We start from the raw sequence: 53,165 nt of genomic DNA, 5'->3' as shown, positions 1-53,165 counted from the left end.
TGGCGGCACGGCGGGTGGGGGCGTCCTGTCCGCATGCGTGCCCCGTACGCTCCGCGTGCCGTCGTCGTCCATGAAGCACTGCCCCCCTTGACCTGCCCGTCCGTCCGCTGCCCCGGTCAATGTAGTGCGCGCGCACGGCGAGTTCAGCAACGCGCCCGAACGGTGACCGCCTCCGGCCGCCCGGCCACCGCGTCACCGCTGCTCAGCGCCCCGGCGGCCGGCATCTGTCCGTGACGGACAAGGACACGCGGCCATCACTCCCGATCGGAGCATGACCGTGTGCCGCCCCCGCACCTAGCCTGCGGAAGAGAAGCGTCCGAAACACCCCCAGGAGCCCCGCATGACCGCAATTCCGCAGGAGCGCCGCGTCGTCACCGCCATCCCCGGCCCGAAGTCGACCGAGCTGCAGGCCCGCCGTGTCGCGGCCGTCGCCGCCGGTGTGGGCTCCACCCTGCCGGTGTTCACCGCCCGCGCGGGCGGCGGGATCATCGAGGACGTGGACGGCAACCGCCTGATCGACTTCGGTTCCGGCATCGCCGTGACGTCGGTCGGCGCCTCGGCGGAGGCCGTCGTGCGCCGGGCCTCCGCGCAGCTCGCCGACTTCACCCACACCTGTTTCATGGTCACGCCGTACGAGGGGTACGTCGAGGTCTGCGAGCAGCTCGCCGAGCTGACGCCGGGCGACCACGCGAAGAAGTCCGCGCTGTTCAACTCGGGCGCCGAGGCCGTCGAGAACGCGGTGAAGATCGCCCGCTCCTACACCAAGCGCACGGCCGTGGTCGTCTTCGACCACGGCTACCACGGCCGGACCAACCTGACGATGGCGCTGACGGCGAAGAACATGCCGTACAAGCAGGGCTTCGGCCCGTTCGCGCCCGAGGTCTACCGCGTCCCGGTCGCCTACGGCTACCGCTGGCCCACCGGCCCGGAGAACGCGGGCGCCGAGGCGTCCGCGCAGGCCATCGACGAGATCACCAAGCAGATCGGCGCGGACAACGTCGCCGCGATCATCATCGAGCCGCTGCTCGGCGAGGGCGGCTTCATCGAGCCGGCCAAGGGCTTCCTCCCGGCTATCGCGCGGTTCGCGAAGGACAACGGCATCGTGTTCGTCGCGGACGAGATCCAGTCCGGCTTCTGCCGTACCGGCCAGTGGTTCGCCTGCGAGGACGAGGGCATCGTCCCGGACCTGATCACCACCGCCAAGGGCATCGCCGGCGGTCTGCCGCTGTCCGCCGTCACCGGCCGCGCCGAGATCATGGACGCCGCGCACGCCGGCGGCCTGGGCGGCACCTACGGCGGCAACCCGGTCGCCTGCGCGGGTGCGCTCGGCGCGATCGAGACCATGCGCGAGCTGGACCTGAACGGCAAGGCCAAGCGGATCGAGGAGGTCATGAAGGGCCGCCTCGCCGAGATGCGGGCCAAGCTCCCCAACGGCGACATCATCGGCGACATCCGCGGTCGCGGCGCCATGATCGCGATCGAACTGGTGAAGTCCGGCACCAAGGACCCCGACCCGGAGGCGGCGGGCGCGCTCGCGAAGGCGTGCCACGCCGAGGGCCTGCTGGTGCTGACCTGCGGCACGTACGGCAACGTGCTGCGCTTCCTGCCGCCGCTGGTGATCGGCGAGGAGCTGCTCACCGAGGGCCTCGACATCATCGAGCAGGCTTTCGGCCGGATCTGACCGGTCGAACCGCGGAGCGGACGGAAGCGGCGTATCGCCGCGACCGTCCGTCATCCGGGTGAGGGCCTGTGAAGAACGTGTGCGGGGCCGATGGCGGGTCGTGGTTGCGACTGTCGGCGACCCCCTCCTCTGCCGTACGGTTTCCGCAGATGAGAGAGACACCCCGCCCGCAGGGCACTGCGGGCGACACCGGGCCGGGCCCTCGCCGGATCCGCCCCGGGTGCGCCTGCGCGCATCCCGCCGGAGCCTCTGGCTCCGGTACTCCTCACCGGTCGGACGGCCGCCCGCCCCATACCCCCCGGGGCGCGCGGCGAACCGATCCCGCCGGCCATCCCGGAACAACCCCCCCTGTTCCCGGGTGGCCGGCTTCTCTCGTTCCCGGTTTCTTCGCCGTGCTGGCGGCGCTGTTCGGGCTGATCACCTGGCAGGTGGTCGCCGGCGGGCCGCTGCTGCGGGCCGACGTCCGCGTCGGGGAGCGGCTGTTCGGGCGGGGCCCGGCGGCGCTGACCCAGGTCCTCTCCGACCTCGGCGGCGTGCCGGTGGCCCTTCCGGTGCTCGCCTGCGCCATCGCGTACGCGCTGTGGCGCGGTGCGCGCCGGCTGCCGGTGTACGCGGCGCTCGCCATGGCGGCGGTGCCCGCGCTGGTGATTCCGCTGAAGATCGCGACCGCCCGGCAGGGGCCGCTGACGGAGGCGGTCGGCTACTACCCCTCGGGCCACACGGCGACGGCCGCGGTGGCCTACGGCGCGTCGGCCCTGCTGCTCCTGGCGCTCCCCCGCCCGTCACGGCCGCGCGGCGCACGGTGGCTGCGGGCGTGGATGATGCCCGCCGCCGCGATCCTGCTGACGGCGGCGACGGGCGTCGGCCTGGTGCTGCACGGCTACCACTGGCCGCTGGACGTCGTGGCCGGTTGGTGCCTGGGGCCGCTGGTGCTGGGGCCGCTGTGGTGGGCCGGCCGCCGAAACGGGCGTCGAGACCTCTGACGGCGGCTCAGCCCTCCGTGCCCCGTCCGCTCGCGCCCCGGGCGGCGGCCCCCGCCGCCTCGTGCATGGCCAGTTCCAGCAGCGCCGCGTCGTTGAGCGTTCCCGAGCCGTCCGGCGGAATCAGCCAGCGCAGTCCCCCGGCCGCCCGGCCCGGGTACGGGACGGCGATCCAGGCGTCCGGGCCGGCGCCCCGTACGCCGGTGCCGATCCAGTGGGCGGCGGTGCCCGGCGGGACGAAGAAGCCCGTCCGGGACTTCCCGGAGTCGGCGAGGACCGGTCCGGGCCGGTCGACGAGACGGGTGAGGACGCCGAGCGCGGGCCGCGCCAGCTCACCCGGAAGGATCAGTACGTCCCAGCGCCTGCCGGCGGGCAGGAGCGCGATCCCCCGCGGATCGCGTTCCCATTCCCGTCGGCAGGCGCGCGGGTCCCGTGCCGCCGATGCGAGCCACGCGACCGCGGCCTTCGTCTCCGGACCGGTCATGGCCTTGCCTCCCGTTGTCGTGGGCGTCGGCGGGGTGGTGCCGACGCCTTCACGGGCGGGAGAGCGCTGGGCCCCGACTATGACGCGAGTCGGGGCTACCAGTTGGTAGTGAAGTGGGTCACAACGGCGTCACCGCAGCTCAACGGCGTACGGCGCGGGCGTTTCTCAGCTGTCGAAGCCGAGGCCGAGCCGGTCCATGGTCCGCAGCCACAGGTCGCGGTGGCCGCCGTTGGCGTCGGCGCGGGCCAGGGAGCGCTTGGTCATCTCGATCCCGGCCCAGGCGAACGGCTCCGGCGGGAAGGGCATCGGCCGGGAGCGGACCATCTCCAGCCGGGTCCGCTCGGTCTCCCGGCCGGCGAGGAGGTCCAGCATCACGTCGGCGCCGAAGCGCGTCGAGCCCACACCGAGCCCCGTGTACCCGGCGGCATAGGCGACGCGCCCCCGGTGGGCCGTGCCGAAGAACGCGGTGAACCGGGAGCAGGTGTCGATCGCCCCGCCCCAGGCGTGCGAGAAGCGCACCCCGGAAAGCTGCGGGAAACACGTGAGGAACTGCTCGGCCAGTTTGAGGAACGTCTCCGGGCGCTGGTCCAGTTCGGCGCTGATCCGGCCCCCGTACGGATAGATCGCGTCGTAGCCGCCCCACAGGATCCGGTTGTCCGAGGAGAGCCGGAAGTAGTGGAACTGGTTGGCGCTGTCGCCCAGACCCTGCCGGTTCCCCCAGCCGACGGAGGCGAGCTGCTCCGGCGTGAGCGGTTCGGTCATCAGCGCGTAGTCGTAGACCGGCACGGTGTACGGGCGGACCCGCCTGACGAGCGAGGGGAAGACGTTGGTGCCGAGTGCGACCCGCCGGGCGAAGACCCGGCCGTACGGGGTGCGGACCGCCATGCCGGAGCCGGCGCGGACGAGGTCGAGGCCCGGGGTGTGCTCGTACATCCGCACGCCCAGCTCCCGGCAGGCCCGCTTGAGGCCCCAGGCGAGCCTGGCCGGGTGCAGCATCGCTACGCCGCGCCGGTCCCAGAGGCCGCCGAGGAACGTCGGTGAGTCGACTTCCGCGCGCACCGCGTCGCGGTCCAGGAGGTCCACCCCGGTGATGCCGAGCTTCTGGATCTCCTCGTGCCATTCCCGCAGTTCGGCGAGTTGGTGGGGCTCGGTGGCGACGTCGATCTCGCCGGTGCGCTCGAACGCGCAGTCGATCCCGTAGCGGGCGACGGCCGCCTCGATGGCGTCGAGGTTGCGGTGCCCCAGCTCCTCCAGCTTCGCGATCTCGCCCGGCCAGCGTTCCACTCCGTTGGCCAGGCCGTGGGTGAGCGAGGCGGCGCAGAAGCCTCCGTTGCGGCCCGAGGCGGCCCAGCCCACCTCGCGCGCCTCGATCAGGACGACGTCGCGGTCCGGGTCGCGTTCCTTGGCGAGCAGGGCGGTCCACAGACCGCTGTAGCCGCCGCCGACGACCAGCAGGCCGGTGTGCTCGTCGCCGGTGAGGGCGGGCAGCGCCTGCGGCCTGTCCGGGTCGTCGAGCCAGTAGGAGACCGGCTTGGCGCCGGCGATCGATCGTGCTGCCGTACGCATGGCGGCTGGGGCCATGACTTCCAACTCCTTCGGTGCTTTCAGGACCGGGCGTTGTTCTTCCGGGCGTTGTTCCTGCGCCGGTTCGCGACGAACTGGCCGACCAGGACCACCAGTACCGCGATGACGAACATGGCGGTGCCGATGACGTTGATCTGCACGGGTGTGCCGCGCTGTGCCGAGCCCCAGACGAACATGGGGAACGTGACGGTGGAGCCCGCGTTGAAATTGGTGATGATGAAATCGTCGAAGGAGAGCGCGAAGGCCAGCAGCGCTCCCGCCGCGATCCCGGGGGCGGCGATCGGCAGCGTCACCCGGACGAAGGTCTGCACGGGCCCCGCGTACAGGTCGCGGGCCGCCTCCTCCAGCCGCGGGTCCATGGACATGACGCGTGCCTTGACCGCCGTCACCACGAAGCTGAGGCAGAACATGATGTGGGCGATCAGGACGGTCCAGAAGCCCAGTTCGGCGCCCATGTTCAGGAAGAGCGTGAGCAGGGAGGCGGCCATGACGACCTCGGGCATCGCCATCGGCAGGAAGATCAGCGAGTTGATCGCGCCGCGCGCGCGGAAGCGGTAGCGGACCAGCGCGAAGGCGATCATCGTGCCGAGCACCGTGGCCCCGACGGTGGCCCAGGCGGCGATCTGGAGCGAGAGGGAGAGCGAGCCGCACAGGTCGGCGACGCCGCACGGGTCCTTCCAGGCGTCCAGCGAGAACCGCTGCCAGGCGTAGTTGAACCGCCCGTTGGGCTTGTTGAAGGAGAACACCATCACGACGATGTTCGGCAGGACCATGTAGGCGAGGGTCAGCAGACCGGCGATGACGATCAGGTTCCGGCGAATCCAGCGCAGTACGGTCATCAGACCAGGTCCTCCGTCCCGGAGCGGCGGATGTAGAAGGTGACCATCAGCAGGACGACCGCCATGAGGATGAACGAGAGCGCGGCGGCCGTCGGATAGTCCAGGACCCGCAGGAACTGGCTCTGGATGACGCTGCCGACCATCTTGGTGTCGGTGGAGCCGAGGAGTTCGGCGTTGACGTAGTCGCCGCTGGCCGGGATGAACGTCAGCAGGGTGCCGGAGACGACGCCGGGCATGGAGAGCGGGAAGGTCACCTTGCGGAAGGTGGTGGCGGGCGTGGCGTACAGGTCGCCCGCCGCCTCGTGCAGCCGGCCGTCGATCCGCTCCAGCGAGGTGTAGAGCGGCAGGATCATGAACGGCAGGAAGTTGTACGTCAGACCGCAGACGACGGCCATCGGCGTGGCCAGGACCCGGTTGGACTCGGTCCAGCCGAGCCAGGCGGTGACGTCCAGCACGTGCAGGGTGGAGAGCACGTCCACGACCGCGCCGCCGTCGGCGAGGATCGTCTTCCAGGCCAGCGTCCGGATCAGGAAGCTGGTGAAGAACGGGGCGATGACCAGGACGAGCACCAGGTTGCGCCGGCGGCCGGCCTTGAAGGCGATGAGGTAGGCGAGCGGATAGCCCAGCAGCAGGCACAGGACGGTGGCGGTGCCGGCGTAGAGCAGGGACCGGATGAACTGCGGGTAGTAGTCGCGCAGCGCGTCCAGGTACGTCGGGAAGTGCCAGGTGACCTCGAAGCCCTTCTCCAGCGAACCCGTCTGGACCGAGGTGGACGCCTGGTAGACGAGCGGCAGGGCGAAGAAGACGACCAGCCAGAGGATGCCGGGAAGCAGCAGCCAGTACGGGACGAGCCGCTTGCGGGCGGACGGCTTGCGCGGCACGGGTCCCGGGTCCTTCGAGGGCGGCGCGGGCGGCGCCTCGGTGAGGCTCACGCCGCGTCCTCCACGCTCGCCGCGCCGGCGTCGATGTCCTGGTCGGCGTCGAGGCCGAAGGAGTGGGCGGGGTTCCAGTGCAGGACGACCTCGGCGCCGGGCACGAGCCGGGTGTCGCGCTCGATGTTCTGCTCGTAGACCTGGAGGGCCTTGCCGGCCGGGCTCTCGACCACGTACTGGGTGGAGACGCCGATGAAGCTGGAGTCGACGACGCGTCCGGTGACGCGGTTGCGGCCGTCGGCGATGGTGTGGGCGTCGTCGGCGTGGGCCAGGGATATCTTCTCCGGCCGGATGCCGAGGAGGATGCGCCCGCCGTCGGCCGCCGGGGCGGAACACCGCTCGCGCGGCAGGGTGAGGGTGCCGCCGCCCGCCGAGACCACGAGGTCGGAGCCGGAGGGCACGACCTGGCCCTCGATGAGGTTGGAGGTGCCGAGGAAGTTGGCGACGAACGTGGTGCGCGGGTTCTCGTAGAGGTCGGCCGGGGCGCCGAGCTGCTCGACCCGGCCGCCGTTCATCACCGCGACGGTGTCGGCCATGGTCATGGCCTCCTCCTGGTCGTGGGTGACGTGCACGAACGTGATGCCGACCTCGGTCTGGATCCGCTTGAGCTCCAGTTGCATCCGGCGGCGGAGCTTGAGGTCGAGGGCGCCGAGCGGTTCGTCGAGCAGCAGGACCTGCGGGTGGTTGATGAGCGCGCGGGCGACGGCGACGCGCTGCTGCTGGCCGCCGGAGAGCTGGTGGGGCTTGCGGCGGGCGAAGTCGCCGAGCTGGACGAGCTCCAGCATGTCGTCCACCTGCTTCTTCACCGACTTGACGCCGCGCCGCCGCAGGCCGAAGGCGACGTTCTCGGTGATGTCCAGGTGCGGGAAGAGCGCGTAGCTCTGGAAGACCGTGTTGACGGGCCGTTTGTAGGGGGGCAGGTCGGTGATGTCCCGGCCGCCGAGGGAGACCGTGCCGGTGGTGGCCTCCTCCAGGCCCGCGATCATCCGCAGGGTGGTGGTCTTGCCGCAGCCGGACGCGCCGAGCAGGGCGAAGAAGGAGCCCTGCGGGACGGTGAGGTCGAGCGGGTGCACGGCGGTGAACGAGCCGTAGGTCTTGCTGATTCCGGTGAGGCGGACGTCGCCGCCTGCGGTCTGCTGCTGTGTCATGGGTCGCGGTCCCAGCGTGTTCGGGGGGTTCGGGGCGGGGCGCGGCCGGTCGGGGGCGACCGGTCGCGGGACCAGGTCAGGCGCCGATGAGCTTGGCGAACTTCTCCTCGTACGCCGTCTCCTCCGCCGCGCTCAGCGACCGGAAGGAGCGGGACTTCGCCGCCATCTCCCGGTCGGGGAGGATCAGCGTGTTGGCGGCCATCGACTTGTCGATCTTCGCGAGTTCGTCGCGTACGCCGTCGACCGGGCAGACGTAGTTGATGTAGGCGGCGAGCCGGGCGGCGACCGGCGGCTCGTAGTAGTAGTCGATGAGCTTCTCGGCGTTGGTCTTGTGCCGGGCCCCGGCGGGGACGAGCAGGTTGTCGCTGGAGGTGATGTATCCGGCGGCCGGGATGGCGAACCGGATGTCCGGGTTGTCGGCCTGGAGCTGGATGACGTCCCCGGCCCAGGCGACGCAGGCGGCGATGTCGCCCTTGCTGAGGTCGGCGGTGTAGTCGTTGCCGGTGAAGCGGCGGATCTGCTTCCGGTCGACGGCCTTCTGGAGCCGGCCGATCGCCGCGTCGAAGTCGGCGTCGGTGAACGTCCCGGGGTCCTTGCCCAGGTCGAGCAGGGTCATGCCGACCGAGTCGCGCATCTCGGAGAGGAAGGACACCCGGCCCTTGAGCTTCGGGTCGTCCAGGAGCTGGGTGATGGAGTCGACCTTGCGGCCCCCGGTCGCCTTCACGTTGTACGCGATGACGGTCGGGATGCCGGTCCACGGGTAGGAGTGCGCGCGGCCCGGGTCCCAGTCGGGGCTGCGGAACTGGGCGGAGACGTTGGCGAACGCGTGCGGGAGGTTCGCGGGGTCGAGCTTCTGGGCCCAGCCGAGGCGGATGACGCGCGCGGCGAGCCAGTCGGTGACGCATATGAGGTCGCGCCCGGTGTCCTGTCCGGCCGCGAGCTGCGGTTTGATCTTCCCGAAGAACTCGACGTTGTCGTTGATGTCCTCGGTGTACTTGACCGTGATCCCGGTGCGCCGGGTGAACGCCTGGAGGGTGGGCCGGCTCTTCTCGTCCTCGCTGACGTCCATGTACTCGGTCCAGTTGGAGAAGGTGAGCTCCTTCTCCTTCGCCGAGTGGTCGTCCGAGGCCGCCGCGTCGCCGTCGGCGCGCCGGGCCGGCGGGATGCCGCACGCGCCGAGGGCGCCGATGCCGCCGAGCGCCAGGGCGCCCATGCCGGAGGCGCGCAGCAGGGAGCGGCGGGTGAGGGCGCCCCTGCCGCTGGTCAGGGATCGCCTCATGGCCGCCGCTCGGGCGGGCGAGAGGCGCTCGGGCTCGTGACTCTCCATACGCTGTGCCCTTTCGGGTGGGAGGCCGCTGGGGCCTTGCGGCCCGGTCGCGCGGCAGCTGCTACCGGTCTCCGAAGATCGTGCGGTGCCAGTCCTTGCGGGCGACCGCGGTGTTGTCGTACATGACGTGCTTGACCTGGGTGTACTCCTCGAAGGAGTACGCGGACATGTCCTTGCCGTAACCGCTGGCCTTGTATCCGCCGTGCGGCATCTCGCTGAGGATCGGGATGTGGTCGTTGACCCAGACGCAGCCCGCCTGGATCTCGCGGGTGGCGCGGTTCGCCCGGTAGACGTCGCGGGTCCAGGCGGAGGCCGCGAGCCCGTAAGGGGTGTCGTTGGCCAGGGCGATGCCTTCGTCGTCGGTGTCGAAGGGCAGCACGACCAGGACCGGGCCGAAGATCTCCGCCTGGACGATCTCGCTGTCCTGGGCGGCGTCCGCGATCAGGGTCGGCCGGTAGTACGCGCCGGCGGCGAGGTCGCCGCCGGGGGCCTCGCCGCCGGTGACGATCCGCGCGTGGCCGCGGGCCCGGTCGACGAAGGCGGCGACCCGGTCGCGCTGGGCGTGGCTGATCAGCGGGCCGAGGTCGGTCGACGGGTCGAAGGGGTCGCCGACCCGGACGCTCTCCATGAGCGCGGCCACCTCGCGGACGAAGGTCTCGTACAGCGGGCGCTGCACGTAGGCGCGGGTGGCCGCGGTGCAGTCCTGGCCGGTGTTGATGAGGGCCCCGGCGACGGCGCCGTGGGCGGCGGCCTCCAGGTCGGCGTCGTCGAAGACCACGAAGGGCGCCTTGCCGCCGAGTTCCAGGTGGAGGCGTTTGACGGTGGCGGTGGCGATCTCCGCGACGCGCCGGCCGACGGCCGTGGAGCCGGTGAAGGAGGTCATCACGACGTCCGGGTGGCCGACCAGGTGTTCGCCCGCCTCCCGGCCCGTGCCGGTGACGATGTTGATCACGCCGTCGGGGATGCCCGCCTCCGTGGCCGCCCGGGCGAACATCAGCGAGGTGAGCGGGGTGGGTTCGGCGGGCTTGAGGACGACGGTGTTGCCCGCGGCGACGGCCGGGAGGATCTTCCAGGCGGCCATCTGGAGCGGGTAGTTCCAGGGGGCGATGGAGCCGACGACGCCGATCGCCTCGCGGCGCACGTAGGAGGTGTGGTCGCCGCTGTACTCGGCGGCGGCCCTGCCCTCCAGGTGGCGGGCCGCGCCCGCGAAGAAGGCGGCGTTGTCGACGGTGCCGGGGACGTCGAACCCGGTGGAGAGCTTGACGGGCTTTCCGCACTGGAGGGACTCGGCGTACGCGAAGTCGTCGGCCTGCTCGGCGAGTCGGGCGGCGAAGCGGTGCAGGGCCTCGGAGCGTTCGCCGGGGGTGGCGCCGGACCAGGCGGGGAAGGCGGCGCGGGCGGCGGCCACGGCCGCGTCCACGTCGTCGGTGGAGGCGAGTTCGTAGCGCAGCACCGTCGTGCCGTTCGCGGGGTTCACCACCTCGTGGTGGCGGCCGGACGTGCCGGGGAGCAGCTTGCCGCCGATGTACTGGGCGCCTTCCGCGAAGCGGTGGCGGATCTGGAAGCCGTTGCTCATGAGCTCTCCTCCGCCGCTGTACCCGCTGGGCGGGGTCGGCGTAGCTTCTTCCTGAATTGAGTGCCGATCCTGACAGAGGGGTTCCAGGCCAACAAGTGATTCCGTTGTTGCCTTTTGGTTACGCGACGGAATCTGTCGACCATGTGTCGCGTCGGTGCGGAAATCCCCGTACGGAGTGTCAGTGGCGGATGCCACACTCGCATGCCATGGAACCGATCGACGAGCTCCTGGCGGACACGGCGCGCGGCAGGCGCGTGAAGTACCTGCCGTTCTGGGGCCACCGGCCGCGCCGGGACGGGCAGGTGGGCCCGCACTGCCTGAGCCAGTGGTGGCCGTCCGCGTTCACCGTGGACGAGGTGGTCTACGCGAGCGCCGAGCACTGGATGATGGCGGGCAAGGCGCGCCTCTTCGGGGACGGGGAGGCGGAGCGGGCCGTGCTCCGCGCGGGCAGCCCGGCGGCGGCGAAGACGGCGGGCCGGCTGGTGCGCGGCTTCGACGAGGACGTGTGGATACGGGAGCGGTTCGCCCTCGTGGTGGCGGGCAGCGTGCACAAGTTCGGGCAGGACGCCGAGCTGGGCCGGTATCTGCTGGACACCGGGGACCGGGTGCTGGTGGAGGCTTCGCCGGTGGACCGGATCTGGGGTGTCGGGCTGGCGGCCGACGACGAGCGGGTGGAGCGGCCGGGCGAGTGGCGCGGGCTGAATCTGCTGGGCTTCGCGCTGATGGCGGCACGGGAGCGGCTGCGGGCGGCGGGGGCCGGTGCCGCGGAGTCCGGTGCCGCGGGAGTGGGCGCTGTGGGGTCCGGTGGCACCGTGTCCGGTGGCGCGGACGGCGGGCGGGGCTGAGGGCGATCGCGGGACGCCGCGTGGTCCGTCGTCGCCGCCGCGTGCGGTGGGCGCGTCGGGTCCACGCGGACGCCGCCCGGTCCGACGGGCGCGGGGCCCTGCCGGTCCGGGCGGCGGCGGGTGGTGGCGGGGCCGCGGCGGTATGCGAGGCGGCCTAGCGGCCGTCCTCCACGACCAGCGAGGTGGCGAACGGGTCGCTGTAGCTCTCGCCGGAGTCGGCCTCTCCGTTGGCGACGGTCCAGATCAACAGGCCCAGGATCGCGGCGCCGATCACCGTGCCGACCGAGCCGAGGATGATCCCGGCGAGCGCCATGCCGCCGTTGGTGGCCTCGCCGCGCTTGGCCCGGCCCCGGCCGATGATGCCGAAGACCAGCGCGAGGATGCCCAGGACGATGTTGAGCCCGTAGAGGCAGAAGCCGCCCACCGAGATGATGCCGAGGACCAGCGCCGCGGTGCCGAGTCCGTTCGAGGGCGCGGGACCCCAGGGCTGCGGGCCGCCGCCGTAGGCGTCGTAACCGGGGTAGGCGTTGTAGCCGGGGTAGCCCCCGTACGGCTGCGCGGGCGGCGCCGGGTAGCCGTAGTGTCCGGCGGTCGGCGGCATCGCCGGGCCGGGCCCGTGGGGGCCGACGGGCGGCGGCGGCAGGTTCGCGGGGGCCGGGCCGAAGCCGCCCGCGGCCGGGGCCGGGCCGCTGCTCTCCCCTGTGCCCGGTCCGGCGCTCTCCCCCGTGCCCGGTCCGGCCGCCGGCATCGACGCCACGGTCGGCCGGTCGTGGACGGCCGGCGGCAGCGGGGCGGCTGCGCCCTGCTTGCCCAGCTCCACCCTGCCCTCCGGCGGCGCCCACGGATCGCGCGGCGCGGCCCCGCCCCCGGGCTGCTCTGTGTTGTCTGACATGGGCCTCCCCCATCGTGGTCCTGTCATGCTACGGCCCGGCTCCCGAGCGCCGGAGGCCGCATACGATGATCGGTGCGGCCGGCTCCCCCGGCCGCCGTCCCGCCCAACCGGAGAGAACCGATGACCGATCCGCGCTCCTTCATCGCAGGGCTGCCCAAGGCCGAGCTCCATGTCCACCACGTCGGATCCGCGTCGCCGCGGATCGTCGCGGAGCTCGCCGCCCACCACCCGGACTCCAAGGTCCCGACGGATCCGGAGGCGCTGGCGGACTACTTCACGTTCACCGACTTCGCGCACTTCATCGAGGTCTACCTCTCGGTGGTGGACCTGGTCCGCACCCCGGAGGACGTCCGGCTGCTGACGTTCGAGGTGGCCCGGGACATGGCCCGGCAGAACATCCGGTACGCGGAGCTGACCGTGACCCCGTACTCCTCGACGCGGCGGGGCATCCCCGAGGCCGGCTTCATGGAGGCCATTGAGGACGCGCGCAAGGCGGCCGAGGCGGAGCTGGGCGTCGTCCTGCGCTGGTGCTTCGACATCCCGGGCGAGGCCGGGCTCCAGGCGGCCGAGGAGACCGCCCGCCTCGCGGTGGAGCACCGGCCCGAAGGGCTCGTCTCCTTCGGCCTCGGCGGACCGGAGATCGGGGTGGAACGCCCGCAGTTCAAGCCCTACTTCGACCGGGCCATCGCCGAGGGCCTGCACTCCGTCCCGCACGCCGGGGAGACCACCGGGCCGCAGACCGTCTGGGACGCGCTGATCTCCCTGCGGGCCGAGCGCATCGGGCACGGCACCAGTTCCGTGCGGGACCCCCGGCTGCTGGAGCACCTGGCCGAGCACCGGATCGCCCTGGAGGTCTGCCCGACGTCGAACATCGCGACCCGCGCGGTGACGGACATCGAGCTCCACCCGATCCGGGAGATGGTGGCGGCCGGTGTCCTGGTCACCGTCAACAGCGACGACCCGCCCATGTTCGGCACCGACCTGAACAACGAGTACGCGGTCGCCGCCCGGCTGCTGGAGCTGGACGAGCGCGGGATCGCCGACCTCGCCAAGAACGCGGTGGAGGCGTCCTTCCTCGACCCGGCCGGCAAGCGGCGACTGGCCGAGGAGATCGACACGTACACGGCGAACTGGCTCCGGGCTCCCGGCCGCTGAGCGTCCCGGACACAATGGCCGCATGGCCATCACCGACACCGGCGTCGTCGCCGTGGGACACCGCGGCGATCCCTACCGGGCCCGCGAGAACACCCTGCCCTCGATCCGCTCCGCCCTCGACCGGGGGGCGGACGCGGTCGAGATCGATGTGCGGGTGACCCGCGACGGTGTGCCCGTGGTGCTGCACGACGCGACGCTGGAGCGGCTGTGGGGCCACGACCGCCGGGTGGACCGGCTGGAGCACCGGGAGTTGAAGGAGCTGACCGGCGGCGGCGTGCCCACGCTCCACGAGGCGCTGGACGCCGCCGGAACGCACCGGGTGATGGTGGATCTGCCCGGTTCCACGGACGCGTCGGTGCGGACCGTCGTCGGCGTGGTCCAGGAGTGCGGCGCCGCCGACCGGGCGTACTACTGCGCGAGCACGGACGCCATGCTGCGGGTGCGCGCCGCCGACCCGGCCGCCGAGATCGCGCTGACCTGGACGACGCTCGCCCCGCCGCGCCCGGTGCTGCTGGACGCGGTCAGGCCGCGCTGGCTGAACTACCGCTTCGGGCTGGTGAGCCGGGAGTTGGCGGACCGGGCGCACCGGGACGGGCTGCTGGTGTCGGTCTGGACGGCGGACACGCGGCGCACCATGCGCCGGCTGATCGACCGGGGCGTCGACTCCATCACCACCAACCGGATCGACGTCCTGCGGCGGCTGCTGGCCTCCTGAGGCCGGGCGCGCGAACGGCCCCGGGCCGGAGCCCGGGGCCGTAGCCGTGCCGCCCTCGCTGGAGGGTCAGTCCTCGATGGACGTCATGACGTGCTTGATGCGGGTGTAGTCCTCGAAGCCGTAGGCGGAGAGGTCCTTGCCGTAGCCGGACTTCTTGAAACCGCCGTGCGGCATCTCGGCGACCAGCGGAATGTGGGTGTTGATCCACACGCAGCCGAAGTCGAGGTTCTTGGACAGCCGCATCGCGCGGGCGTGGTCCTTGGTCCACACCGAGGAGGCGAGCGCGTACTCGACGCCGTTGGCGTACTCGACGGCCTGCTTCTCGTCGGTGAAGGACTGGACGGTGATGACGGGGCCGAAGACCTCGTTCTGGATGATCTCGTCGTCCTGCTTCAGGCCGGAGACGACGGTCGCGGCGTAGAAGTAGCCCTTGTCGCCGACCCGGTGGCCGCCCGCCTCGACCTTGGCGTGCGCGGGGAGGCGCTCGATGAAGCCGCTGACCTGCTTGAGCTGGTTGGCGTTGTTCAGCGGGCCGTAGGCGACGTCCTCGTCGTCGGGCAGCCCGGTCTTCGTGTCGGCGGCGGCCTTGGCGAGCGCGGTGACGAACTCGTCGTGGATCGACTCGTGGACCAGGACGCGGGTGGCGGCCGTGCAGTCCTGCCCGGCGTTGAAGAAGCCCGCCCCGGAGATGCCCTCGACGGCCTTGGCGATGTCGGTGTCCTCGAAGACCACGGCGGGCGCCTTGCCGCCGAGCTCCAGGTGGACGCGCTTGACGTCCTTGGCGGCGGACTCGGCGACCTGCTGGCCCGCCCGTACGGAACCGGTGATGGAGGCCATGGCCGGGGTCGGGTGCTCGACCATCGCGCGGCCGGTGTCCCGGTCGCCGCACAGGACGTTGAAGACGCCCTTGGGCAGGATCTGGCCGATGATCTCGGCGATCAGCACGGTGGAGGCCGGGGTGGTGTCGGACGGCTTGATGACGACGGTGTTGCCCGCGGCGAGCGCCGGGGCGAACTTCCACACGGCCATCATCATCGGGTAGTTCCACGGCGCCACCTGGGCGCAGACGCCGACCGGCTCGCGGCGGATGATGGAGGTCAGGCCCTCCATGTACTCGCCGGCCGAACGGCCCTCCAGCAGCCGGGCGGCCCCCGCGAAGAAGCGGATCTGGTCCACCATCGGCGGGATCTCTTCGGTGCGGGTGAGCTCCAGCGGCTTGCCGGTGTTCTCCGACTCGGCCGCGATCAGGTCCTCCGCCCGCTCCTCGAAGGCGTCCGCGATCTTCAGCAGGGCCTTCTGGCGCTCGGCGGGCGTGGTGTCGCGCCAGGCGGGGAACGCGGCGGCGGCGGCGTCCATGGCGGCATCGACGTCGGCCTGTCCGGAGAGCGGCGAGGTCGCGTAGACCTCTTCCGTCACCGGGTTGACCACGTCGATGGTCCGCCCGTCCGCGGCGTCCCGGAACTCTCCGTTGATGTAGTTGCGCAGACGGCGCACCTCGGTGGTCACAACCACCCCTCCTGTCGGCTGTCCGATGCGTGAGATCCCAACCCTAATCGGTCCGATGACGCTTTCGACATACCCACCGACCGACAACTTCGGATTCGGTGATATCTGAGCACCCAGACAACGAATATCATCGCTTTGGGGTTGCCAGACAGACGAGTAGCGGTGCAGAGTGAACGCGTGGCCAGTCGCAGCGCAGACTCCAGGACCGGGAACGGATCGTCACCAGCCGTCGATGCCGTCTCCCTCGCAATCATCGAGCAGCTCCAGGAGGACGGACGCCGTCCGTATGCCGCGATCGGCAAGGCCGTCGGCCTCTCCGAAGCGGCTGTCCGCCAGCGCGTCCAGAAGCTGCTCGATCAGGGCGTGATGCAGATCGTCGCCGTCACGGACCCGCTCACCGTGGGGTTCCGACGTCAGGCGATGGTCGGCATCAACGTCGAGGGCGACCTCGACCCCGTCGCCGAGGCCCTGTCGGCCATGGCCGAGTGCGAGTACGTGGTGATGACCGCGGGCTCCTTCGACCTGATGGTGGAGATCGTCTGCGAGGACGACGACCACCTGCTGGAGACGATCAACAAACGCATCCGGGCCCTTCCCGGTGTGCGCTCCACCGAGAGCTTCGTCTACCTCAAGCTCAAGAAGCAGACCTATATGTGGGGAACCCGATAGCCGTGAGCAAGGACCTGAGCCGAACCGCGTACGACCACCTGTGGATGCACTTCACCCGCATGTCGGACTACGAGAACGCGCCCGTTCCCACCATCGTGCGTGGCGAGGGCACCTACATCTTCGACGACAAGGGCAAGCGCTACCTCGACGGGCTCTCCGGCCTGTTCGTGGTCAACGCCGGCCACGGCCGTCACGAGCTCGCCGAGACGGCGTACAAGCAGGGCCAGGAGCTCGGCTTCTTCCCGGTGTGGTCCTACGCCCACCCGAAGGCCGTCGAGCTGGCCGAGCGCCTCGCCGACTACGCTCCGGGCGACCTCAACAAGGTCTTCTTCACCACCGGCGGCGGCGAGGCCGTCGAGACCGCCTGGAAGCTGGCCAAGCAGTACTTCAAGCTCAAGGGCCAGCCGACCAAGTACAAGGTCATCTCGCGCGCGGTCGCCTACCACGGCACCCCGCAGGGCGCCCTGTCCATCACCGGGCTGCCCGCGCTGAAGGCCCCCTTCGAGCCGCTGGTCCCCGGCGCCCACAAGGTGCCGAACACCAACATCTACCGCGCCCCGCTGTTCGGCGACGACCCGGAGGCGTTCGGCCGCTGGGCCGCCGACCAGATCGAGCAGGAGATCCTGTTCGAGGGCCCGGAGACGGTCGCCGCGGTCTTCCTGGAGCCCGTGCAGAACGCCGGCGGCTGCTTCCCGCCGCCGCCCGGCTACTTCCAGCGCGTCCGCGAGATCTGCGACCAGTACGACGTGCTGCTCGTCTCCGACGAGGTCATCTGCGCCTTCGGCCGGCTCGGCACCATATTCGCCTGCGACAAGTTCGGTTACGTGCCGGACATGATCACCTGCGCGAAGGGCATGACCTCCGGCTACTCGCCGATCGGCGCGTGCATCGTCTCGGACCGGATCGCCGAGCCGTTCTACCAGGGCGGCAACACCTTCCTGCACGGCTACACCTTCGGCGGCCACCCCGTCTCCGCCGCGGTGGGCCTCGCCAACCTCGACATCTTCGAGCGCGAGAACCTCACGCAGCACGTCCTCGACAACGAGAACGCCTTCCTCACCACGCTGCAGAAGCTGCACGACCTGCCGATCGTCGGAGACGTCCGCGGCAACGGGTACTTCTACGGCATCGAGCTGGTCAAGGACAAGGCGACCAAGGAGACGTTCACCGACGAGGAGACCGAGCGCGTCCTGTACGGCTTCCTCTCCAAGGCGCTGTACGAGAACGGCCTGTACTGCCGGGCCGACGACCGCGGCGACCCGGTCGTCCAGCTCGCGCCGCCGCTCATCTCCGACCAGTCGACGTTCGACGAGATCGAGGGCATCCTGCGGGCCGTGCTGACGGAGGCGTGGACGAAGCTCTGACCGCCACCGCCGTGACCCCTGGATGATGATCATCCAGGGGTCATTTTCCTACGTTCGACCGGCCCGGATTCGCCCGTTCCAGTGAGAAGGGGCGCATCCGGGCCACGTGCTGTTCGTACACACCGGTCCGACTATCTACGGTGCCGAGTGACCTATCGGCCGCGTCTTCGTTCCCCCGTGAGGGGACGGGAAAACCGACCTGAACCGAGGTGTACGCCATGGTGGCCCCGCCGGACAACGACGTGATCTGGGCGCGTTCCCTGCACCATTCCCACAACGGATCGCCCGGCCTCGGCGGTGTCTCCCTCGGCGTCCGCGAGGCCGAGATCGTGGCCGTGACCGGTCCGCGCGGCAGCGGGAAGACGACCCTGCTGCACTGCCTGTCGGGGCGGCTCGTGCCCGACCAGGGCGAGGTGTGGTTCAACAGCGTCCCCGTCCACACGATGGCCCCCCGGCTGCGCGAGCAGCTGCGCCGGGAGCGGTTCGGCTGGATCGGCTCCGACCCGCAGCTCGTGCCGGAACTGACCGCCTGGGAGAACGCGGCGCTGCCGCTGCTGCTGCGCGGGACCTCGCACCGGGCCGCGAAGAAGGCGGCCATGGAGTGGCTGGAACGGCTCGACATCGCCGCGTTCGCCAGGAAACGGCCGCACGCCCTGCTCCAGGCCCAGCGCCAGCGGATCTCGGTCGCCCGCGCGCTGACCGCCGCGCCGACCGTGCTCTTCGCCGACGAGCCGACCGCGACCCTGCACCACGCCGACCGCACCCAGGTGCTGCGCACCCTGACGACCGCGGCCCGCTCGCACGGCGTCACCGTCGTGCTCGCCACCCACGACGCCGAGGTCGCCTCGCTCGCCGACCGCACCGCGGCGCTGCTGGACGGCCGCCGCGTCGCCACGGTCTCGCTCCCGGCGAAGCCCGACTCGGAGGGCCGCTCGGCGTGCTCGCTCTCCGTCTAGCCCGCGGCACGCATCCCCTCGTCCTGGTCCGCCGACTGCTCGTCGCCGCCGCGTCGGCCGGTGTCGGCTTCCTGCTCCTGTGCACCCTCGGGTACGCCTCCGCGCACCCGGGCCAGTCCACCGGCTCGGTGCTGCGGCTGCTGTGGTGCTTCGTGCCGCTGGTGGCCACGGTCCAGTTCGCCGTCGCGGTCGCCCGTACGGACCCGAGCACCCGGCCCCGGCCGGGCCTGTCCTCCGTGGGCCTCGGGCCGGTCCGGCTCTCCGCGCTGGCGGCGGTCTCCACGGCCGTCTCGACCCTGCTCGGGTCGATGGTGGCGCTGCTCCTCTTCCTGCACCTGCGCGGCGATCTCACCGGGCTGCCGTTCGACGGCGGCGCGGCGGAGTTCCTGGGCGCGGGCGCTCCGCTGCCCCTGGCCGCCGCCCTGACGCTGCTGGCGCTCGTACCGCTGGCCTCGGCCACCGCGAGCGCGCTGGCGCTGCGGTCCCGGCCGGACACGGCGGCGGGGACGCACGCCTCCGAGGAACTTCCGGCCCCCGCCCCCGCACCGGCCGGCCTCCCCTGGGGCGTGGCGCTGACGGCTGCGGGGCTGGCGGTCGAGGCGTACGCGAGCCGGGACACGGCGGCGCACGCGTTCCCGCTGCCGGGCCGGTTCGACGCCACACCCATGGCGGTGCTGGCCGGCTGGTCCCTGACCGCGATCGGGCTGGCCCTGGCCGGGCCGGGCGTGACGTACCTGTGCGGCAAGCTGCTCCAGGCGGTGCGCCCCGGCGCGGTACGGCTGCTGGCGGGCCGGGTCCTGATGGACGAGGCGCGGCGGATCGGCCGGCCGATCGGCGTGGTCTGCGCGGTGCTCTCGGCGGGGATCGCGGCGACGGCCCTGTACGCGGGCGGTGAGCGCCCCTTCGGTCCGCTGACCGCGCTGGGCGCGGTGCTGGTCCTCGGCTGCACGGCGGCCACGCTGCTCACCTCGGCCCTGGAGGCGAAGCAGGCCCGCGCCCACACCGCCGGGGCGCTGCTGCGGATGGGGGCTCCGGCCGCCGCGCTGCGTGCCGCGACCGCGCTGCGCGCCGTCATCCTGATCGCCGTCTTCGCGCCGCTGACCTGGGCTATCGCGCGGCTGGCGGCCCTGCCCCTGACCAAGTGAGCGCCCCTGCGCAAGGCCGGGGCGGTGAGGTCAGGGGTGGGCGGCCAGGCGGGCGGCCAGGGCGTCGAAGAACGCCTCCCAGCCGTCCTCGGCCGCCGCGTACTGCTCGGCGGTGAGGTTGCCGCCCCGCTGCTGGAAGGCCAGCTCGGTGGTGCCGTCGCCGAGATCCGTGAAGGTCGCGGTGACGATCTCGCCCTCCGCGTCCTCGGGCGAGGCGGGGTCCTTGAGCGTGAAGACCAGGCCGTCGGGGCCGCTCACCTCCCGGTACACCCCGTGGAACGGCATCTCCACCCCGGGCATCACGAGCACCAGGCTCCACGCGCCGCCGGGCCGCACGTCCATCGACACCCGGTCCAGCGGGACGTCCGCCTCCCCGCCGTACCAGGCGGCGAAGTCCTCCGGCTCGGTCCACGCGGCGAAGACCCGCTCGGGCGAGGCGTGCAGTACGCGGGTGAGATCGATGCCCTCGCGGGTGCCACCGTCCATGGTCGCGGTCCTCGTCCCGGTCGCCCCTTCCCGCGGGCACGGACGCGTCCGCGGGGTGTCCGCCTCCAGCTTGCCCGGCCGGGCGTGCGCTGTCGCGCCGTGCGGTACGGGCGCGGGCCCGGCCTGCGGCCACCGGCCCGCTACCCCGCCGCCAGGACCACCGTCTCCGCCGCGTCGAACCGTACGCCCACGACCGCGCCCTCGTCCGGGGTGTCCCGCAGGGCGCACTCCGCCTCCAGCACGGGCGCGTTCTCCGGGGCGAGCCGCACGGTCACACGGTCGCCCCGGAACGTGCGCACCCCGACCGTGCAGCGCAGCCCGTCCTCGGCGTCGCCGATCAGCACCCCGGCGGGCCGCACCAGCAGATCGGCGGCGCCCTGCGGAGAGCCCGCCGCCACCGGCACCCTGCCCCACACCGTGTCGGCGCTCCCGCCGCTCACCGTCGCCCCGACCACGTTGTCGAAGCCGAGGAAGCGGGCGACGAACGCGGAGGCGGGGCGCTGCCAGACCTCCAGCGGGCTGCCCTGCTGGGCGACCCGGCCGTCCCGCATCACCACGACCCGGTCGGCCAGGGCGAAGGCTTCGCCCTGGTCGTGCGTGACGGCCAGCACGGTGGTGCCCAACCGGCCGAAGAGCGTGCGCAGTTCGACCACGAGGCGTTCGCGCAGGCTGCGGTCCAACTGGCCCAGCGGCTCGTCCAGCATCAGCAGCTCCGGGCGCGGCGCGAGGGCGCGGGCCAGCGCGACACGCTGCTGCTCCCCGCCGGACAGCGCCGCGACCGCGCGCCGCTCCGCGCCGGGCAGCCCCACCAGGTCGAGGAGTTCGGCGACCCGGCGTTCGCTCTCGGCCCGGCCGACGCCGTGCATGCGCAGCCCGAACGCCACGTTGCCGCCGACGTCCCGGTGCGGGAAGAGCTGGTGGTCCTGGAACATCAGGCCGAGCCCGCGCCGGTGCACCGGCACGTCCGTCCGGTCCGCCCCGGCCAGCAGCACCCGGCCGCCGTCCATCGGCTGGAGCCCGGCGACGGCCCGCAGGAGGGTCGACTTGCCGCTGCCGCTCGGGCCGAGCACGCACACGATCTCGTGGTCGGCGACGTCCAGGTCCACCGCGTCCAGCGCCGTGCGCCCGCCGAACCGGACCGTGGCCGCGCGCAGGCTCAACAGCGGCCCCGCTTGCGTCTTCGTTCCCGCCGTCACTCAGAACTCCCCGGATCGGTCGGTGCGGACGCGTTCGAGCAGGAGCAGCGACACCGCGCACACGAGCATGAGAATGGTGCTGAGGGCCATCGCCTGCCCGTAGTTGAGCTCTCCCGACCGGCCCAGCAGCCGCGCCACGGCAACCGGCAGCGTGGGGTTGTCGGGCCGGGCGATGAACACGGTGGCCCCGAACTCCCCGAGCGACACGGCGAACGCGAACCCGGCCGCCACCAGGACCGCCCGGCGCACCAGGGGCAGGTCGACCTCGCGCCACGCCCGCAGCGGGGAGGCCCCGAGTACGGCGGCGGCCTCCCGCAGCCGGTGGTCGACCGCGCGCAGGACGGGGAGCATGGTGCGCACGACGAACGGGACGCCCACCAGGGCCTGGGCCAACGGCACCAGGATCCAGGAGGTGCGCAGGTCCAGCGGCGGCTCGTCGAGGGTGATCAGGAAGCCGAAGCCGACGGTGACGGCGGAGACGCCGAGCGGCAGCATCAGCAGCGCGTCGAAGCCGCGCACCAGCCGCCCGGCCCGCCGGGTCAGCGCGGCGGCAGCGAGCCCGCCGACGACGAGGGCGATGAGCGTGGCGACGAGCGCGTACTGGAGGGAGTTGCCGACCGCCTCCAGCGGGGCGACCAGGAACGTCGAACCGCTCGCCCCGGCGGACCTGAGGGCCTGGTAGTAGCCGAGGCCGTAACCGTCCGGCCCGTCGAACGACCGCTCCACCAGCACGCCGAGCGGCAGCAGGATCAACAGCAGCGCGGTGAGGAGCACTCCCCCGAGCAGCGTCCACTGCCCGGCGCCGCGCGGCCGTCGCGCGGTCTGCGCCGGGTCGACGAGCTTCAGCGCGGTCTCCCGGCGGCGTACGGTCCGGGCGTGCACGGCGAGGATCGCGCCGACCGCCGTGAACTGCACGAGCGTCAGCACGGCCGCCGTGGGCAGGTCGAGCAGTTGCGCGGTCTGCCGGTAGACCTCCACCTCCAGGGTGGAGTACGAGGGTCCGCCGAGGATCTGCACGACGCCGAACGAGGTGAACGTGAAGAGGAAGACCATCAGCGCCGCCGCGGCCACGGCGGGTGCGAGGGCGGGCAGCGTGACCCGCCGCCAGGCGGCGAACCGGCCTGCGCCGAGCACCTGGGCGGCCTCCTCCTGGCGCGGGTCGAGCTGCGACCAGAGGCCGCCGACGGTGCGGACGACCACCGCGTAGTTGAAGAAGACGTGGGCCAGGAGGATCGCCCACACGGTGGTGTCCAGCCGTACGCCCCACAGCTCGTCGAGGAAGCCGCCGCGGCCCAGCAGGGCCAGGAACGCGGTGCCGACGACGACGGTCGGCAGCACGAACGGCACGGTGACCACCGCGCGCAGCACCTGCTTGCCGGGGAAGTCGAAGCGGGCGAAGACGTAGGCGCCCGGCAGCGCGACGACCAGGGTGAGGGCGGTGGAGGCCAGCGCCTGCCAGGTGGTGAACCAGAGGACGTCGAGGATGTCCGGGCGGGCCAGCACCTCGCCGATCCGCCCGAACTGCCAGCCGGCACCGGTCCTGAGTCCCCGGCCGACGATCGCGGTCACGGGATAGGCGAAGAACACCGCGAAGAACGCGACGGGCAGGGCCATCAGGACGAGCCGTACCGCGCTCCGGCGGCGTCCGGACCCGCGGCGGGCCCGGACAGCGGCGGCCTCGGCTGACTTCGCCCCGGCGTCTACTTCAGGACCAGCGACTGCCACGACTGGATCCACTGCTCACGGTTGGCGGTGATCTTCTCGGGCGCGACGGTGGGAGGCGTCTGGACGCTCTCGCCGAACTCCGTGAACAGCGCGGGGAGCTCGGCGTCCTCGACGACCGGGTTCACGAACATGTTCAGCGGCATGTCCTCCTGGAACGCCTTGCCGATCATGAAGTCCAGCAGCGCCTTGCCGCCCGCCTCGTTCTTCGCGCCGGTCAGCAGCCCGGCGTACTCGGTCTGCCGGAAGCAGGTGCCGGTGGCGACGCCGGTCGGGGCCTGCTTCGGCTGCGGATCGGCGTAGAGCACCTCGACGGGCGGGCTGGAGGCGTAACTGACGACGAGCGGCCGGTCGGCGTCGGCCTTCCGGCCGCCCGCGGAGCCGGAGAACTCCTCGTTGTACGCCTGCTCCCAGCCGTCGACGACCTTGACGCCGTTGGCCTTGAGCTCCTTCCAGTACGCCTCGTAGCCGTCCTCGCCCTCAGCGGCGATGGTCCCCAGCAGGAAGCCGAGACCGGGCGAGGAACTGGCGGCGTTCTCCGTGACGAGGAGGTTCTTGTACGCGGGCTTCAGCAGGTCCTGGAAGGTCTTCGGCGGCGCGAGCTTCTTGTCGGCGAAGTACTTCTTGTCGTAGTTGACGCAGATGTCACCGGTGTCGACGGGCGTGACCCGGTGCTTCTCGTCCGTCTCCGTGCCGGCCGCGACCCGGTCCAGCCCCTTGGCCTCGTACGCGGTGAACAGACCGTTGTCGAGGGCGCGGGAGAGCAGGGTGTTGTCGACGCCGAAGAAGACGTCGCCGCGCGGGGAGCCCTTGGTCAGGATCTCCTGGTTGAGCGCGGCGCCGGCGTCGCCGCTCTTGAGCACCTTGACCGTGTAGCCGGTCTCCTCGGTGAACGCCTTCAGCACCTTGTCCGAGGCGTTGAACGAGTCGTGGCTGACGAGGGTGACGGTCTGGGAACCGGAGCCATCCGACGCCCCGCCCGCCGGGCCGTCGCCGCTTCCGCAGCCCGCGAGCACGGTGACGCCGAGAGCGGCGGCGAGCGCGGTCGCCGCGTACTTCGTGGTGGTGTTCATCTGATTCCTCCTGGAGGTGACCAGGAAGAGACGCGGCCCCGCCCGCGCTCCGGCGAACCGGAAGCGGGCAGGGCGCAACAGCTTGAGTAAGGTCCGAACTTCCTACCCGGAATGACCCGGGCGAGGTTCAGAGGGTCTGCGGCCAACCTGTCCTCGGTGCCGCACTCTCAGCGCTGTGGCGCTCCCCTGTCGGAATATGAAGTTGATTTCGGCCCAGGCTACACCGGCGTTTTCGGCCCGGTCCGCCGGGAGGCGCGGTCTGGGCCGGTCCGCCGGGGCCGTGGGTCCGGCCCGCCGGGTGCCGGGGGTCCGGCCGGTCCGGTGCGCCGGAGGCCGGTGCGGGACTCAGCGCTCGGAGGCCGCCAGCTGACCGCAGGCCCCGTCGATCTCCTGACCGCGGGTGTCGCGGACGGTGACGGGCACGCCGTGGGCCGCGATCGCCTCGACGAACGCCTTCTCGTCCTCGGGCCGCGAGGCGGTCCACTTGGAGCCGGGCGTCGGGTTCAGCGGGATCAGGTTGACGTGGACGCGCTTGCCCTTGAGCAGCCTGCCGAGCAGGTCGCCGCGCCATGCCTGGTCGTTGATGTCCCGGATCAGGGCGTACTCGATGGAGATGCGGCGGCCGGACTTCTCCGCGTACTCCCAGGCGGCGTCCAGCACCTCGCGCACGTTCCACCGGGTGTTGACCGGGACGAGCGTGTCGCGCAGTTCGTCGTCGGGGGCGTGCAGCGAGACGGCGAGCCGGCACTTGAAGCCCTCGTCGGCGAAGCGCAGCATCGCGGGGACGAGTCCCACGGTCGAGACGGTGATCCCGCGCTGGGAGAGGCCGAGGCCGTCCGGCTCGGGGTCGGTGAGCCGGCGGATCGCTCCGACCACGCGGTTGTAGTTGGCGAGCGGCTCGCCCATGCCCATGAAGACGATGTTGGACAGCCGCGCGGGCCCGCCCGGCACCTCGCCGTCGCGCAGGGCCCGCATGCCGTCGACGATCTGGTGGACGATCTCGGCGGTCGACAGGTTGCGGTCCAGCCCGGCCTGCCCGGTCGCGCAGAACGGGCAGTTCATCCCGCAGCCGGCCTGCGAGGAGATGCACATCGTGACGCGCTCGGGGTAGCGCATGAGGACGGACTCGACGAGCGTGCCGTCGTGCAGCTTCCACAGCGTCTTGCGCGTGGTGTCGTCGTCGCAGCTGATGTGGCGGACGACGGACATCAGGTCGGGGAACAGCGCCTCGGCCAGCTTCCCCCGCGACGCGGCCGGGATGTTCGTCCACTCGGCCGGGTCGTGCGCGTACCGCGCGAAGTAGTGCTGCGAGAGCTGCTGGGCGCGGAACGGCTTCTCGCCGGCCGCGGCGACCGCTTCCTTGCGCTCGGCGGGCGTGAGGTCGGCGAGGTGCCGCGGCGGCTTCTTGGCTCCGCGGGGCGCGACGAAAGTGAGTTCTCCGGGCTTAGGCATGGTTCATCCAGTGTCGCAGACAGACGAGTGAGGGTCCGCCGCCCTGTGGACGACGGACCCTCACTCGTAGAACACGCAGGTGGTACGGGGCGCCGCGGCACCGGTCGCTCAGCCGGAACCGACGAACAGCACCAGCAGCAGCCAGACCACCGGCGCGGTCGGCAGCAGCGAGTCCAGCCGGTCCATGATGCCGCCGTGGCCCGGCAGCAGGGTGCCCATGTCCTTGATCCCGAGATCCCGCTTGATCATGGACTCGCCCAGGTCGCCGAGGGTGGCGCTGGCGGCGACCGCGAGCCCCAGCAGCAGCCCCTGCCACCAGGCGCCGCCGTCGATCAGGAACTCCATGCACAGCACCCCGGCCGCCATCGCGAAGCCCACCGCCCCGAGCAGGCCCTCGCGGGTCTTGCCGGGGCTGATGCGCGGGGCCAGCTTGGTCTTCCCGAAGCGCCAGCCGACGGCGTACGCCCCGGTGTCGCTGACGACGGTGAGGACGAGGAAGGTCAGGACCCGCCACGCTCCGTCGTCGGCCGTCAGCATCATGGCGACGAAGGTGGCCAGGAACGGCACGTAGAAGACGGCGAAGACCCCGGCCGTGACGTCCTTGAGGTAGCCCTCCGGCGGCCGGGTCATCCGCCAGACCAGCACCGCCAGCGCGGTGAGGGCCGTGGCGACCCAGGCTCCCTCCGGGCCCCAGGCGTAGCCGGCGACGACCATCGCGGCCCCGCCGACGGCGAGCGGAACCAGAGGCGCCCTGATGCTCTTGCGCTCGGCGAGCCGTTGGGTGAGCTCCCACAGCCCGACGACGACGGCGACCGCTATCACGCCGACGAAAGCCGCCTTCACGACGAAGAGCGAGGCGACGATGACGGCGCCGAGACCCACGCCGACCCCTATGGCGGCGCGCAGATCACGCCCCGCACGCTTCTTCTGCGGCGGTGGCGGCAGCGGGGTCGACATGGGCTCCTGCGGCATCTCGTCACGGAACAGGGGGCCGCTGACGTGCGCGGCGTCCCCGTCCCGGTCGTCACGACTCTCTGCGTCTCTACCTGCGTCGGGAACGTCCGGCACGTTGGGCATGGGCCGAGTCTGCTGGGCGTCATGCACATCGTAGGCAGGACCCGCCGGGGCAGCCCTCATCTCGGGCGTGCCCCAGTAACCGGCTTTCGGCGGGGCGCCCCAGGAAGAGTCGTTCATCAGACTTCGAGCAGCTCGGCTTCCTTGTGCTTGAGCAGCTCGTCCACCTGCGCGACGTACTTCGCGGTGGTGTCGTCGAGCTCCTTCTCGGCGCGGCGCACCTCGTCCTCGCCGGACTCCTTGTCCTTGACGAGCTTGTCGAGCGCTTCCTTGGCCTTGCGGCGGATGGAGCGGATCGAGATCTTGGAGTCCTCGGCCTTGGACTTGGCGACCTTGATGTACTCCTTGCGGCGGTCCTGGGTCAGCTCGGGGAAGGTCACCCGGATGATATTGCCGTCGTTGCTCGGGTTGACGCCGAGGTCGGAGTCGCGGATCGCCTGCTCGATGTTGCGCAGCGCGCTCTTGTCGAACGGCGTCACGACCGCCATCCGCGGCTCGGGAACCGAGAACGAGGCCAGCTGGTTGATCGGGGTCAGCGCGCCGTAGTAGTCGGCGACGATCTTGTTGAACATCGCCGGGTGCGCGCGGCCGGTGCGGATCGCGGCGAAGTCCTCTTTCGCGACGACGACGGCCTTCTCCATCTTCTCCTCGGCTTCGAGGAGGATTTCTTCGATCACCACGTGCTCCTGCGTGTTGTGGGCGGGCCCGTCATCGCCGGGCCCTGCGGATCCTGCGTCGCGTCCTCACCTGCACGGTGTCCGACCGGCAGGCCGTTGTCCATCCTGGGAGGGCCGTCAGGCCCGGGTGCTCTCGTCGCTCACCAGCGTGCCGATCTTCTCACCCTTGACGGCGCGAGCGATATTGCCCTCGGCCGTCAGCTCGAAGACGAGGATCGGCAGCTGGTTGTCACGGCAGAGCGTGATGGCGGTGGCGTCGGCGATCTTGAGATTGCGGGCGATCACGTCGCCGTACTCCAGCGCGTCGAACTTCACCGCGTCCGGGTTGGTCTTGGGGTCGGAGTCGTAGACCCCGTCCACGCCGTTCTTGCCCATGAGCAGCGCCTCGGCGTCGATCTCCAGGGCGCGCTGGGCGGCGGTCGTGTCGGTGGAGAAGTACGGCATGCCCATGCCGGCGCCGAAGATGACCACGCGCCCCTTCTCCAGGTGCCGTACGGCGCGGAGCGGGATGTACGGCTCGGCGACCTGGCCCATGGTGATGGCGGTCTGGACGCGCGAGTCGATGCCCTCCTTCTCCAGGAAGTCCTGGAGCGCCAGGCAGTTCATGACGGTGCCCAGCATGCCCATGTAGTCGGACCGGGCACGGTCCATGCCGCGCTGCTGGAGTTCCGCGCCACGGAAGAAGTTGCCTCCTCCGATGACCACCGCGATCTGGGCTCCGTCGCGTACGACGGCCGCGATCTCGCGGGCGATGGTGTGCACGACGTCGGGGTCGACGCCGAGGCCGCCGCCGCCGGCGAATGCCTCACCGGAGAGCTTCAGCATGAAGCGCCCGGAAACCTTGTCGTCGCGCTTCTGGTCGGCCTGCGAGGCGTCCGCGCCCTTGTCCATGGAAAATTCTCCTCGTGCACATACGAAGAAGGCCATTGCCGGTGGGTCTGGTGTCCCTCAGCGGCAATGGCCTCCTCGTCAGTTCTGCGGTCGTCCGGCATGAGTGCGGCCGTCGACTGCACTAGACCCTATCGGGGTCCACCGTTGTTCGCGGACGGACTCAGATGCCGACCTTGATGCGCGAGAAGCGCGTCAGGGTGACACCGGCCTCGTCCAGGACCTTCTGGACGGACTTCTTGGCGTCCAGCGCGTACGGCTGGCCGAGGAGGGTGGCCTCCTTGAAGAAGCCGTTGACGCGACCCTCGACGATCTTCGGGAGGGCGGCCTCGGGCTTGCCCTCGGCGCGGGTGGTCTCCTCGGCGACGCGGCGCTCGGCCTCGACGACCTCGGCCGGGACGTCCTCGCGGGAGAGGTACTTCGGGGCGAACGCCGCGATGTGCTGCGCGATGCCCTTGGCCAGCTCGGCGTCGGCCTTGTCCAGCTCGACCAGGACACCGATCTGCGGGGGCAGGTCGGGCATGGTGCGGTGCATGTACACGGCGACGTAGGTGCCGGTGAACTGCGCGAAGCGGTCCAGGACGATCTTCTCGCCGAGGTTGGCGTTGGCCTCGTCGACGTACGCCTGGACGGTCTTGCCGGCCTCGATCTCGGAGGCGAGCAGCGCCTGGATGTCGGCCGGGGAGGTCGCGGCGACGTGGGCGGCGAGCGTGTTGGCGACGTTCTGGAACTTATCGCCCTTGGCTACGAAGTCCGTCTCGCACTTCAGCTCCAGCAGAACGCCGGACGTCTGGTCCTCGGAGATGAGGGAGACGACGGCGCCGTTCTCGGCAGAGCGGCCCTCGCGCTTGGCGACGCCCTTCTGGCCCTTGATACGGAGCGCCTCGACGGCCTTGTCGACGTTGCCGTCGGCCTCGTCGAGCGCCTTCTTGCAGTCCATCATGCCGGCGCCGGTGAGCTCGCGGAGCTTCTTGACGTCAGCGGCGGTGTAGTTCGCCATGAGTCTGTATGTCTCTCTCGAAGTCTGAAAGATCTACGGGTGAACGGCGGGGGCGACGCTTGTGGCGTCGGCCCCCGCCGTCAGCAGCCGTGACGGGTGTCAGGCCTGCTCGGCGTCCGCGTCGGCGGCCGGAGCCTCGGCCTCGGCGACCGGAGACTCGGCCTCGGCGACCGGAGACTCGGCCTCGGCGACGGCCTCGGCCGGCTTCTCGGCGTCGGCGACCTTCTCGGTCTCGGCGGAGGACTGGACCTCGGCGGCCGGGGTCTCGTCCTTCTTGTCGCCCTCGAGCAGGTCACGCTCCCACTCGGCGAGGGGCTCGCCGGCGGCCTTCTCGCCCGGCTTCGAGTCGCCGGTGGCGGCACCGGAACGGGCGATGAGGCCCTCGGCGACGGCGTCGGCGATCACGCGGGTGAGCAGGGTGACGGAGCGGATCGCGTCGTCGTTGCCCGGGATCTTGTAGTCGACCTCGTCGGGGTCGCAGTTGGTGTCGAGGATCGCGACGACCGGGATGTGGAGCTTGCGCGCCTCACCGACGGCGATGTGCTCCTTCTTGGTGTCGACGATCCAGACGGCGCTGGGCACCTTCTGCATCTCGCGGATACCACCGAGGGTCTTCTCCAGCTTGGCCTTCTCGCGCGAGAGGACCAGGAGCTCCTTCTTGGTGAGGCCGGAGGCGGCCACGTCCTCGAAGTCGATGAGCTCAAGCTCCTTCAGACGCTGAAGGCGCTTGTAGACGGTGGAGAAGTTGGTGAGCATGCCGCCGAGCCAACGCTGGTTGACGTACGGCATGCCGACGCGCGTCGCCTGCTCGGCGATGGCCTCCTGGGCCTGCTTCTTCGTACCCACGAACATGATGGAGCCGCCGTGGGCGACGGTCTCCTTGACGAACTCGTAGGCGCGGTCGATGTACGACAGCGACTGGAGCAGGTCGATGATGTAGATGCCGTTGCGCTCGGTGAAGATGAAGCGCTTCATCTTCGGGTTCCAGCGACGGGTCTGGTGACCGAAGTGGACGCCGCTTTCCAGCAGCTCCCGCATCGTGACGACGGCCATGGCCGTACTCCTTGAGTTTCTCGGTTGTCGCCACCACAGGATTGCGGCGGCGCCTGACGCCCCGATCGCGCCGTGCCACGAAGGACCGAGGGGCGCGGCCACCGTCCGCGAAGGGGGAGGTGGCGGGGCGTGCGAAGTCGACCCGGTGACCCGGATCGCCACATGAAGTGTACGGGACCCTTCGGGTGCCGGGTGACGGCGATGTCCACAACCGGCGGGCTGTCCACAGGAACGGTCCATGATCAGCGAAATCCCGGGATACGGGAGACCGTTGGCGCATGCGAGTACCACGCCGCGCACCCGCTCGACCACGCTGCGCACATCCCCGGACGCCGAAGCCGATGCCGCGGGCTTCGGCTTCGGCGTCAATGCCCATGTCGGCTGCGTCTTCGGTTTCGGCTTCGGCTTCGGCTTCGACGCCGGTGTCGGTGCTCGTGTCGTCGGTGGTGGCCGCCGCGGTGGCCCTGGTGGTCGCGTTCATGGTCTCCGCGGTGCCGGGCGCGGTGCGGGCGGCCGGTCCGGACGCGGTGCGGGCGGCGGCGGTCGCGCGGGCCTCCGCCGCCGCCTCACCGGTTCCGCCGGGCCGGGCGGCGGAACGGACCGGCGGCCGGTCCTGGCCGCTGGCGGGCAGGCCCGCGGTGCTGCGCGGCTGGGAGCCGCCGGCCGGGCCGTACGGCCCCGGCCATCGCGGCGTCGACCTCGCCGCGCGGCCGGGCGAGGCGGTGCTGGCCGCCGCCACGGGCCGGATCGTCTTCGCGGGGCGTGTGGCCGGACGCGGAGTGGTCACCGTCGAGGTGGCCGGGAGCGGTGCGCCCGTGCTGCGCACGACCTTCGAACCGGTGCGCGCGACGGTCGAGGAGGGCGAGGAGGTGGCGGCGGGCCGACCGGTCGGGGTGCTGGAGGCGGGGCCGTTCCACTGCGCCGCGGGCTGCCTGCACTGGGGGCTCCGGCGCGGCGACGCCTACCTGGACCCGCTCACGCTGCTGCCGCCCGCGCTGCTGCGGCGCGGGCCTTCACGGCTGCTGCCGGTGTCCGGCGTGCCCGAACCGCAGAGACAACCCCGCGCCGATCGGGACGGGCGGGCCGGGGCGGAGAAGCGGGCCGGGCCCCTCTCCCCCGCTCGTCGCGGTTCGTTCAGCCGCGTACGCCGCGCAGGATCATGCCGACCGCGGTGTCCGCGATCAGGCCGGGCTCCTCGGCGACCCCGAGCTCGATGCGGCGCACGGCGGCGTCCACCGAGCCCTGGAGGAGCATCGCGGCGAGCCGGGGCTGCGTGTGGCCGAGGTCGGCCAGGGCCTCGACGATCATGGCGATCAGACCGCCGTGCGCCGCCCGGATCTTCTCCCGGGCGCCGGCGTCCAGCTCGCTCGCGGAGATCGCGACGACCGCGCGGTGGCGGCGGTCCCCGACGAGGTCGAGCTGGCGGCGCACATACGCCTCGATCTTCGCCTCGGGGGTCTCCTCACGCCGCATCGCGTTCTCGACCTCGGCCGCCCAGACGGGGAAGTCGACGGCGCACAGCTCCTCGACGACCGCGGCGCGGGAGCGGAAGTACTCGTACACGGAGGACCGAGCGAGACCCGTGCGCTCGGCGAGTGCGGGGAAGGTCAGCGCCTCCGTACCGCCTTCGGACAGCAGAGAGCGCGCGGCGTCCAGGAGGGCGCCGCGCTGCATGGTCCGGTGCTCGGCCACGGAGGCCGCTCGAATCCTGGGCACGCCTCCACTCTACGGCGGCACGTCTGCGAGGGAAGGGTTCGGCCTCTGTTCGGGTGGCCGAAGACCCGGCTTCTCAGCGGCCGGCGTCGGCCAGTTTGGCCCGGAGCTGGAGCACGGACTTGGTGTGGATCTGGCTGACCCGGCTCTCCGTCACACCGAGGACGTTGCCGATCTCCGCCAGGGTCAGCCCCTCGTAGTAGTAGAGCGTCACCACGGTCTTCTCACGGTCGGGGAGCGTGTTGATGGCACGGGCGAGGAGCCGTCTCAGCTCGCGGTCCTCGGCGACCTCGACCGGATTGTCGGCGGTGGTGTCCTCCAGGGTGTCCATCAGGCTCAACCGGTCGCCGCCCTCGCCGCCGACGTGCAGCAGCTCCTCCAGGGCGACGACGTTCGCCAGCGACAACTGGCTGAAAACGGCGTGCAGTTCCTCCAACGCGATGCCCATCTCCGCGGCCACCTCGGCCTCGGAGGGCGTACGTCTCAGCTGCGCCTCCAGCGTGGCGTAGGCGCGCTCCACGTTGCGCGCCTTCTGCCGCACCGAGCGGGGAATCCAGTCCAGCGCCCGCAGTTCGTCGATCATCGCGCCGCGGATCCTGGTGATCGCGTACGTCTCGAACTTGATGGCCCGCTCGATGTCGAACTTCTCGATCGCGTCGATCAGCCCGAAGACTCCGGAGGAGACGAAGTCGGCCTGCTCGACGTTGGACGGCAGCCCCACGCTCACCCGCCCCGCGACGTACTTGACCAGCGGCGAGTAGTGCAGGATCAGCTGCTCCCGCAGCCGCTCGTCACCGGTGGTCTTGTAGGAGCGCCACAACTCGTCGAGGGAGGAGGGGGCGGGAGGGCGCACAGTGCCACGCGCAACCGGTGGTACTGCCGCGCGGTCAGACCCGGAGGTGTGCTGGGGCATGTGGTGCCTTGAGCCGTTCTGCCGTGAAGTGCTGGGGGACTTTTGTCTGGGGCGGAATCCTTGTGAGCGTAGCGTGACTGTGGGGTCGCAGTCCGCGCAGGCGAGGAGTTCCGTACCGCGCGATTTCGTTCTGCCGCGGACACCGGTCGCGCCCGGCGAGGTCCGGGGCCGTCACCATGGGCGTCGCCCCGGGCGTCGGCCCCGGATACGCCGTCGAGCGTTGGTCCGAGGTCATCGGGCTTACCTTTTCACCCGAATGCTCCAGGTCAAGTACCGCCCCGCCGCGCGTCGCCGTTGCGTGGCGGGGTGACCGTCAACCGCCATCCGTCGCCCTCGCGTTCGACGAACCCCAGTGAGTGCAGTTCGTACAGCAGCGCGAGCGCTTCGTCGCTGGACGTCCCGGCGCTGCGGGCGAGGTCACGGGGGCGGGCGAGGCCGTGGTACGGAAGGGATTCGAGGACGCGCGCGGCGGTCGCGCCCAACTGGTCCCGGGGCAGCACCGGGCCGCGCCTGACCGGAGCGAGCTCGCCGATGTCCCCGACCAGTTCGACGACTTCGGACGCGTCGGTGACCAGCACGCCCTCGCCGCGCAGCAGCTCGTGAACGCCTGCCGAGAGGCCGCTGGTGGCGGGGCCGGGCACTCCCATCACGTGGCGGCCGAGGTTTTGCGCCCGGCGGGCGGTGACGAGCGATCCGCTGCGGTACTCGGCCTCCACCACGACCGTTCCCCTGGTCAGGGCGGCGATCACCCGGTTGCGCAGGACGAACCTGCTGCGCGTCGGGTGCGAGGACGGCGGCAACTCCGTGACGACGAGGCCCTGTTGCGCCACCCTCCCGATCAACTCGGCATGTCCTCGCGGGTAGACGACGTCCACGCCGCAGGCCAGCACCGCCGTCGTGGCCCCGCCCGCCGCGAGGGCCCCGCGGTGGGCCGCCCCGTCCACGCCGAACGCCGCGCCCGACACCACCACCCAACCGCGCTCCGCGAGCCCGGCGCCCATGCTCGCGGCCATGTGCGCGCCGTACGCGGTGCAGGCGCGCGCACCGACCACCGCGACCGAGCGCAGGGACCACAGCCGCAGGTCCGCGGCGCCCCGCACCCAGAGCCCGACCGGCCGCGCGTCGCCCAGGTCGTCCAGCTGGCTGGGCCACTCCAGGTCGCCGGGGCAGACGAAGCGCCCGCCCGCCGCGGCCACCTCCGCCAGATCGCGCACGGGGTCGGCAGCCGCAGCCCGCAGCAGGTGGCCCTCCCGGCGCGCGGCGGTCATTCCGGGCAGCGTCTCGGCGGCGGACCCGTCCTCGGAGCCGAGGATCCGCAGCAGCCCGACGGGCCCGGCCGCCCGCAGCCACTGCCCGGCGCGCTCGTCGCCCGGCTCCAGCACCCTCGTCAACGCGGCCCGGGCCAGCCGCTCCGCGTCCTCCGGCCCCCGGCCCCGCCCCGCCGCCCGTTCCGTGGACGCCTTCACCGCGCCCCCGCCTCCATCGGCACCCCGCGCCGGATCCCCGTGCGCAGCTCCAGCGCCGCCGCGACGTCGCCCGCCTCGGGCCGGTCCGCACCCCGCAGGTCCGCCACGGTCCACGCCACCCGCAGCACCCGGTCCAGGCCGCGGGCCGTGAGCAGGCCGCGCTCCAGGTCCCGTTCCGCCTGCGCCGGCGCTCCCGGAGCCGTGAGCAGCCGGGTCCGCAGCTCATGGCCCGGCACCTCGCTGTTGGTGGCCCAGGGCGTGCCCGCCAGCCGTCGCGCGGCCCGCTCCCGCGCCTCCCGCACCCGCGCGGCCACCACCGCCGTCGGCTCGCCGCGCCCGCCCTGCCCGAGCAGATCCGCGCGGTTGACCGGCTCCACCTCGACCCGGAGGTCCACGCGGTCGAGCAGCGGCCCCGACAGGCGGGCCTGGTAGCGGCGGACCGCCGAGGGAGGGCACTCGCAGCCCGCACCGGTCAGGGTGTGCCGCCCGCAGGGACACGGGTTGGCGGCGAGGACCATCAGGAACCTGGCGGGAAGCCGCACCACGCCCGCCGCCCGGGCCACCACGACATGGCCGGACTCCAGGGGCTGGCGCAGGGCGTCGAGCGCCTTCGCGGAGAATTCCGGCGCTTCGTCGAGGAAGAGGATCCCACGATGGGCGAGCGAGACGGCTCCGGGTCTCGGCATCCCGTTGCCCCCGCCCACCAGCGACTGCATCGTCGCGGAGTGGTGCGGCGCGCAGTAGGGCGCGCGGGCGACGAGCGGTTCACCCGGTGGGAGGATGCCCGCCACGGAATGGACCGCCGTCACTTCGAGGGATTCCTGCCGGGTGAGCGGCGGCAGGAGAGCCGGGAGCCGTTCCGCCAGCATGGTCTTGCCCGCTCCCGGCGGGCCCGAGAGCAGCAGGTGGTGGCCGCCGGCCGCGGCCACCTCCAGGGCCTGGCGCGGACGCCGCTGCCCGGCGACGTCCGCCAGGTCGGGCCGCCCGCCGTCCCCGCCCGCCGAGGCCGCCGCGAGGCCGGTGCCGAGGCCGATGCCCGGGACCATGAGCCCGGCGAGCATGGCGTCGGGCCGGCCCTGACCGCCGTCGGCGGGCTCGTCCGGGACCGGCTCGTCGCACAGGACGGCGACCAGCTGGCGCAGGCTCCGGACGCCGAGGACCGAGACGCCCGGCACGAGAGCGGCCTCCCCCGCCGTCTGCTCGGGCACGACGACCTGCCGGTATCCCGCCTCGGCCGCCGCGAGGACGGCGGGCAGCACGCCGCGCACCGGCCGTACCCGGCCGTCCAGCCCCAGCTCTCCGATCATCACCACGTCGGCGATGGCGGCGGGATCGAGCCGCTCGGCCGCCCCGAGGACCGCGCAGGCCACGGCGAGATCGAATCCCGATCCACTCTTGGGCACCGAGGCCGGGGAGAGCCCGACCGTGAGCTTCTTCTGCGGCCACTCCGCGCCGGAGTTCACCACCGCCGCCCGCACCCGGTCCCGGCTCTCCACCAGGCTCTTGTCCGGCAGACCGACCAGGGTGAACGCGGCCACCCCGGGCTCCAGGTCCGCCTGCACCTCGACCACCACGCCCTCGACGCCGACCAGCGCCACCGAACACGCTCGCGCGAAGCCCATCAGGACACCCCTCGCGCGTGCTCCACGACGGGAGCGCCGCGCCGGGGCACGGTCACCCCGACGAGATCGATCCGCACGCCCCCGCCCGGCGGCCCGCCGTGCCGGTCGAGCCAGATCTCGGCGAGCCGGCGCAGCCGATCGGCCTTGACCGGCGTCACCGCGGCCATCGGATGTTCGAACTCCTGCGACCTGCGGGTCTTCACCTCGCAGACGACCAGGGCGTTACCGTCCCTGGCCACGATGTCGATCTCTCCGGCGCGACAGCGCCAGTTCCGCTCGATCACGTCCATCCCGGCGTCGGCCAGCAGCCGTGCCGCCAGGTCCTCGCCATACCGCCCGAGTGCCCCCCGTGCGTTCATTTCGGCACCACCTCCGGCACCGACTCTGGCCTGTCCGCGCGGGCACTGTGGATCTTGGTGGACAACTGGGCGGATGTGGAAAACCCGGTCCCCCACACGGGTGACCGGGTCGTCCTTGGATCTCGCGGGCGCGTCGCGAGCGCGCGCATCGGCGGTCCGCCGCCGCGGGCCGCGCGGGCTCAGCCCCCCGGAAGTTCCAGATCGCTCTTGTTGAGCTCTTCGATATTGACGTCCTTGAAGGTCAGCACACGGACCTGCTTGACGAACCTCGCGGGCCGGTACATGTCCCAGACCCAGGCGTCCGCCATGGACACCTCGAAGAAGACCTCGCCCTGGACGGAGTGCACCTGCATCTCGTAGTCGTTGGTGAGGTAGAAGCGCCGTTCGGTCTCGATCACATATTTGAACAGACCGACGACATCGCGGTACTCCCGGTAGAGCTTCAGCTCCATCTCGGTCTCGTACTTCTCGAGGTCCTCGGCGCTCATGGCATGTTTCCCCTTCAGCCGTGCGTCCCCCCATTGTGCGTCAGCCTTCGACGCCCCTGGACGATAAGACGATTTCAGGGGTCAGGACCGACGGAACACGTGGAGGACCCTCGTCGAGAAGCGTGCGCAGCAGCTCGGCGAGTCTGGTCGGATACACCGTCTCACGCGTCGCCGCGAGTTCGGCGGAAGTCCACCACCTCAGACCGGCGACGCTGCGGAGCTCCAGGTCGGTCAGGCCCCGCGGGTCGGTGGCGGTCTGCGCCGTACGGGCCAGGAAGTACCACTCGTCCTGGTCCCAGCGGCGGCCGTCGAACGGGAAGGAGCAGGTCCGCTTCCACAGCACCGGCCCCAGTTCGACGTCCGTGATCCCGGTCTCCTCGGCCAGCTCGCGGCGGGCCGCCTGCTCCCTGGTCTCGTCGCCCTCCAGGCCCCCTCCCGGCGTGAACCACCAGGTGTCCGCCGGGTCGCCCGGCTCGTAGCCGTGGAGCAGCAGGATCCGGTCGTCCGGGTCCAGGAGCACCACCCGGGCGACCCGGCGGACCGTGCCCGTCACCGGGCCCCGCCGACGGTCCGCTCGCGGCGGGCGGCCCGTGCGGCGACCGGTCCGTACGCCGCGCCGCCCAGGATGAGCACCACGCCGAGGAGGGCCGCGCCCGCCTGGAGCGGGAGCGGCCCTTCGGCCGACACGCCGCCGGGGAGCGCGGCGAAGGCCGCGGGACGGCCGATCATCCCGTTCATCGGCCAGGCGACCGCGTCGACCCGGGCCCGCACGGCGCTCAGCGGCACCGAGCCCTGTCCGGCGTCCTGAAGATGGACGCGGGAGTCCAGGGAGGAGACCCGCTCGTCGCCGAGCAGGAAGAGCGCGCCCTCGGGCACCTTCGCGGAGAACTTCTGCGGCGAGGCCGGGCCCGGGGCGCCGGCGGCGCCCGTTCCCCGGCTCAGGTAAGGCTCGTCCACCGGCGTGCCGTCCACCGTGAGCCGCCCGCCCTGCTCGCAGCAGGCCACGGTGTCGCCGCCGACGCCGACCACGCGCTTGACCATGGGCGTGTCACCCCAGAGGGGGTCGGTGAACACCACCACGTCACCGCGCCGTACGTCGGAGCCGTCTATCCGTTCCGCGAGCACCCGGTCCCCGGCGTTCACCGTGGGGGCCATCGACTCCGTCGGAACCGTGTACGGCTGGTACACGAGTGCCGCCCAGGCGAAACCGCCGAGGAACAGCACACAGCCGACGGCCACGGCCAGGCCCGACACCACGGTGCCGGCCCGACCCCGGCCGCCGACTGCACGATCCGTACCGCTCATCCCAGCGCTCCCCCATCGGAGATCGACAATCGCTGATCCGAGTCGGCACCCTACCCGTCGGTACGCCCGCCGGTCAGCCTCCTGCGCCGCCACAGCACGATGGGCAGCGCCCCGGCCACTCCGAGTGCCGCGGGCGTCATCGCCGCGGCGGCGTTCAGACCGGGCTGGTCGAACGTGCGGGGGATGGGCAGGGTGGCCCAGCGGTTGATGGGCCAGGCGACGACGAACGCGCGGCCGACGACCTCGTCCGTGGAGACCGTGCCCTGGCCGGGAAGCTCCTGGTGGTAGCGGGAGTCCAGCGAGTTCTGCCGGTGGTCGCCCATGACCCAGATCCGGCCGTCGGGCACGCGGATCGGGCCGAAGGGCTTGTCGTTGCAGGGCGTGTTCCCCGGGAAGATGAACGACTTCTCGTCCAGGGCCTTGCCGTTGACCACGACCGGCCCGTTCACCTTGCACTCCACGGTGTCACCGCCGATCGCGATGACGCGCTTGATCAGGTCCTTCTCCTCCGAGGAGGGCATCAGACCGATGAAGCTGAGGAACTTCTGCACCGCGTTGGGCTCCGGCGTCGCGGTGTCCTCCAGCCAGCCGCCCGGGTCGTGGAAGACCACGACCTCGCCGCGCTCCGGCTCGGAGCCGAACCACGGTGTCAGCTTGTCCACCAGCACCCGGTCGCCCCGCTGCAGTGTGTTCTGCATGGAGTCCGAGGGGATGGAGAACGCCTGGACCAGGAAGGTCTTGATCAACAGCGCCAGGACGAGCGCGATGCCGATGAGCAGCGGCAGCTCCATCCAGAAGGAACGCTGTTTCTTCTGCTTCTTTCCACCGCCGTCTCCCGGGGAGCCCGCCTCACCCTCCGGCCGGCCCGTCGCGCCTCCCGCGGGAGACTCGCCGCGCTCCGGACGGTCCTCGGGTTCGTCGTGTCCGGATCGTGCGCCGACCGCCAAATCCCCCACATCCACTCCTCAGTACGTGCCACGGCCCGCGTCCCATCCGGTGCAGGCCCACCACTCCCATAACGAGCGGGAGTTCCGCAGGGGTCGGGAGCCGGTCCATTCCGTATGGAACCAGGGTGGACACACTATTCGACGGAGCTGTGACCAGGGGTGGCGCGGCGCGCGCCTGCGGGACCGTGGCGAAGGTCCCGCGTTCCTCCAGGGTCCGCCAGTGGCCGAGGGGCCAGGCGATCACCATGGCCCGTCCCACGACCTGCTTCTCGGAGATCGTGCCCTTCCCGGGCTCGTCGAGGTGGAAACGGGAGTCGGCGGAATTGGACCGGTGGTCACCCATCATGAAGAGCCGGCCGGGCGGAACCTTTACCTCGAATTGGACGGTGGAAGGCCGGTCGGAGGGGTAGAGGTAGGGCTCGGACAGGGGAACGCCGTTGACCGTGACCCGGCCGTCCGCACCGCAGCACTTGACGGTGTCGCCGCCGACGGCCACCACCCGCTTGATCAGGTCCTGCTCGTCGTCGGACGGCAGCAGGCCGATGAACGTCAACAGCTCGGTCACCTGTTTGACGCCGATCGGCGGGTCCTCACCGCCGACCGCGGCGGGCTCACCGTGCAGCCAGCCGCCGGGGTCCTTGAAGACCACCACGTCGCCGCGCTGGGGCTTGGAACCGAACCACGGTGTCAGTTTGTCGACCAGGACCCGGTCGCCGATCCGGATCGTCTGCTCCATCGATCCGGAGGGGATCACGAACGCCTGGACCAGGAACGTCTTCAGGACGAGCGCGATCAGCAGCGCCACGACGATGAGGACGGGTATCTCCTTCACCGCGGACCTGCGGCGCTTGCGCCGGACCTTCCGGGCGAGCTTGCGGCGCTCCGCCCGGGTCGGCAGGGAGCGGGGCCCGGCGGCCCTGGTCCCGCCGGGCGGCGCGACGCCGCGCCTGCGTGCGCCGCGGGGACGCCCGCGCTTACCCATGCGCCCCGCCGGGAACCCGTACGCCGTCGAAAGCGGCGGTCCCGGGCAGCGGGCCGACCCTGGCGAACGGCCAGCCGAGCCAGTCCACCCGGCCGGTCACCATGTCGACCGGGACCATGCCTCCCCCGGGCGACCCGAGACGGTCGCGGGAGTCGCTGGAGCGGCTGCGGTGGTCGCCCATCATCCAGAGCGTGCCCCGCGGCACCGCGATGTCGAAGGGCACCCGGGAGGCGCTGTCCCCGGGATGGAGATACGTCTCGTCCACCGGCACGCCGTTCACCTCGACCCTCCCCCGCTCGTCGCAGCAGACGACGCGGTCGCCGCCCACGCCGACGACCCGCTTCACGAAGTCGGTGTCGGCGGGCTCGGCGAGGCCGAGGGAGGCGGCGGCCCGGCGCAGCAGCGCGGTCACCGGGTTCCCGTCGGCGTCCTGCCGTACGAAGGAGCCGGTCCCGTCGAAGACGACGACGTCGCCCCGCTCGGGCACGGAGCCGAAGCGGTACGCCAGCTTGTTGACGAGGACCCGGTCCCCGACGCGCAGGGTGGGCTCCATCGAACCGCTGGGGATCAGGTAGGGCTGGACGACGTAGGCGCTGAACAGCAGCAGTACACCGGCGCCCGCCGCTCCGAGGGCCAGGGTGCGCGGCCGGGACAGCGCGGCGGCGATCCGGCTCCCGACACGCGAGAAGCGCGACCGCTCCTCGGGACCCTCATCGGGTGCCGAGGAGCGGTCGCGCTCCGAGTGCTGTGCTTGCGTGTCCATCGCGGCCGAAGCTTATCCGGCCGGGCCGCGGACGCGGGCGGCAGCTCAGTTGTCGCGCTTCTCCTTGATCTTCGCGGCCTTGCCGCGCAGCTCACGGAGGAAGTACAGCTTGGCGCGGCGGACGTCACCGCGGGTGACGAGCTCGATCTTCTCGAAGATCGGGCTGTGCACCGGGAAGGTGCGCTCGACGCCGACGCTGAAGGAGACCTTGCGGACCGTGAAGGTCTCGCTGACGCCCGAACCCTGGCGGCGGATGACGACGCCCTTGAACTGCTGGATACGGGAGCGGTTGCCCTCGATCACGCGCACGTGGACGTTGACGGTGTCACCGGGGCGGAACGCCGGGACGTCCGTACGGAGAGAGGCGGCGTTGACGCCATCGAGCAGGGAAGTCATCGTTTCTGCTTTCTTCGCCGATGCCACAGGTCATCGACGGCATGTCGTGAGGAGTTTCGGAGTGCTGACCGCGTCGGGCGGGCGTCTTTCCCCCTGTGGCAGGGGCGCACACCGGACGTACAGCAGCGGCCTATTCTTCCACGGCGGACGGCCTGCGCCAAAATCGGCCGCCGGGCTCGGGCGCCCAGCCCAGGATGGAGAGGATCTCGCGGTCCTTCTTGTCGAAGGCACTCGCCTCGCACCGCTCGATGAGGTCCGGCCGGTTCAGGGCGGTACGGGCGAACGCCTGGTCGCGCCGCCAGCGCGCGATCTTCCCGTGGTGGCCGCTGAGCAGGACCTCCGGGATGGACCGGCCGCGCCACTCGGGCGGCTTCGTGTAGACCGGGCCCTCCAGCAGGTCGGCCATCGCGCCGGGGGCGAAGGAGTCGTCGCGGTGCGACTCGGCGTTGCCGAGCACTCCGGGCAGCAGGCGGGCCACGGCCTCCGTGACGACCAGGACGGCCGCTTCCCCGCCGGCCAGCACGTAGTCGCCGATGGAGACCTCGACGACGGGAAGGCGGGTGGCGTACTCGTCCATCACCCGCCGGTCGATGCCCTCGTAGCGCGCGGGCGCGAACAGGAGCCACGGCTTCGCGGAGAGCTCGACCGCCAGCTCCTGGGTGAAGGGGCGTCCACTGGGCGTGGGCACCACGAGGACCGGGGAGCGCGCCCCGGCCTCGTAGCCGTCGGCCAGGGCCTCGTCCAGCGCCTCACCCCACGGCTCGGTCTTCATGACCATGCCGGGCCCGCCGCCGTAAGGGGTGTCGTCGACCGTGTTGTGCCGGTCGTACGTCCACTGCCGCAGGTCGTGGACGTGCACGTCGAGGACGCCGCGGGCGCGGGCCTTGCCGACGAGGGAGACGTTCAGCGGTTCCAGGTACTCGGGGAAGATCGTGACGACGTCGAGCCGCATCACGCGTCGCCCTTCGGCGTCCCGCCCGCGTCCCCGGCGGTGGGCTCCTCGTCGCGGGAGGAGGCCACCACGGCCTCGCTCTCGTCGATCAGGCCGGGCGGGGGCGTGATGACCGCGCGCTGCTCCTCCAGGTCGATCCCGGTGACGATCTCCTCCACGAAGGGGATCATCACCTCGCTCCCGTCGGGGCGCTCCACGATGAACAGGTCCTGCGAGGGCAGGTGGGAGATCTCGGTGATCCGGCCGATCGCGGTGCCGTCGGCCAGGACGACGTCGAGGTCGATCAGCTGGTGGTCGTAGAACTCCTCGGGGTCCTCCGGGAGTTCGTCCGGGTCCACCTCGGCGATCAGCAGGGTGTTGCGCAGCGCCTCGGCGGCCGTGCGGTCGCGTACGCCCTCGAAGCGCAGCAGCAGCCTGCCGCTGTGCACCCGGCCCGCCTCGATCGTCAGCGGGCCGGTCGCCGCCGGATCGGTGGCCAGGACGGCGCCGGGCCCGAGCCGCAGCTCCGGCTCGTCCGTTCGTACCTCGACGGTGACCTCGCCCTTGATGCCATGGGCGCGGCCGATCCGCGCAACTACCAACTGCACGCTGTTTCTCCGAATGATCCGAGTGATGGGATGCGGACGTGGACGTGGAAGAGGACGTATCCGTGAACGTGGACGGGGGACGTCCGCCCGGTCGACGACAAAGGCCGGGGACGGCTCGAAAGCCCTCCCCGGCCCTGGCCGGTGTTCAACTTCGCTCAGCGAACCTGGTCCACATCGACGAGGTCGACGCGGATCCCACGGCCGCCGATGGCGCCCACGACGGTACGCAGGGCGCGAGCGGTGCGGCCGTTGCGGCCGATCACCTTGCCGAGGTCGTCCGGGTGGACCCGGACCTCCAGCACGCGCCCGCGGCGCAGGGTGCGCGAGGCCACCTGCACGTCGTCGGGGTTGTCGACGATGCCCTTCACGAGGTGCTCGAGAGCCTCCTCGAGCATGCTCAGGCCTCGGTCGACTCGGTGGACGCGGCAGCGTCGGCCGCCTCGTCCGCCTTCTTGTCGGACTTCTTGGCCTTGGGGGTGATGGCCTCACCCTTGGCCTCGTCGCCGTCCGCGGCCAGGGCCTCGAACAGCGCGCGCTTGTCGGCCTTGGGCTCCGGCTGCAGCAGCGGCGCGGGGGCCGGGAGGCCCTTGTGGGCCTGCCAGTCACCGGTGAGCTTCAGGATCGCGAGGACCGGCTCGGTCGGCTGGGCGCCGACGGACAGCCAGTACTGCGCACGCTCCGAGTTGACCTCGATGCGCGAGGGGTTCTGCACCGGGTGGTACAGGCCGATCTCCTCGATGGCCCGGCCGTCACGGCGGGTACGGGAGTCGGCGACGACGATGCGGTAGTGAGGCGAACGGATCTTGCCCAGACGCTTCAGCTTGATCTTGACTGCCACGGAAGTGGTGTCTCCTGGTCTCTGACGTGGTTGGGCACAACGAAGATGCCACGTGGGGTTGCGGTACTCGGGTGCCCGACGGACGCGTCAGCCGGAGGAGAGAGGGGTCCTGTGCGGCTGTCGAGTACAGCTAGCCATTGTGCCACACCACATCGGCTCACCCCACCGCGACCGCCGCTTCCGGGATCCGGAACGGCTTGCCGCAGCCGCCGCACACGATCGGCGCCTGCGCCAGGACCGACGGGACGACGCGGACGTTGCGTCCGCAGTCGCAGACGGCCTTGACCCGGACGCCGCCCCCGGAGGAGCCGTGCCGGGCGGCGGGCCCGCGGAAGGAGCGCTTGGTGTCGGCGGCGGTGGCGACCGTGTGCGCCTTGAGGGCGCGCTGCAGCCGTTCGGCGGTCGGGCGGTACCGGCGCTTGGCCTCCGGATTCAGCGTGACCAGCGAGAACCCGCTGCTGGGGTGGGGTTCCTCGACATGGTCGAGACCCAGTTCCTCGGCGATCGCCAGGAAGCGTCGGTTGTGGTAGCGGCCGGCCCGGGAGGTGTCGCGGACACCTCTCGCGGCGGCGATGCCGTGGACTGCCTCGTGGAGCAGTCGTTCGAAGGAGAGCTCGGCGCCACAAGCGGACGACGACTCTCCGATCAGGGACTCGGGCGCGGCAAGATCGGGCAGCTCGGGGTGGTACCGCTGAATGTCGGCCCACGCCTGCGCCAGCTCTGCGGCAAGTACAGGTGGTGTCGTGCTCACGTCGTGACAACGAGCCCGAGTGCTCCGGTGTTCCTATTCCGGGGCATCCCAAATAATTTGCACGTACCAGTCAGTTGCCCTTGATGCGTCCGGACGCGGGCGGGTGCGCAGAACTGCGGAGAAGACGCACAGCTCGCACAAAGACGGCGTGCGGTGTCCGGTTTCCGGTACGCGGGGCGCGTGCGGCCGGCGGAGGCGCGCCGGGAGACGAGGAGCCCGGCTTCGGCGGCGAGACCACCGCCGCCAGGCCGCTCGACGTGCCCGGCCGACGGTGTCGGGTCAGACTGGTGGCGAGAAGCGGACGTGGTGCGCGGAGGCCCTGCCTGGCGGCGTACGGGGACCGTTCGGTCGGCCGAGGGCAGTGCCGCCCCGAGGCCGTCCGGGCCGCCCCGAGGCCGTCCGGTCGCACGACGGCGTGAAACACCCCCGCCGCGGCCGAGGTCCGACGGGGCGCACGACCGGAGCACGCAAGCATTGCCCCACAACCCCTGGACGGGACGGCGCGAGCGCAGTTCCCTGACATACGGGGGTGCGGACAGACGCACACGGGGGCGACCACTGGAGCAGGATCGATCTCTTGGCGGATTGGGGCCCTTCCATGACACCGACGCTCGTCCGGAACCACCGTGACGTGGAGCCGTCCGCACCGGCGGAGGCCGGTGTCCGCGCCCGCGACTGGGCCGAGATCCAGGAACGCATGCTGGCGCCGCTGTACGAGGCGGTGTACGACCGGCTGGAGGTCGGGGCCGCCACCCGGGTGCTCTCGCTCGGCTGCGGCTCGGGTCTCGCGATGCTCGTCGCGGCGGCGCGGGGGGCACACGTCACAGGCGTGGACACCGACCGGGAGCGCCTGGCGCTGGCCCGTGCGCGGCTGCTGCCCGAGGCGGGCCGGGACGGCGCGGGCCGGGACGGCAGACGGGCGCACCCGGCCCGCAGCCGCGCCCGTCTGCTCGACGGCGGCCTGCCGGGCGCGGCGGACGGCGCGGCGTACGACCTGGTGACCGCGTTCGAGCCGATCGGGTGCGCGGCCGGCGACTCCGCGGGGCTGGCGCCCGCGCTGGAGTCGGCCGTCGCGGTGTCCCGCCGGGGCGCCGCGGTGGTGCTGACCGGCTGGGGGCCGCCGGAGCGGTGCGCCACGTCGGAGGTGCTGGGCGTGGCGAACCGGCTGGCGGAAGCGGCACGGGAGCCGGGGGCAGGCGGACGGCGGCCCGTTCTCCGGGACGAGCTGGAGGACGTGGCGGCGCGGGCCGGCCTGAAGCCGGACGGTTCGGGGCGGGTCTCCTGCCCGTTCGGCTACGCGGACACCGGCAGCGCGGTGCGCGGGCTGCTGTCCACCGGGCTGTTCGACGCGGCGGTGCACGCCACCGACCGCTGCCAGGTGGAGAAGGAGGTGGCCGAGGCGCTGCACCCGTACCGGCGCCGGGACGGCACGGTGTGGATGCCGAACGTCTTCCGCTACCTCGTCTGCACGGCCTGATCCGCGCTCCGACTCACCGGCCGCCCCGGCCGGTGAGCCGCCGTTCCGCGCCCGTCAACACATGGACGTGGATCAGCCCATGAACTTCCTGAACTCGTCCGGCAGTTCGAAGTTCTTGTCCTCCTGGGCCGGCAGCCCGAGCGCCCCGCCCTGCGCGGCCTGCTCGCGGCGGGCCGCGGCGGCCTGCTCGTCGGCCTTCCGCTTCATCGGGTTGCCGCTCTTGCGCTTGCCCTTGGCCTGCTTGACCTGCTTCTTCTGACGGCCGGGGCCGCCACCCATGCCGGGCATCCCCGGCATCCCGGGCATGCCGCCGCCCTGGGCCATCTTCGACATCATCTTGCGGGCCTCGAAGAACCGCTCCACCAGGCTCTTCACCGCGGAGACCTCGACGCCGGAGCCCTTGGCGATACGGGCGCGGCGCGAGCCGTTGATGATCGTCGGCTCGGCGCGCTCCTTGGGCGTCATCGACTTGATGATCGCGGCGGTGCGGTCGATGTCCCGCTCGTCGATGTTGTTGATCTGGTCCTTGATCTGCCCCATGCCGGGCAGCATCCCGAGCAGCTTGGAGATGGAGCCCATCTTGCGGACCTGTTCCATCTGGGCCAGGAAGTCGTCGAGCGTGAAGTCCTTGCCCTTGCTGGACGCCAGCTTGGAGGCCATTTTGGCGGCCTCTTCCTGGCTGAAGGTCTTCTCCGCCTGCTCGATCAGGGTGAGCAGGTCGCCCATGTCGAGGATGCGGGAGGCCATCCGGTCCGGGTGGAAGGCGTCGAAGTCCTCCAGCTTCTCGCCGTTCGACGCGAACATGATCTGCTTGCCCGTGACATGGGCGATCGACAAGGCCGCACCACCGCGGGCGTCGCCGTCGAGCTTGGACAGGACGACGCCGTCGAAGCCCACGCCGTCGCGGAACGCCTCGGCGGTGTTGACCGCGTCCTGACCGATCATCGCGTCGACGACGAAGAGGATCTCGTCCGGGCTGACGGCGTCGCGGATGTCCGCGGCCTGGCGCATCAGCTCCTGGTCGATGCCGAGGCGGCCGGCGGTGTCGACGATCACGATGTCGTGGACCTTGGCCCTGGCGAACTCGATCGAGTCCTGGGCGACCCGGACCGGGTCTCCGACGCCGTTGCCCGGCTCGGGGGCGTACACGGCGACGCCGGCGCGCTCGGCGACGACGCTGAGCTGGTTGACGGCGTTGGGGCGCTGGAGGTCGCAGGCGACGAGCAGCGGGGAGTGGCCCTGTGCCTTGAGCCAGAGGCCGAGCTTTCCGGCCAGCGTGGTCTTGCCCGCGCCCTGGAGGCCGGCGAGCATGATCACGGTGGGCGGGGTCTTGGCGAACCGCAGCCGGCGGGTCTCGCCGCCGAGGATGGAGACGAGCTCCTCGTTGACGATCTTGACGACCTGCTGGGCGGGGTTCAGCGCCTGGGAGACCTCGGAGCCGCGCGCCCGCTCCTTCACGTTGGCGATGAAGGCCCGCACCACGGGCAGGGCGACGTCGGCTTCCAGCAGGGCGATACGGATCTCGCGTGCCGTGGCGTCGATGTCCGCCTCGGACAAGCGGCCCTTGCCCCTGAGGTTCTTGAAAGTCGCGCTAAGGCGGTCGGAGAGAGTATCGAACACGGCGCTCGTCGGTCCTCAGGGTCGGGGGCGGGGCAGGTCAATCGCCCTCCAGGGTATCCGCCCCCCGGCGGGCTCGGAGCCCTCGCCCGGATCCGGCCGCCCCGGGGGGCCCGGCGGCCGTTCCGCCCACCTCAGCCCAGGGCCTTCTCGACCTCCCGGGCGAGCTCGGCCGCCCGCGCCCCGGGCAGCGGTTCGCCGTCGGCGCCGGTGACGTAGAAGGCGTCCACCGCGTTGGCCCCGAGGGTCGACACATGGGCGCTGCGCACCTGTGCGCCGCTCTGCTCCAGGGCCCGGCCGATGCGGTGCAGCAGTCCCGGGGCGTCCTGGGCGCGCACCTCGATGACCGTGGCCCGGCGCGATCCCGCCGCCGCGACGGTGACCCGGGGCGGTGGGGCCTTCACGCCGCGCCGGCGCGGGTAGGCGGCCTCCCGTTCGGCGAGGCGGGCCCGGATGTCGAGGGATCCGTCCAGGGCGCGGACGAGGTCGGCGCGGAGCCGGGCGGCCTGCGGAAGGGATCCGTACTCGGCGGCGACCCGCCAGCTCAGCAGCAGCAGCTCCGCCGGTTCGCCGACCTCGTCGGGCAGTTCCACGGCGCGCAGGTCGGCGGAGCGGACGGTGAGGCGGTGCAGTGCGAGCACGCCGGCCGCCGCGGGCAGGACGCCGGGGCGGTCGGGCAGGGCGATGAGGAGTTCGACGCCGACGGGTTCCGGCGCGCCGTCCTCGGCCGGCGGCGCGGGCCGGGTGTGCAGGGCGAGGACCGGTCCGCCGGTGCGCAGGGCCTCGACGGCGAGGCGTTCGTGCTCGGCGCCGGGCGCGGCCCGCTCCGGTTCCTCGGGGGCCTCGCCGTCGAGGACGGCGGCGACGCGTCGGACGAGGTCGGCGACGAGCGAGGCGCGCCAGGCGCTCCAGGCGGCCGGTCCGGTGGCGAGCGCGTCGGCCTCGGTGAGGGCGTGCAGCAGTTCCAGGGTGGAGGTGCTGGTCACGGCGTCGGCGACGGACCGGACGGTGGCGGGATCGTCGAGGTCGCGCCGGGTGGCGGTCTCCACGAGCAGGAGGTGGTGGCGTACGAGGGTGGCGATGACGCCCACGTCGTGCCGGTCGAAGCCGATGCGGGCGGCCATGTCCCGGGCGATCACCTCGCCGGCCTCCGAGTGGTCGCCGGGCCATCCCTTGCCGATGTCGTGCAGGAGGGCGGCGACCAGCAGCAGGTCGGGGCGGTGGACGCGGCGGGCGAGCGCGGAGGCGCGGACGGCGGTCTCCACGAGGTGCCGGTCGACGGTCCAGGTGTGGACGGGGTTGCGCTGCGGGCGGCAGCGTACGCGTTCCCAGTCGGGCAGCAGCCGGGTGACGATCCCTTCCGCTTCCAGCGCCTCCCAGACGGCGACGGCGGCCTCGCCCGCGCCGAGCAGGGTGACCAGTTCCTCGCGCGCCTCGGGGGGCCACGGGACGGGCAGCGGCCGGGCGGTGGCGGCGAGGTGGCGCACCAGGTGGCGGGAGAGCGGGAGGGCGGCCTCGGCGGCGGCCGCCGCCGCGCGCAGGGTGAGCACCGGGTCGCGTTCGGGGCGGGCGGCGCGGGCGAGGACGACCTCGCCGTCGGCCTCCACCACTCCGTCGGCGAGCGGAGTGCGTTCGGGTGCGGCCTTGGCGCCGCCGAGCCCTCGGCCGAGCAGGGCGCGGAGCCCGGGGCGGGCCGAGCGGGCGCGCAGCACCCGGTTGACCTCGCGCCAGGTGACGTCGGTGGCGTACGAGACGGTGCGGGCGGCCTCGTACACCTGGCGCAGCAGGGTGTCGGCGTCCAGCAGGCCGAGGGCTTCGGCGACCTGGTCCTGTTCCTGGAGGGCGAGGCGGTCGGTGGCGCGTCCGGTGGTCAGGTGGAGGGCGTCGCGGGTGTCGAGCAGGACGCGGCGGGCTTCGGCGAGTCCTTCGCGGGGTGCGTCGGCGACCCAGGACGCGGCCACGGCGCGCAGGGCGGTGGCGTCGCGGAGGCCGCCGCGGGCCTCCTTGAGGTCGGGTTCCAGGAGGAACTGGAGCTCGCCCGCGCGTTCGCCGCGCTCCCGGCAGAGTTCGTCGAGGGCGGGCAGGCGTTTCGCGGCCTGGTTGCGCCAGTCGGCGAGGACCGCGGTGCGCAGGGAGGCGACGAGGCCGAGGTCGCCCGCGACGGGGCGGGCGTCGAGCAGGCCGAGCTGGACCTTGAGGTCCTCGCCGGCCGTCCGCCGGGCCTCCGCGGGGGTGCGTACGGAGTGGTCGAGGGCCAGGCCCAGGTCCCAGACGGGGTACCAGAGGGCGTCGGCGAGGGCGGCGAGGGCCGCCGCGCCGGCGCTGCCGTCGTGCAGGAGGAGCAGGTCGAGGTCGCTGCGCGGGGAGAGTTCGCCGCGGCCGTAGCCGCCGACGGCGACGAGGGCGGCGCCGCGGACCCGGGCCCGTTCGGCCGCCGCGGTGAACAGGCCGGTGAGCCAGTCGTCGGTGAGGCGGGCGAGGGCCGCACGGCGCGGCGGCCCGGACCGCGCCGTCCCCTGGAGGAGGCGCAGCCGGGCCGCCGCGTAGCCGCTGGGTCCGGGTTCTTCGGTTTCGGTGGTCACGTCGGTCGTCACCCGGTCGCCTTCCGTTCGGTGCCCTCGGTTCCTCGGTCCGCCGGTCAGAGCGCGTCCGGGCCGCGTTCGCCCGTCCGCACCCGTACGGCCGTCTCGACCGGGACGCTCCAGACCTTCCCGTCGCCGATCTTGCCGGTGCGGGCGGCCTTGACGAGTACCTCGATGAGCTGTTCGGCGTCGTCGTCCTCGACGAGGACCTCGACGCGGATCTTCGGTACCAGGTCGACGGTGTACTCCGCGCCCCGGTAGACCTCGGTGTGGCCGCGCTGGCGGCCGTAACCGCTGGCCTCGGTGACGGTGAGCCCCTGGACGCCGAACGCCTGGAGGGCCTCCTTGATCTCGTCCAGCCGGTGGGGCTTCACGACCGCGGTGATGAGCTTCATGCGTCCACCTTCTTCGCCTTCGGTGCTGCCTTCGCCTTCGGTGCCGCCGTCGGATCCTGGACCGGGGCGGCGGTGCGGGAGACCGTGCCGCCGCCGGCGCCGCTGAAGTCGTACGCCGTCTCGGCGTGCTCCACCTGGTCGATGCCCGCGACCTCGTCGTCCTCGGAGACCCGCATCCCGATGGTGCGGTCCAGCAGGAGGGCGATGAGGGCGGAGACGACCAGAGAGTACGCGAGGACCGCGAAGACGCCGACGGCCTGCTTGCCGAGCTGTTCGAGGCCGCCGCCGTAGAAGAGGCCCTTGGCGTCGGACTGGACGCCGCCGGTGGCGAAGAAGCCGACCAGGAGCGAGCCGAGGATGCCGCCGACGAGGTGGACGCCGACGACGTCCAGGGAGTCGTCGAAGCCGAAGCGGTACTTCAGACCGACCGCCATGGCGCACAGGACGCCGGCGACGGCGCCGATCGCGATGGCGCCGAGCGGGCTGACCGAGCCGCCCGCCGGGGTGATGGCGACGAGGCCGGCGACCGCGCCGGAGGCGGCGCCGAGGGTGGTGAAGGAGCCGTGGCGCAGCTTCTCGTAGATGAGCCAGCCGAGGACGGCCGCGGCGGCGGCGACCTGGGTGTTGAGGAACATGACCGCGCCGACGCCGTCGTCGTTGCCGAGCCAGGATCCGGCGTTGAAGCCGAACCAGCCGAACCACAGGAGGGCCGCGCCGAGCATGACGAGCGGGAGGCTGTGCGGGCGCATCGGGTCCTTCTTGAAGCCGACGCGCTTGCCGATGACGAGGATGACGCCGAGGGCCGCGGCGCCGGCGTTGATGTGGACGGCCGTACCGCCGGCGAAGTCGATCACGCCCATCTCGAAGAGCCAGCCGCCGGAGCCCCAGACCCAGTGCGCGACCGGGAAGTAGACGACGGTGACCCACAGGACGACGAACAGGGACCACGCGGTGAACTTGACGCGGTCGGCGAGCGCGCCGCTGATCAGGGCCGGGGTGAGCACGGCGAACATCAGCTGGAAGACGGCGAAGACGTACACCGGGATGGTGTAGCCGTCCCAGAGCTCGGTGACGCCGATGCCGCTGAGGCCGACGTAGTCCGAGCTCCAGCCGATGACCGAGCCGACGTCGGTGCCGAAGGCCAGGCTGAATCCGAAGAGCACCCACAGGATCGTGACGATCCCGAGGCTGATGAAGCTCATCATCAGCATGTTGAGGGTGCTCTTGACGCGGACCATGCCTCCGTAGAAGAAGGCCAGGCCGGGAGTCATGAGCATCACCAGGGCCGAGCAGATGAGCATGAACCCGGTGTTGGCGGCGGACAGCTGGGGGGCGTCTGCGGCAAGCGTCGTGATGCCTGGGGGCATCGGCGTCTCCTCGTCGTCGTGCGGCCGCGGCGTGCGGGGGAAGGCTGCGGGACCACTGGGGAAAAGGTGCGGGGCCGGTTATCAGCCACGAGATTGGCGGAACGCCGTTTCGAGGGATGCCGCACGGTGTTTCGCCGCGGTGACGAAGGGGGATCGCGTGTTACGTCCGGATGAACCCGAGGTGGCGCGCCCCGTGCCCTGCCTACCATGCGGCCCGCGTCGCATACGGAGCGGTTGAAACGCCGGAGGGCGGGGCGGACGAGGACCGGCCGCGGCGGTCCTCCGTGCGACCGGGCGATGGGGGAGCCGGGTCGGGCTGTTCGGAAGGGGCGCCGCGGCCGGTGGCCGGTGGTGCGGGTCAGACCGCTTCGGCGGTCTCCGGCAGCTGCTCGTGGAGCAGTTCGGTGAGCCGGGCCACGTCGGCGACGTCGCCGAAGTCCCTGGCCGCGGTGTCGACGGTCTTGCGCAGCCGGGTGTTGACCCGCTCGGAGCGGACCTTCCTGGCGATCTTCAGGGCGCGGGTGGCCAGCACGGTGGACTGTTCCGGTTCGCGCTGGAGGAGGTGGACGGTCGCCATCCCGATCAGGTTGAGCGCGTAGGAGCGCTGGTGCTCGTCGTCCTCGCCGAACAGCTCGACGGCCTTGGTCATGACGGGCTCGGCGAGCGAGGCGTACGTGGGGCTGCGGCCGGCGACATAGGCGAGGTCGCGGTAGGAGTGGGCGTTCTCGCCGTTGAGCTCGGCCTCGGAGAAGAACCGGATCCAGTCGGGCTCGGGCTCGCCGTCGAGTCCGGCGTCCTCGAAGGTGTCCTCGGCCATCCGGACGGCGCGCTTGCACTTGCTGGGCTGGCCCATGTTGGCGTAGGCGCGGGCCTCCATCGCGTACAGCATGGCCTGGGTGCGCGGGGTGGCGCAGTCGCGGCTGCCGTACTGGGCGAGGTGGATCAGCTCCAGGGCGTCGTCGGGGCGTCCGAGGTGGATCATCTGGCGGCTCATGCTGGACAGGACGTAGCTGCCGAGCGGCTTGTCGCCGGCCTCCTTCGCGGCGTGCAGCGCGAGGACGAAGTACTTCTGGGCCGTGGGCTGGAGGCCGACGTCGTAGCTCATCCAGCCCGCCAGCTCGGCCAGCTCGGCGGCGCAGCGGAAGAGGCGCTTGGCGGTGGGGCCGGGCTGCGGCTCCTGGAGCAGGTCGGTGACCTCGTGAAGCTGTCCGACGACGGCCTTGCGG

Annotated in this window: 50 protein-coding genes, 2 pseudogenes and 1 riboswitch; of the genes and pseudogenes, 11 read left to right on the top strand and 41 right to left on the bottom strand. The window is 72.0% G+C overall.

What is annotated here, in order from left to right; all coding sequences use genetic code 11:
• Positions 1-340 precede the first annotated feature (340 nt).
• Both gabT and EES43_RS22300 read left to right on the top strand, forming a co-directional pair.
• Positions 341-1,681 (top strand): 4-aminobutyrate--2-oxoglutarate transaminase, encoded by a 1,341-nt coding sequence (gene gabT / locus EES43_RS22305; protein ID WP_124270351.1) that lies wholly within the window; start codon positions 341-343, stop codon positions 1,679-1,681.
• Between the two features lie 149 nt (positions 1,682-1,830).
• Positions 1,831-2,664: a phosphatase PAP2 family protein gene (locus EES43_RS22300; RefSeq protein ID WP_124270350.1), complete on the top strand. Its 834-nt coding sequence runs from the start codon at positions 1,831-1,833 to the stop codon at positions 2,662-2,664.
• Positions 2,665-2,671: 7 nt separating this feature from the next.
• Here EES43_RS22300 and EES43_RS22295 read toward each other — a convergent pair whose 3' ends face one another.
• The 7 genes from EES43_RS22295 to EES43_RS22265 form a co-directional block, all read right to left on the bottom strand.
• Positions 2,672-3,145 (bottom strand): hypothetical protein, encoded by a 474-nt coding sequence (locus EES43_RS22295; RefSeq protein WP_124270349.1) that lies wholly within the window; start codon positions 3,143-3,145, stop codon positions 2,672-2,674.
• Between the two features lie 165 nt (positions 3,146-3,310).
• Positions 3,311-4,726 carry an NAD(P)/FAD-dependent oxidoreductase gene (locus EES43_RS22290; RefSeq protein ID WP_124270348.1) on the bottom strand — a complete coding sequence of 472 codons (1,416 nt, stop codon included), beginning with the start codon at positions 4,724-4,726 and terminating at the stop codon, positions 3,311-3,313.
• 23 nt (positions 4,727-4,749) lie between these two features.
• Positions 4,750-5,568 carry an ABC transporter permease gene (locus tag EES43_RS22285; protein ID WP_124270347.1) on the bottom strand — a complete coding sequence of 273 codons (819 nt, stop codon included), beginning with the start codon at positions 5,566-5,568 and terminating at the stop codon, positions 4,750-4,752.
• Positions 5,568-6,500 carry an ABC transporter permease gene (locus EES43_RS22280; RefSeq protein WP_124270346.1) on the bottom strand — a complete coding sequence of 311 codons (933 nt, stop codon included), beginning with the start codon at positions 6,498-6,500 and terminating at the stop codon, positions 5,568-5,570. Before EES43_RS22280 ends, EES43_RS22285 begins: the two co-directional genes overlap by 1 nt.
• Positions 6,497-7,648: an ABC transporter ATP-binding protein gene (locus tag EES43_RS22275; RefSeq protein ID WP_124270345.1), complete on the bottom strand. Its 1,152-nt coding sequence runs from the start codon at positions 7,646-7,648 to the stop codon at positions 6,497-6,499. The genes EES43_RS22280 and EES43_RS22275 overlap by 4 nt, the downstream gene beginning before the upstream one ends.
• Positions 7,649-7,724: 76 nt before the next feature.
• Complete coding sequence (locus tag EES43_RS22270; protein ID WP_124270344.1) at positions 7,725-8,975, bottom strand: ABC transporter substrate-binding protein; 1,251 nt, start codon at positions 8,973-8,975, stop codon at positions 7,725-7,727.
• A 61-nt stretch (positions 8,976-9,036) separates the two neighbouring features.
• A complete protein-coding gene (locus EES43_RS22265; RefSeq protein ID WP_124270343.1) occupies positions 9,037-10,551 on the bottom strand; it encodes a gamma-aminobutyraldehyde dehydrogenase in 1,515 nt (504 codons plus the stop codon).
• 206 nt (positions 10,552-10,757) lie between these two features.
• On the opposite strand from EES43_RS22265, the gene EES43_RS22260 reads away from it, so the two are divergent.
• Positions 10,758-11,396 carry an NADAR family protein gene (locus EES43_RS22260; protein WP_124270342.1) on the top strand — a complete coding sequence of 213 codons (639 nt, stop codon included), beginning with the start codon at positions 10,758-10,760 and terminating at the stop codon, positions 11,394-11,396.
• A gap of 154 nt (positions 11,397-11,550) precedes the next feature.
• Here the strand turns inward: EES43_RS22260 and EES43_RS22255 are convergent, their stop codons facing one another.
• On the bottom strand, positions 11,551-12,288 hold the full coding sequence (locus EES43_RS22255; RefSeq protein WP_124270341.1) for a DUF4190 domain-containing protein: 738 nt from the start codon (positions 12,286-12,288) through the stop codon (positions 11,551-11,553).
• Positions 12,289-12,408: 120 nt separating this feature from the next.
• On the opposite strand from EES43_RS22255, the gene EES43_RS22250 reads away from it, so the two are divergent.
• Both EES43_RS22250 and EES43_RS22245 read left to right on the top strand, forming a co-directional pair.
• Positions 12,409-13,443, top strand: coding sequence for an adenosine deaminase (locus EES43_RS22250; protein WP_124270340.1), 1,035 nt, complete (start codon positions 12,409-12,411; stop codon positions 13,441-13,443).
• A 22-nt stretch (positions 13,444-13,465) separates the two neighbouring features.
• Positions 13,466-14,158, top strand: coding sequence for a glycerophosphodiester phosphodiesterase (locus tag EES43_RS22245; RefSeq protein ID WP_124270339.1), 693 nt, complete (start codon positions 13,466-13,468; stop codon positions 14,156-14,158).
• 66 nt (positions 14,159-14,224) lie between these two features.
• Here EES43_RS22245 and EES43_RS22240 read toward each other — a convergent pair whose 3' ends face one another.
• Entirely contained in the window at positions 14,225-15,664 is a 1,440-nt protein-coding gene (locus tag EES43_RS22240) for a gamma-aminobutyraldehyde dehydrogenase (protein ID WP_124270338.1), read from the bottom strand.
• 162 nt (positions 15,665-15,826) lie between these two features.
• On the opposite strand from EES43_RS22240, the gene EES43_RS22235 reads away from it, so the two are divergent.
• The 4 genes from EES43_RS22235 (at position 15,827) to EES43_RS22220 (ending at position 19,798) form a co-directional block, all read left to right on the top strand.
• Complete coding sequence (locus tag EES43_RS22235) at positions 15,827-16,333, top strand: Lrp/AsnC family transcriptional regulator (RefSeq protein ID WP_124270337.1); 507 nt, start codon at positions 15,827-15,829, stop codon at positions 16,331-16,333.
• Positions 16,318-17,697: an aspartate aminotransferase family protein gene (locus tag EES43_RS22230; protein WP_124270336.1), complete on the top strand. Its 1,380-nt coding sequence runs from the start codon at positions 16,318-16,320 to the stop codon at positions 17,695-17,697. The genes EES43_RS22235 and EES43_RS22230 overlap by 16 nt, the downstream gene beginning before the upstream one ends.
• 218 nt (positions 17,698-17,915) lie before the next feature.
• Positions 17,916-18,653 (top strand): ABC transporter ATP-binding protein, encoded by a 738-nt coding sequence (locus EES43_RS22225; protein WP_124270335.1) that lies wholly within the window; start codon positions 17,916-17,918, stop codon positions 18,651-18,653.
• Positions 18,635-19,798, top strand: a complete 1,164-nt coding sequence (locus EES43_RS22220; RefSeq protein WP_124270334.1) for a hypothetical protein — start codon at positions 18,635-18,637, stop codon at positions 19,796-19,798. The genes EES43_RS22225 and EES43_RS22220 overlap by 19 nt, the downstream gene beginning before the upstream one ends.
• 30 nt (positions 19,799-19,828) lie before the next feature.
• Here the strand turns inward: EES43_RS22220 and EES43_RS22215 are convergent, their stop codons facing one another.
• The 10 genes from EES43_RS22215 to rpsB all read right to left on the bottom strand — a co-directional run bounded on the left by EES43_RS22215 (position 19,829) and on the right by rpsB (position 30,419).
• On the bottom strand, positions 19,829-20,284 hold the full coding sequence (locus tag EES43_RS22215) for an SRPBCC family protein (protein WP_124270333.1): 456 nt from the start codon (positions 20,282-20,284) through the stop codon (positions 19,829-19,831).
• Positions 20,285-20,424: 140 nt separating this feature from the next.
• Entirely contained in the window at positions 20,425-21,447 is a 1,023-nt protein-coding gene (locus EES43_RS22210) for an ABC transporter ATP-binding protein (RefSeq protein ID WP_124272108.1), read from the bottom strand.
• Between the two features lie 33 nt (positions 21,448-21,480).
• On the bottom strand, positions 21,481-23,094 hold the full coding sequence (locus tag EES43_RS22205; RefSeq protein ID WP_124272107.1) for an ABC transporter permease: 1,614 nt from the start codon (positions 23,092-23,094) through the stop codon (positions 21,481-21,483).
• Between the two features lie 86 nt (positions 23,095-23,180).
• The gene (locus EES43_RS22200; protein WP_124270332.1) at positions 23,181-24,275 is read right to left on the bottom strand and encodes a thiamine ABC transporter substrate-binding protein; all 1,095 of its coding nucleotides are present in this window, start codon (positions 24,273-24,275) and stop codon (positions 23,181-23,183) included.
• An 81-nt stretch (positions 24,276-24,356) separates the two neighbouring features.
• Positions 24,357-24,473: riboswitch (TPP riboswitch) on the bottom strand.
• Positions 24,474-24,620: 147 nt separating this feature from the next.
• Positions 24,621-25,727, bottom strand: coding sequence for a dual-specificity RNA methyltransferase RlmN (gene rlmN, locus EES43_RS22195; protein ID WP_124270331.1), 1,107 nt, complete (start codon positions 25,725-25,727; stop codon positions 24,621-24,623).
• A gap of 108 nt (positions 25,728-25,835) precedes the next feature.
• Positions 25,836-26,921: a phosphatidate cytidylyltransferase gene (locus EES43_RS22190; protein ID WP_124270330.1), complete on the bottom strand. Its 1,086-nt coding sequence runs from the start codon at positions 26,919-26,921 to the stop codon at positions 25,836-25,838.
• Positions 26,921-27,478 (bottom strand): ribosome recycling factor, encoded by a 558-nt coding sequence (gene frr / locus EES43_RS22185; protein ID WP_124270329.1) that lies wholly within the window; start codon positions 27,476-27,478, stop codon positions 26,921-26,923. The genes EES43_RS22190 and frr overlap by 1 nt, the downstream gene beginning before the upstream one ends.
• A gap of 117 nt (positions 27,479-27,595) precedes the next feature.
• Entirely contained in the window at positions 27,596-28,369 is a 774-nt protein-coding gene (gene pyrH, locus EES43_RS22180) for a UMP kinase (protein WP_124270328.1), read from the bottom strand.
• 160 nt (positions 28,370-28,529) lie between these two features.
• Positions 28,530-29,366, bottom strand: coding sequence for a translation elongation factor Ts (tsf, locus tag EES43_RS22175; protein ID WP_124270327.1), 837 nt, complete (start codon positions 29,364-29,366; stop codon positions 28,530-28,532).
• 99 nt (positions 29,367-29,465) lie between these two features.
• On the bottom strand, positions 29,466-30,419 hold the full coding sequence (gene rpsB, locus EES43_RS22170; RefSeq protein ID WP_124270326.1) for a 30S ribosomal protein S2: 954 nt from the start codon (positions 30,417-30,419) through the stop codon (positions 29,466-29,468).
• A 374-nt stretch (positions 30,420-30,793) separates the two neighbouring features.
• On the opposite strand from rpsB, the pseudogene EES43_RS22165 reads away from it, so the two are divergent.
• Positions 30,794-31,468 (top strand): annotated as a pseudogene (locus tag EES43_RS22165) (M23 family metallopeptidase); the annotation flags it as partial.
• 85 nt (positions 31,469-31,553) lie between these two features.
• Here EES43_RS22165 and EES43_RS22160 read toward each other — a convergent pair.
• The 17 genes from EES43_RS22160 to EES43_RS22080 all read right to left on the bottom strand — a co-directional run bounded on the left by EES43_RS22160 (position 31,554) and on the right by EES43_RS22080 (position 44,501).
• The gene (locus EES43_RS22160) at positions 31,554-32,111 is read right to left on the bottom strand and encodes a TetR/AcrR family transcriptional regulator (protein WP_124272106.1); all 558 of its coding nucleotides are present in this window, start codon (positions 32,109-32,111) and stop codon (positions 31,554-31,556) included.
• Positions 32,112-32,208: 97 nt separating this feature from the next.
• Entirely contained in the window at positions 32,209-33,045 is an 837-nt protein-coding gene (whiG, locus tag EES43_RS22155) for an RNA polymerase sigma factor WhiG (RefSeq protein ID WP_124270325.1), read from the bottom strand.
• A 266-nt stretch (positions 33,046-33,311) separates the two neighbouring features.
• Positions 33,312-34,511 (bottom strand): DNA-processing protein DprA, encoded by a 1,200-nt coding sequence (dprA, locus tag EES43_RS22150; protein WP_241192496.1) that lies wholly within the window; start codon positions 34,509-34,511, stop codon positions 33,312-33,314.
• Positions 34,508-36,133 carry a YifB family Mg chelatase-like AAA ATPase gene (locus EES43_RS22145; RefSeq protein WP_124270324.1) on the bottom strand — a complete coding sequence of 542 codons (1,626 nt, stop codon included), beginning with the start codon at positions 36,131-36,133 and terminating at the stop codon, positions 34,508-34,510. Before EES43_RS22145 ends, dprA begins: the two co-directional genes overlap by 4 nt.
• Positions 36,133-36,492 (bottom strand): YraN family protein, encoded by a 360-nt coding sequence (locus EES43_RS22140; RefSeq protein ID WP_124270323.1) that lies wholly within the window; start codon positions 36,490-36,492, stop codon positions 36,133-36,135. Before EES43_RS22140 ends, EES43_RS22145 begins: the two co-directional genes overlap by 1 nt.
• Before the next feature lie 179 nt (positions 36,493-36,671).
• Complete coding sequence (locus EES43_RS22135) at positions 36,672-36,980, bottom strand: DUF2469 domain-containing protein (RefSeq protein ID WP_003965949.1); 309 nt, start codon at positions 36,978-36,980, stop codon at positions 36,672-36,674.
• Positions 36,981-37,020: 40 nt separating this feature from the next.
• Complete coding sequence (locus EES43_RS22130; protein WP_124270322.1) at positions 37,021-37,533, bottom strand: NUDIX hydrolase; 513 nt, start codon at positions 37,531-37,533, stop codon at positions 37,021-37,023.
• On the bottom strand, positions 37,530-38,285 hold the full coding sequence (lepB, locus tag EES43_RS22125; protein ID WP_124270321.1) for a signal peptidase I: 756 nt from the start codon (positions 38,283-38,285) through the stop codon (positions 37,530-37,532). The genes EES43_RS22130 and lepB (EES43_RS22125) overlap by 4 nt, the downstream gene beginning before the upstream one ends.
• A 50-nt stretch (positions 38,286-38,335) precedes the next feature.
• The gene (lepB, locus tag EES43_RS22120; RefSeq protein ID WP_124272104.1) at positions 38,336-39,232 is read right to left on the bottom strand and encodes a signal peptidase I; all 897 of its coding nucleotides are present in this window, start codon (positions 39,230-39,232) and stop codon (positions 38,336-38,338) included.
• Positions 39,135-40,214, bottom strand: coding sequence for a signal peptidase I (lepB, locus tag EES43_RS22115; protein ID WP_124270320.1), 1,080 nt, complete (start codon positions 40,212-40,214; stop codon positions 39,135-39,137). Before lepB (EES43_RS22115) ends, lepB (EES43_RS22120) begins: the two co-directional genes overlap by 98 nt.
• Positions 40,207-40,977, bottom strand: a complete 771-nt coding sequence (gene lepB, locus EES43_RS22110; protein ID WP_124270319.1) for a signal peptidase I — start codon at positions 40,975-40,977, stop codon at positions 40,207-40,209. The genes lepB (EES43_RS22115) and lepB (EES43_RS22110) overlap by 8 nt, the downstream gene beginning before the upstream one ends.
• Positions 40,978-41,022: 45 nt before the next feature.
• Entirely contained in the window at positions 41,023-41,373 is a 351-nt protein-coding gene (gene rplS / locus EES43_RS22105) for a 50S ribosomal protein L19 (RefSeq protein WP_124270318.1), read from the bottom strand.
• A gap of 130 nt (positions 41,374-41,503) precedes the next feature.
• Positions 41,504-42,325, bottom strand: a complete 822-nt coding sequence (trmD, locus tag EES43_RS22100) for a tRNA (guanosine(37)-N1)-methyltransferase TrmD (protein WP_124272103.1) — start codon at positions 42,323-42,325, stop codon at positions 41,504-41,506.
• Entirely contained in the window at positions 42,325-42,912 is a 588-nt protein-coding gene (gene rimM / locus EES43_RS22095) for a ribosome maturation factor RimM (protein WP_124270317.1), read from the bottom strand. The genes trmD and rimM overlap by 1 nt, the downstream gene beginning before the upstream one ends.
• A 155-nt stretch (positions 42,913-43,067) precedes the next feature.
• Positions 43,068-43,307, bottom strand: coding sequence for an RNA-binding protein (locus tag EES43_RS22090; protein WP_003980229.1), 240 nt, complete (start codon positions 43,305-43,307; stop codon positions 43,068-43,070).
• Positions 43,308-43,309: 2 nt separating this feature from the next.
• A complete protein-coding gene (gene rpsP, locus EES43_RS22085) occupies positions 43,310-43,750 on the bottom strand; it encodes a 30S ribosomal protein S16 (protein WP_124270316.1) in 441 nt (146 codons plus the stop codon).
• Between the two features lie 157 nt (positions 43,751-43,907).
• Positions 43,908-44,501 (bottom strand): hypothetical protein, encoded by a 594-nt coding sequence (locus EES43_RS22080; RefSeq protein WP_124270315.1) that lies wholly within the window; start codon positions 44,499-44,501, stop codon positions 43,908-43,910.
• A gap of 598 nt (positions 44,502-45,099) precedes the next feature.
• Between EES43_RS22080 and EES43_RS22075 the strand changes: the two genes are divergently transcribed.
• Entirely contained in the window at positions 45,100-45,978 is an 879-nt protein-coding gene (locus EES43_RS22075) for a class I SAM-dependent methyltransferase (RefSeq protein ID WP_124270314.1), read from the top strand.
• A gap of 72 nt (positions 45,979-46,050) precedes the next feature.
• On the opposite strand, the gene ffh is transcribed toward EES43_RS22075, so the two are convergent.
• The 5 genes and pseudogenes from ffh to EES43_RS22050 all read right to left on the bottom strand — a co-directional run.
• Positions 46,051-47,598, bottom strand: a complete 1,548-nt coding sequence (gene ffh, locus EES43_RS22070; protein ID WP_124270313.1) for a signal recognition particle protein — start codon at positions 47,596-47,598, stop codon at positions 46,051-46,053.
• A 131-nt stretch (positions 47,599-47,729) separates the two neighbouring features.
• Complete coding sequence (locus EES43_RS22065) at positions 47,730-50,189, bottom strand: [protein-PII] uridylyltransferase (RefSeq protein ID WP_124270312.1); 2,460 nt, start codon at positions 50,187-50,189, stop codon at positions 47,730-47,732.
• Positions 50,190-50,233: 44 nt separating this feature from the next.
• Positions 50,234-50,572 (bottom strand): P-II family nitrogen regulator, encoded by a 339-nt coding sequence (locus tag EES43_RS22060; protein WP_124270311.1) that lies wholly within the window; start codon positions 50,570-50,572, stop codon positions 50,234-50,236.
• A complete protein-coding gene (locus tag EES43_RS22055; RefSeq protein ID WP_124270310.1) occupies positions 50,569-51,939 on the bottom strand; it encodes an ammonium transporter in 1,371 nt (456 codons plus the stop codon). The genes EES43_RS22060 and EES43_RS22055 overlap by 4 nt, the downstream gene beginning before the upstream one ends.
• A 358-nt stretch (positions 51,940-52,297) precedes the next feature.
• Positions 52,298-53,165, bottom strand: a pseudogene (locus EES43_RS22050) (hypothetical protein); the annotation flags it as partial.

It is taken from the genome of Streptomyces sp. ADI96-02, assembly GCF_003846185.1.
Lineage (GTDB): Bacteria > Actinomycetota > Actinomycetes > Streptomycetales > Streptomycetaceae > Streptomyces.
This window is presented reverse-complemented; position numbering and strand designations above follow the sequence as displayed.

What these genes read in the sequence shown, in the direction of transcription:
- gabT (WP_124270351.1), top strand. Translation starts at nt 341, where the DNA reads ATGACCGCAATTCCGCAGGAGCGCCGCGTCGTCACCGCCATCCCCGGC.
- EES43_RS22300 (WP_124270350.1), top strand. Translation starts at nt 1,831, where the DNA reads ATGAGAGAGACACCCCGCCCGCAGGGCACTGCGGGCGACACCGGGCCG.
- EES43_RS22295 (WP_124270349.1), bottom strand. Translation starts at nt 3,145, where the DNA reads ATGACCGGTCCGGAGACGAAGGCCGCGGTCGCGTGGCTCGCATCGGCG.
- EES43_RS22290 (WP_124270348.1), bottom strand. Translation starts at nt 4,726, where the DNA reads ATGGCCCCAGCCGCCATGCGTACGGCAGCACGATCGATCGCCGGCGCC.
- EES43_RS22285 (WP_124270347.1), bottom strand. Translation starts at nt 5,568, where the DNA reads ATGACCGTACTGCGCTGGATTCGCCGGAACCTGATCGTCATCGCCGGT.
- EES43_RS22275 (WP_124270345.1), bottom strand. Translation starts at nt 7,648, where the DNA reads ATGACACAGCAGCAGACCGCAGGCGGCGACGTCCGCCTCACCGGAATC.
- EES43_RS22270 (WP_124270344.1), bottom strand. Translation starts at nt 8,975, where the DNA reads ATGGAGAGTCACGAGCCCGAGCGCCTCTCGCCCGCCCGAGCGGCGGCC.
- EES43_RS22265 (WP_124270343.1), bottom strand. Translation starts at nt 10,551, where the DNA reads ATGAGCAACGGCTTCCAGATCCGCCACCGCTTCGCGGAAGGCGCCCAG.
- EES43_RS22260 (WP_124270342.1), top strand. Translation starts at nt 10,758, where the DNA reads ATGGAACCGATCGACGAGCTCCTGGCGGACACGGCGCGCGGCAGGCGC.
- EES43_RS22255 (WP_124270341.1), bottom strand. Translation starts at nt 12,288, where the DNA reads ATGTCAGACAACACAGAGCAGCCCGGGGGCGGGGCCGCGCCGCGCGAT.
- EES43_RS22250 (WP_124270340.1), top strand. Translation starts at nt 12,409, where the DNA reads ATGACCGATCCGCGCTCCTTCATCGCAGGGCTGCCCAAGGCCGAGCTC.
- EES43_RS22245 (WP_124270339.1), top strand. Translation starts at nt 13,466, where the DNA reads ATGGCCATCACCGACACCGGCGTCGTCGCCGTGGGACACCGCGGCGAT.
- EES43_RS22225 (WP_124270335.1), top strand. Translation starts at nt 17,916, where the DNA reads ATGGTGGCCCCGCCGGACAACGACGTGATCTGGGCGCGTTCCCTGCAC.
- EES43_RS22215 (WP_124270333.1), bottom strand. Translation starts at nt 20,284, where the DNA reads ATGGACGGTGGCACCCGCGAGGGCATCGATCTCACCCGCGTACTGCAC.
- EES43_RS22205 (WP_124272107.1), bottom strand. Translation starts at nt 23,094, where the DNA reads ATGGCCCTGCCCGTCGCGTTCTTCGCGGTGTTCTTCGCCTATCCCGTG.
- EES43_RS22200 (WP_124270332.1), bottom strand. Translation starts at nt 24,275, where the DNA reads ATGAACACCACCACGAAGTACGCGGCGACCGCGCTCGCCGCCGCTCTC.
- rlmN (WP_124270331.1), bottom strand. Translation starts at nt 25,727, where the DNA reads ATGCCTAAGCCCGGAGAACTCACTTTCGTCGCGCCCCGCGGAGCCAAG.
- EES43_RS22190 (WP_124270330.1), bottom strand. Translation starts at nt 26,921, where the DNA reads ATGAACGACTCTTCCTGGGGCGCCCCGCCGAAAGCCGGTTACTGGGGC.
- pyrH (WP_124270328.1), bottom strand. Translation starts at nt 28,369, where the DNA reads ATGGACAAGGGCGCGGACGCCTCGCAGGCCGACCAGAAGCGCGACGAC.
- tsf (WP_124270327.1), bottom strand. Translation starts at nt 29,366, where the DNA reads ATGGCGAACTACACCGCCGCTGACGTCAAGAAGCTCCGCGAGCTCACC.
- rpsB (WP_124270326.1), bottom strand. Translation starts at nt 30,419, where the DNA reads ATGGCCGTCGTCACGATGCGGGAGCTGCTGGAAAGCGGCGTCCACTTC.
- whiG (WP_124270325.1), bottom strand. Translation starts at nt 33,045, where the DNA reads ATGCCCCAGCACACCTCCGGGTCTGACCGCGCGGCAGTACCACCGGTT.
- EES43_RS22145 (WP_124270324.1), bottom strand. Translation starts at nt 36,133, where the DNA reads ATGGGCTTCGCGCGAGCGTGTTCGGTGGCGCTGGTCGGCGTCGAGGGC.
- EES43_RS22140 (WP_124270323.1), bottom strand. Translation starts at nt 36,492, where the DNA reads ATGAACGCACGGGGGGCACTCGGGCGGTATGGCGAGGACCTGGCGGCA.
- EES43_RS22135 (WP_003965949.1), bottom strand. Translation starts at nt 36,980, where the DNA reads ATGAGCGCCGAGGACCTCGAGAAGTACGAGACCGAGATGGAGCTGAAG.
- lepB (WP_124270321.1), bottom strand. Translation starts at nt 38,285, where the DNA reads ATGAGCGGTACGGATCGTGCAGTCGGCGGCCGGGGTCGGGCCGGCACC.
- lepB (WP_124270320.1), bottom strand. Translation starts at nt 40,214, where the DNA reads ATGGGTAAGCGCGGGCGTCCCCGCGGCGCACGCAGGCGCGGCGTCGCG.
- lepB (WP_124270319.1), bottom strand. Translation starts at nt 40,977, where the DNA reads ATGGACACGCAAGCACAGCACTCGGAGCGCGACCGCTCCTCGGCACCC.
- rplS (WP_124270318.1), bottom strand. Translation starts at nt 41,373, where the DNA reads ATGACTTCCCTGCTCGATGGCGTCAACGCCGCCTCTCTCCGTACGGAC.
- trmD (WP_124272103.1), bottom strand. Translation starts at nt 42,325, where the DNA reads ATGCGGCTCGACGTCGTCACGATCTTCCCCGAGTACCTGGAACCGCTG.
- EES43_RS22090 (WP_003980229.1), bottom strand. Translation starts at nt 43,307, where the DNA reads ATGCTCGAGGAGGCTCTCGAGCACCTCGTGAAGGGCATCGTCGACAAC.
- EES43_RS22075 (WP_124270314.1), top strand. Translation starts at nt 45,100, where the DNA reads ATGACACCGACGCTCGTCCGGAACCACCGTGACGTGGAGCCGTCCGCA.
- EES43_RS22060 (WP_124270311.1), bottom strand. Translation starts at nt 50,572, where the DNA reads ATGAAGCTCATCACCGCGGTCGTGAAGCCCCACCGGCTGGACGAGATC.
- EES43_RS22055 (WP_124270310.1), bottom strand. Translation starts at nt 51,939, where the DNA reads ATGCCCCCAGGCATCACGACGCTTGCCGCAGACGCCCCCCAGCTGTCC.